Raw genomic sequence first — 43,223 nt, 5'->3', positions numbered from 1 at the left:
TTGGAGCCAGATCGATTCATCATCGATCCGATCCATCAAATGCCGGGACTAAACATTTAGGCTCATGAACAAGTTCGACCTTATCCTTCAGTCGGGCATATTCTGCGTCGACGTCGTCCACCATGAACTCGATGATCGCGGTTCGATTGGCGCCAGCCTCGGCACTGCCCTCTTTGAACAGCGGCACGGTTTCCACGCTGCCGATGGCGAGCGCCGCAGAAGGGGTGATGATCTCCGCGAAAACCGGCGCCAACCACTCGGCCGATTGTCCGGTGACCATTTCGTAGAAGCCGACCACAGCCTTGATATCACCGGCAATCAGCCGGGTTGAGGCAAATTTCATGACTTTTCCTTTCGAGAAGGCCGCGGACCTGCGCGCGGCATTGCTGCTTGTCGCACAGGCCTGTTGCCAGCATCATGGCAACAGGAGTCAACAGCAATGCGCAAAGCCGACCGTCTGTTTCAGATCATTCAGATCCTGCGCCGTACGACCCGGCCGGTGACTGCCGCGGCAATGGCCGAGGAGATCGAAGTGTCCAGGCGCTCGGTGTACCGCGATATCACCGACCTGATCGGCCAAGGCGTCCCCATCGTCGGAGAGGCGGGCTTCGGTTATTTGCTCGACCCTGCCTATGACATGCCGCCTTTGATGCTGACGCCCGACGAGATCGAGGCGATCGTGCTTGGCGCACAATGGGTCGCCGCACGCGGCGATAAGGTGTTATCCGCAGCGGCGCAGGACGTAATGAGCAAGATCGCTGCTGTTATCCCCGAACGGCTGCGGCCATACATCGTCGAGCCAAGCGTTGGAGTAAAGCCTGGCAGGGTCCCTCCGGCAGACATGGTCGATACGAACGAACTGCGCCGTGCGATCCGTGAAGATCGGAAGCTTCGCCTGCGCTACCGATCCGATACCGGGGAGGAGACTGAGCGGGTCGTGTGGCCGATCATACTCGGTTACGGAGACGCAACGCGCTTGATTGTTGCCTGGTGCGAGTTGAGGCACGATTTCCGTCACTTCCGAACCGACCGCATGATCAAGATAGAGGTGCTGCAGGCGAGCAACGGCCTAAGGAAGGGCGACCTGCGTCGCCGCTGGGAGCGATGGCGCGAGGAGCATCGCTCTCGGTCCGACCGCTGATCATCGGGAGTCGCCGAGCAGCGGATGGCAGGATCGGACTTGGAAGGGATGACGGCCGACGAGGCTGTCGATGCGCGCCGACCGCGCAATCTTGCTGAAAGCCCCATGTCTGGCTATATTACTGGAAATAAGCTGGAGGCTATCATGGGAAGTTCACAGAAGCGCGCGATCCAAAACTATCGATCCCGCCTTGGCGAGCGTGGTTTGGCGCGCTTCGAAGTGCTCGGCCGGGATGCCGATCGCGACCTTATCCGATCGCTCGCCCGACGCCTGTCGGAGGACACGCCTGAGGCTTCGGAGCTTCGCGCGGCTGTCAGCAAGTCGATCGCCGGCGAACCGCCGAAGCCTGGCGGAATTCTCGCTGCATTGCGTCGTTCACCGCTGGTCGACGCGGAACTCGATCTTTCCCGACCCCGTGAAGAGGGGCGCAAAGTCGACCTGTGACGCGCTTTCTTCTGGATACCAACATCCTCAGCAATATTGTCAAACCGCAGCCATCGGAATCGCTCCTGGCATGGATGTCGACACAACGCGACGAAGACTTGTTCATCGCCTCGCTGACCGTCGCCGAGATCCGCCGAGGCATTTTGGAGAAGCCAGGCGGCAAGAAACGCGACGCTCTCGATAAGTGGTTTTCGGGGCGCGAAGGGCCGCAGGCGCTGTTTGCAGGCCGCATCCTGCCGTTCGACGACAAAGCGGGCCTGATCTGGGCGCGACTGATGGCGGAGGGGAAAGCGGCAGGAAAACCACGTCGCGGGCTCGACATGATTATCGCCGCTGTTGCCCATGCCAACGAGTGCGTGGTGGTAACGGATAATGAAAAGGATTTTGCCGGACTCCGGATCATCAATCCGATCTGTAGAACGACAGATTGATGCATAACTCCTCAAATGGGAATCGATTTGAGGAGTTATGCGGCAATTCCAAGTGTCACAGCGTCCCTTGCGCGTCTTTCAAACGCACGGTGCTGTGGCGCTGACAGCTATGCTCATTCCCACTCGATCGTACCAGGCGGCTTCGACGTCACATCATAAACCACGCGGTTGATGCCGCGCACCTCGTTGATGATGCGCGTTGCGGCGCGGCCGAGGAATTCCATGTCGTAATGATAGAAATCCGCCGTCATGCCGTCGACCGAGGTGACGGCGCGCAGCGCGCAGACGAATTCGTAGGTGCGTCCGTCGCCCATGACGCCGACGGTCTGGACGGGCAGCAGCACGGCGAAGGCCTGCCAGATGGCGTCGTAGAGGCCGGCCTTGCGGATTTCGTCGAGATAGATCGCGTCGGCTTCACGCAGGATCTCCAGCTTTTCGCGGCTGATGCCGCCGGGGCAGCGGATCGCAAGGCCCGGGCCCGGGAAGGGATGGCGGCCGATGAAGCTGTCGGGCAGGCCGAGTTCGCGGCCGAGCGCGCGCACCTCGTCCTTGAAGAGTTCGCGCAGCGGCTCGACGAGCTGCATCTTCATGCGCTCCGGCAGGCCGCCGACATTGTGGTGCGATTTGATCGTCACCGACGGACCGCCGGTGAAGGAAACGCTCTCGATCACATCGGGATAGAGCGTGCCCTGGCCGAGGAAATCGGCGCCGCCGAGCTTCTTGGCCTCTTCCTCGAAGGTTTCGATGAACAGCCGACCGATGATCTTGCGCTTGGTCTCCGGGTCGGAAACGCCTTCGAGCTCGCCGATGAAACGGTCGGAGGCGTCGACATGCAGCAGATGCAGATTGTAGTGCTCGCGGAACATGGCGACGACGTTGGCCGCCTCATCCTTGCGCATCAGCCCGTGGTCGACGAGGATGCAGGTCAGCTGATCGCCGACCGCCTCGTGGATCAGAAGCGCGGCAACGGAGCTGTCGACGCCGCCTGAAAGCGCACAGATGACGCGCTTGTCGCCCACCTGCTTGCGGATCTCGTCGACCGCCTTCTGGCGGTAGGCCGACATCGACCAGTCGCCTTTGATGCCGGCAATGTTGTGAATGAAGTTGCCGATCAGCTTGGCGCCGTCGGGCGTGTGCACGACCTCGGGATGGAATTGCACGCCGTAATATTTGCGCTTCTCGTCGGCGATGAAGGCGTAGGGCGCGTTGGAGGAGGTGGCGACCACCTCGAAACCGTCAGGCAGCGCCGTGACACGGTCGCCATGGCTCATCCAGACCTGATGGCGCGAACCGGAGGACCAGAGGCCCTCGAACAGCTGGCAGTCTTTGTCGACATCCAGGAAGGCGCGGCCGAACTCGCGGTGATGGCCGCTCTCGACCTTGCCGCCGAGCTGCATGCACATCGTCTGCTGGCCATAGCAGATGCCGAACACCGGCAGGCCGCTGTCGAAGATGATCTGCGGCGCTCGCGGCGACCCTTCATCCACCGTCGAAGCGGGGCTGCCGGACAGGATCACGGCTTTCGGCTGGAGGCGCTTGAAGCCCTCTTCGGCCGATTGGAAGGGAACGATCTCGCAATAGACGCCGGCCTCGCGCACGCGTCGTGCGATGAGCTGGGTCACCTGGCTGCCGAAATCGACGATGAGAACGGAGTCGGGATGTGCTGTCTGGGTCATGGCGAGGCTTTAATGAAAAGCGCTTCGCCTTGCAATCCGGGAAATCGGCGGCATCGGGTTTTTATTGTTCCGATTGTCCCCTCGCGCGCCGGGAAAGGCGCGCGGCCTTTAGGGCCTAGAACCAGAAAACCCCGTCCTCCAGCGCCGTGAACAGGCTGTCGACGCCGTAGGAGAGCTTGCGGTCGACGATGTGCAGATATTCGGTCCAGCCGGAGATGTGCTGCAGCTCGACTGCGCCGTCGGAAATACCGCGAAGACCGATCAATGGCAGTTTATAACCCTGGCAGGCGCGCAGCACCGCATAGGTCTCCATATCGACCATGTCGGCGTCGATGGCGCTGTAGGCAGCACCTGAAATGACATTGCCGCCGGTGGAAAGGCTTGCTTCGGCAATGCCGGGAATGCGCAGCGGCAGTTCAAGTGTTGCCGGCAGGTCGAGAAACGGTGTCCGGCCTTTTTCGAAGCCGAGCGGCGAAGCGTCCATGTCGCGGTAGGAAACCGAGGTTACCTGATAGATTTCGGTTTGCTCTAGTTTGGCGGAGCCGGCCGAGCCGAGGGAAACGACGAGATCCGGCAGGTCGTCGGCTGCATCCAGTCGCGACAGTGTCTTGGTCAGCGCCACCGCCGCTTCGACCGGGCCGACGCCGGTCATCAAAGGTTCGATGCGCGACCGCAAGAAGGGGCCGTATTCGGCCTCCGCCGCCATGACGAACAGCATGGATTTTCCCGCGACCGATTTCAGCTCGAACTTCATCCCGTAATTCCTTCTCTACCGCGGATCACCATCATCGTTCCGGTCATGGAGGCGATGAGTTTCGCCGGCCCGTCGCTGATCGCGTAGCCGCGCCCGTCGGCAACGATGATGGTGGAGCCGGGTTTGGTGATTTCCCCGCGAAACAGGAAACGATCGCCACGCCCCGGCGACATGAGATTGACCTTGAACTCGATCGTCAGGATCGAGGCTTCCGGGTCGATGACGCTGTAGGCGGCAAAGCCGCAGGCCGAATCGAGCGCTGCGGAAATGATGCCCGCATGCAGGATGCCGTGCTGCTGTGTCAGTTTGACGTCGAAGGGAAGCTCGATCTCGACGACGCCGTGCTCGACGCGCGTCAGCTCCGCGCCGATCGTTTCCATCGCCGCCTGGCGCGCAAAATTGCGGCGGATTCGCGCGCGGAAATCGCCCCTGTCAGTCTCGCTCATGTCTGCCCCTCTTGCAGCCGGGAAAGTGGCATGGCGGGCCGGATTCGACAAGCTGCACATTGCTGAAATCGGTCTCGGTGCCGATGGAAAGCTGCAGCCGTGTCGCCGGGGCAACCTTTCGCCTTTTCGTCGTCATGCCAGCCGGTGATAAGCCGGTGATGTAGGCCGGTGCGAAGACGATTGCAGCTTCGCGCCCAGCGCGTATTCTCCGCGTCCTGTCTCGAAGGAATGGAGCGCCGGCGCATGACGACGATATCGCAATCGGTCCGGAATTTCGAGACCTGGCTGGCCGGCGAACTCGGGGCCGATCTCGTCGCGGACGATCTCCGCGAGAAGCACGAGAAGATGCGAAGCGGCGGCTTCGTCTTCCTGCGCGCCACCTATTGGCGCTGGTGCGAGATCATCCTCGATATCTGCCCGGAACTTGGCCGCGCGCCGGAGGTGCTGGCGATCGGCGATACGCATCTGGAGAATTTCGGCACCTGGCGCGATGCCGAAGGCCGGCTCGTCTGGGGCGTCAATGATTTCGACGACGCGGCGATGATGCCCTATGCGCTGGATCTCGTCCGTCTTGCGGCAAGCGCCGTGCTGGCCCGTGGCGACGACGGTCCCTCGGTGCGGATGATAAGCGAGACGATCCTCAGCGGCTATCTCAGGGGCCTTGAAAATCCGCTGCCCGTCATTCTCGAGCGCGATCACAAATGGCTGCGCAAGGCGCTGATGCTGCCGAATTCCGAGCGCCGGGAATTTTGGGAGAAATACGAAATGCTGCCTCTTGGCAAGGAGTCGCCGCCAGCAGCCTATGTAACGGCGCTCGCGGCTGCACTGCCGCCCGGCTCGGGACCTTTCGTGGCGAAGCCGCGCAGCGGCGGCACCGGCAGCCTCGGCCGGCCGCGTTTCGTCGCCTATGCGGAATGGCAGGGCGGGCCGGTGCTGCGGGAGGCCAAGGCGCTGCTGCCGTCCGCCTGGTCGCTTCGCCACAAACCACAGGACGTGGCGATCCGGGCGGCAGTAATCGCCAATGGACGGGCGCGGTGCGTCGATCCGCATTATCAGGTTTCCGGTCGCATCCTCGTTCGCCGGCTCTCGCCGAACAGCTGTAAGATCGAAATCGACCGGCACCCCGAAATCCTGCTTTCGCCGACGATGCTTGAGCTGATGGGTTTTGAGATCGCCAATTGCCATTCCAACGATGCGGCGGCGGTCGCCGTGATCCTCCGCGATATCAAGGCACGGGGAAACGAATGGCTGCATGAGGCGGCAAGAGCCGCGGCCTCAAGCGTCAGTGCCGAGCAGAAAGCCTATTCTCACGCCGACTAGATCCGCACGATATGCTGATCCCAGGCGACGTCACTGCGGGTCGACAGGAAATCGCCGTCATAGGTGGAGACGGCAAAGCCGCTTTTTGCCGGCGCGATGCCGGCCGCGTCCGGAACGCTGGTCTCGGCCAGCACCTTGCCCGTCCTTGCATCGATGGTCACGGAGGTGCCGCCCTTCGGCGAGGTAATGCCGACGATGCCCTCGCTGCGATTGACGGCAATCGCTCCGACGTAATTGGCAAGCCTGCGCGTCGTCTCCTCCGGCAGGTCGATGAAGGAAAGATCTTCGCCCTTGGCGAAATGGCCGACGAGCGGCGGCAGGTCCTTGCGGTGGCCTTCGTACTGGCAGGCAAACCAGATGCGGCCCTTGTCGTCGAGATCGACGTGGCGGGTGGAAAGCTCCGCCCATTGCGCCGGCAGCACATGTTTTTCGATGAGCGCCCCGGTCGCCGCGTCGACCAGCACCAGTGACGGCTGCATCTCCCCGAGATTGAGCTTGGTGCGGCCGAAATCCGGATGCGTCTCGATGCCGCCATTGGCGACGATCAGAAGGCGTCCGTCGTCGGAAACCGTCATGTCGTGCGGGCCGATGCCGTAGGTCTCGAATTCGCCGATGCGGGTGAAGCGGTTGCTGGCGTCGTAGATGCCGATCATGCCGCGATTGCCGTCGAAGTCGTTCTCGCTGGCATAGAGAAAACGACCGTCGGGAGAAAAAGCGCCGTGACCGTAGAAATGCCGGTCTTCCCTGGCGCTGATGACGATCGGCTCGCTTTTGTGCCAGGGGTCGAAAGTCATCGCATAAGTGCCGGGCCGGCGGGCGAAGGCGACGGTCCTGCCGGTGGCGGCGCTGAAGGCCATGCCGTGGGCGCGGGCGGGAAGCTTGACCTGATCGATGATCTCGCCGCGCTCGGTCACGGTGGCGACGGCAAAGGAGCCGTCGGCCGCCCGAATGCCCGAGGCATAGACTGCGTCCGCCCGCTCCAAAGCCATCAGCGACTTCGGCGCCAAACTCGCGAGGAAACCCAGTCCGGCCGCCCTGACGAAATCGCGTCGGTCGATCGCAGCGCTCCGCATCATCGTTTCAGTCCCCGTCAGAAAAGGAAAAGCCGGCCGAAAGGCCGACAGCCGCGCCATACTCATCGCTGATCCGGGTAATCAGATCACGGCTTTCGGCCAAAAGCGTGTCGAGCTTGGCCTTTTCCGCATCGCTGACGGCGGCGTCAATATCGGGATTGATTTTCGGCACGCTGTCGAGCAGCGATTTGAAATCCTCGTCGATCGAAGCGGCGACCGCCTGTTTGTCCGCTGGCAGAAGCTCGGCCATGCCGGCCTTCTGCCAGAGCGTGCGCAGCCCCTCCAGGTTGGCGGCCATCGATTTCCAGGTATTCTTCGAGCGCCAGTAGATCGCCATGCGCGGGCGCGGCGGCGTGTCCTTGCCCTTGTAGAATTGTTCGAGCCGCTGGTCGCGGACATTCTCCGCGCCGTGGACGAGAATGCCGAGCAGCGCGGTCACAGCCTCCTTATTGTCCATGAAATCGTCGCTCTGCGGGCCGGGATGTTTCCAGCTCGCCTGCACGCCGTCGGGTTTTTCCCAGGCGGCGACGACTTCGCCGGCCTCACGCTGGATATTGCCGGCGACCGCGGCGCCGTAGAGGCAGCGGAAGCCGCCCTTCTGCTTGATCAGATCGTCCGCGCCATTGCCGTAAAGCACGTATTCCAGCGCCGTCAGGCCCTGCAGCGCCACGCTCTTGCCGGCGATCGCATCGACCGTCGCATCCTTCGGGTCGGCCTTGGCGATCAGCGCCTGCACCTGCTTCAGGCCGAGGCCCTTGCGGTCCGGGTAGAACAGGATGTGCTCGAAGAGATTGTCCTGGATGACAGGCCCGGTCTGGACGATTTCGATGATCGACCAGTAGCGGATCGTATCGTCGAAGGCCGATTTCGCCTTGTCGAGCGTCTGCTGCGTGCCGCCGTCGCAAAGATCCTTCATCGCCGTCGTCAGCCGGGCGGCCGATTGCTGCATATTGCGGTAGCCCGGGCGGATCACCTCGTCGACGGCGCGCTGCATGACGGCGGGAACGGCATCCTCGTTCAGCCCTGCCGGAGGAGCGGCGGTCTGGGCGGCCGCCGATGTGGCGAGGCCGATCAGAGTGAGGCAGAGCAGGGGGTGCCAAAGGCGCATCAAAGTGACTCCAGGAATGTAATCAGGGCCTCCCTGTCGTCTTTCGACAGGGAGGAGAAAGCGTTGCGGGCCTTGTCAGCTTCGCCGCCGTGCCAAAGGATCGCCTCGGTGAGATTCCGCGCACGGCCGTCATGCAGGAAAAAGCTGTGTCCGCTGACAGTCCGGGTCAGTCCTATACCCCATAGCGGTGGCGTGCGCCATTCACGTCCGCTTGCAAGGCCGACCTGTTGCCCGTCGGCAAGCCCGTCGCCCATATCGTGCAGAAGAAAGTCGGAATAGGGCCAGATCAGCTGGAAGGACTGCGCCTTATCGGGTGAATCCCGGCGGGTGACGAATTTCGGCACATGGCAGGAAATGCAGCCGCTTTCATAGAAGATCCGCTTGCCCTTCAGCGTCTCGGGAAAGCTCGCCTTGCGGCGCGAGGGAACGGCAAGGTTTTCGGAATAGAAGGTCACGAGGTCGAGAATGGGACCCGGCGCTTCTTCTTCGCCCAGCCGCTTTTGCACGCCGGTCGGCATATCGAGGCATTTTTTTTCCGCCTGGGTGCAATCGCCATGCGCGTCCGGATGGTCGGGTGTCGAGATGCCGATATCATTGGCGAAGGCATCGGCATTCTGATCGCGCACTGTGGCGTTCTGCGCCTTCCAGCCGAAGCGGCCGAGCGCGATCTCGCCGCTGCGGTGGTCGCGGACGATCGCCGCCTTGCCGGAAATGCCGTCGCCATCGACATCCTCAGGGTCGGCATGGCCAAGGATATCGGCCTCGGGGATCGCCTCGATCAGCCCGAGGCCGATCATGGCAGGGGCGACACGCGCCGAGATCGTCGTCGCGGCATCGAGCGGTCCGTAGGCAAGGTTCGTGGCCGCATAATGCGGCCGGCGCAGCGACACGGTCTCGCCGTCGCCGAGTGTCACCGTCTCCTCATCGTAGCGGATCGCCATCCGGCCCTCGGCGGCAAGGCCGGGAACGGCAAGATCCTGCAGCTGATGGCCATAGACCGGATCGGGGAAATTGAGGACATCTGCGCTTGCAATCGCCTTTTCTTCCTCCGCCGTCCCGGCTGCACGGGAAAGCCGCAGGAACATCGAGACGGCGCTTGGGCCTCCCTCCGGCGGTTTGCCGCGGCCGTCATTGACGTGACAGCTCATGCAGGAGCGGGCGTTGAAGAGCGGGCCCAGGCCATCGGAGGCCTGCGTCGAAGACGGCGAGGAAACCCAGAGCTTGCGGAAAAGCGCGTTGCCGAGCTTGAAATTCTGCTCTTCCTCGAAGGGGATATTGGCCGAAATATGCGAGAAACTGTCTTCGGTAACCGGATCGATCGAGGTCGTCGCACCCGCCTGCATCGCTTCGTATTGCTCGGCCTTGGAAAAATCCCTGGTCGGCCGGGTGACGTCGGCGACACGTGTCAGATCGGCGTCGGAGAGGTCGGTGCGTGTCGTCGGCAGATCGAAACCGGCGGCGATCGTTGCGGAAAAGCCGGCAAGCGTGGCGCAGAGCGCTGCGCGGGCGATCAATCGGCGGGCCGGGGCATGCGACATTTCAGGGTTCGGGCCGCTCCGTCATCGAAGCGGCCCGCCTTTTTGCTTATTTGAAGACGGCGTTAGGATTATCCAAGCTGTCGGAACCTTCAAGCTGAACCGTGCCGAGATCGAGTGCGGCAATAACGCGCTGTACCGATTTCGTCTGGTCGATCAGCCCGTCGATGGCGGCCTGGACGACGGCATTGCCTTCCTTGTTGCCCTCGCCGATCATCTGGTCGTACTTCTCGACCGTCTCGCCGCGCTTGGCCATGGCGTTCATCGCGTCGAGCGTCTTGTTGAGCTTGCCTTCCATCTCGGCATCGAGCGCCTTGTCCTTGGCGGCCACCAGATCGTGCAGCGACGGACCACTCAGCTTGGTGCCGTCGACGCGGGTATAGTTGCCGGTATAGGCGGCGGCGATGCCGATCGCGTCGTTCAGATGCGAGTTGTAGGTGTTGTCGGAGAAGCAATCATGCTCTTCCTCAGGATCGTGTAGCAGCAGGCCGAGCTTCATGCGCTCGCCGGCAAGCTCGCCATAAGAGAGCGAACCCATGCCCGTCAGGATGGCGACGAGGCCGGCCTTCGGGTCGGCTTCGACATTCTTCGTCGCCGCACCGTCCGGCTTCCAGTTGTCGGTCATTTCCTGCAGGTCGGAAACCAGCAGCGTCGAGGCGGACTTCAGATATTCGGCGCGGCGGTCGCAATTGCCGTGCGTGCAGTTCTTGAGGTCGTAATCGGTTGCCGGGCGGTCGCCGGCGCCGGGTCCCGTGCCGTTCAGATCCTGGCCCCAGAGGAGGAATTCGATGGCGTGGTAGCCGGTCGCGACATTGGCTTCGATGCCGCCGGCCTCGGCAAGTGTGCCGGAGAGGAATTCCGGCGTCAGCTTGGAGGCGTCGACATCCTTGCCGTCGATCTTGATCGTCTTGTTGGCGATGACATTGGCGACATACAGCGAATTTTCGTCGCTCTCGGTGCCGTAGGAGGGATCGACATAGTCGATCAGGCCTTCATCGAGCGGCCATGCATTGACCTTGCCTTCCCAGTCGTCGACGATCGGATTGCCGAAGCGATAGACTTCCGTCTGCTGGTAGGGAACGCGCGCCTTGATCCAGGCGTCCCGGGCGGCCTTCAGCGTCGCGTCATCAGGCGCCTTCAGGAAGGCGTCGATGGCGGCGTCGAGGGCCTTCGCCGTTGTCAGCGAGTCTTCGTATTTCGCATGCGCCACCTCGGCATAATGTTTCACCACGGCAGCCGCATCGGTTTCGGCATGCGCGGGAAGGGCGAGCAGGGCGGCGGGGGCAATCGCCAGCACGGCTGCGCGGAATTTATTGAGCTTCATGATCCTCTCCTGTGACGGATCTTCCGTCTAAATCGGGCTCCGTCTCTTCGCGCAAAAGCAAACTGGTGTCAAACACTCTAGTTTGGAATGATTTTAAGATGAGCGCTTGCTGCAAGATCGACTCTTTCGCAGCACCTTTGTCCGAAAAACCGGCGGTATTCGCGGCTCTCGTTCACATCGAAGTGCGTCTGGCGCCCTCAGCCCTTGAGCTGCATGCGGCAGAAGAAGAAGCCGTCCGTGTCGGTGGAAGCAGGGGTCAGCGTTACCGTCAGCCCGTCGGAAGAGTGCGGGCGCGGGGCGTCTTTGCCGAACAGGCCATCCCAGGCGGGCAGGGCGCTGACGATCTGGAAATCAGGATTGTCGGCCGTGAAACGGCGCACCTGTTCCTCGTTCTCCTGGGGCAGCACCGAGCAGGTGACATAGATCAGCTCGCCGCCCGGTTTGACGAAGCCGCCTGCCTGCGCCAGCGCGTCCTGCTGCTGGGCGGTGCGCTCGTCGAGGTTCTTCGCCGTCAGCCGCCATTTCGTGTCGGGACGGCGGCGCCATGTGCCGGTGCCGGTGCAGGGCGCGTCGACCAGCACCTTGTCGCAGCGCCCGGCAAGGCCGGAAAGGCCCCTGGGGTCGTCATGCACCTGGACATTGCGGGTGCCCGCCCGCTTCAGCCGCTCGATGATCGGCGCCAGCCGTTTGCGGTCGGCGTCATAGGCGTGAACCTGTCCCTTGTTCTGCATGGCGGCCGCCATGGCGAGCGTCTTGCCGCCGCCGCCGGCGCAATAGTCGAGAACCTGGTCGCCCTCCTTGGCGAGCACCAGGTCGGCGACGATCTGCGATCCCTCGTCCTGAACTTCGAACCAGCCTTTCTGGAACGAAAGCTCGGCCGTCACGTTGGGTAGGCGCGAGGCGCCTTCGCCGGCGGCAATGCGGATACCGTAGCGGGCGATCTTCGCCGCCTGCGCGCCGGCTCTTTCGAGCGCCTTGACGGCCTTGTCGCGGGAGGACTTCAAAATGTTGGCGCGCAGATCAAGCGTCGGTCGCGCCGCGAGCGCCTGTGCCTCGGCAAGCCAGCCGGCGCCGAAGGCCTGTTCGAGGGAGGGTTGGACCCATTCAGGAATATCGCCGCGGATATGCGGCGGCGCGTCGTCGAGACGGCGGTTTGCAAAGGCGGCCGCGGCATCGGCGCTCAGCGGCGCCGGCGCGAATTTGTCGTCCGCCAGTTCGGCGGCAAGACTGTCGGGTGTGAAACCCCATTGGCGGAACATGACGGCGTGGGCAATGGCTGCGGCACTGTCATCGTCCATCAGCCAGGCATGGGAAAGCCGCATGCGCAGGGCGTCATAGACGATGTTGCCGATCGCGGCACGATCGCCGGAACCGGCGAAGCGGTGCGCAAGGCCCCAGTCCTTCAGCGCGTCGGCGACAGGCCGCTTGCGGGTATCGATGTCCGCGAGCACAGAAATCGCCCCTTCGAGGCGGCCGCCCAGACGCATTCACAAGTCTCCTGTTGCCATGCCTGCGAAGGATCCCGTCCGCCGCGACAGTCGCGGGATGGATTGTTCGCAAGTCTCAACCGCGTGGTAACCGCGATTGACGGCAAGAGCAAGCGCCGCTGACGGCGCAGCCAGTTGCTAAGCCTCAGCTGACCACCTCGGCTGCCAGCTTTTAGCTGATCACCTCGGTTGTCAGCTTTAGCTGATCACCTGGTAGCAGACCTTCGCCGTGCCGGAGCTCACCATGCCGATGTTCTGCGCCGCTGCGCGCGACAGGTCGATCACCCGGCCGCGGATGAACGGACCGCGATCGTTGATGCGAACGACGACGGTGCGGCCGTTGTTGCGGTTGGTGACCTTAACCTTGGTGCCGAAGGCAAGCGAACGATGCGCGGCAGTCAAGATGGCAGGGTTCATACGTTCCCCGGAAGCAGTTTTGGAGCGAAGTGCGTACCATGAAGCACCGCCGCATCCATTTCCAGCAAAACTCTCCGCCGGAAGCAAGGAAGAGCAGGCTGCAATAGTTACGGCAGCGATAATAGAACGACGTATTTTCTTCAAAACAGAGTATCCCTCAACTATTGAACTCAACGCCTCTGCAGGCGGCGGGGCTTAAATCTGTTAAAAAGTGGCGAAAAAGTGCCGCACCAGTTCACGGAATATTACAATCTGTAACATTCGTGAGGCCATTGATAAAATATGAGAATTTGCCGCGTGCGGCAAAATGTGGAAAAAAACGCAATGAAATCAGCTAAAATTCAAATGATTTTTCCGAAGAAGTTTTAAACTTCCCAGCCTTCACAAAAATCACGAAATATTTTTTCGAGCTTTGCCATATTCGCTGCCACATTTGCGCAAATTCAAAGGCCGTTAACCATGATATGCGGCGAGAATTGTTCTGCCAAATGCAGAAAGTAGGAATTTCCTACTCATTTCGGGTGATCACCCGGCCGCCTCAAGCGGGCCTGGTCTAACCGCGCCAGCGTCCATCCTGCCACAATTGCGCAAGTGACATCGGGTAGTCGGGGAAGGAGAATTCGAAGCCGGAGGCCTTGAGTTTCGCATTCGAAACCCGCTTGTTCTCGCCGTAGAAGGAGCGCGCCATCGGCGTCAGCTCGGCGGTTTCGAAGGCCTGCTCCGGCGGCGGTTCGACGCCCATCAACCGCGCTGCCTCGACGATCACGTCCTGCGGCGGGCCGGGCCGGTCGTCGGTGATATTATAGATGCCGCCGAGGCGATGGTCCGACAGGAAACGGGTCGCCGCACCGATATCCTCGACGCGGATGCGGTTGAACACCTGGTCCTTCTTGATCAGCCGCCGCGCCGTGCCCTTGTCCAAATTGCAGAAGGCATTGCGTCCCGGCCCGTAAATGCCGGAAAGTCGAAGCACCGCCGCCGGCACGCCGCATCTCTCGCCCAGTGCCAGCCAGCCCTCTTCCGCCTCGAGCCGCTCCTTCGAGCGCCCGGAGACGGGCACACACGGCGTTTCCTCGTTGATCCACGCGCCCTTGTGGTCGCCGTAGACGCCGACGGTCGAGAGATAACCGATCCATTCGAGGCCGGACGGTAGGTTTGCGCCGTCTTCGCCGAGCAGCCGCAGCAGCGGGTCGGCCTTTCCAGGTGCGATCGACTGCACGAGATGGGTGACATCGGCCAGAGCCCGGCGCAACCCGTCGTCCATGGTCTCCCCGTCGAAAAGGAAGGCTTCGACGCCGTTCTGCAGGAGCGCCGCCATCTTGTCGGCCGAGCGCGTGGTGCCGGAAATGCGCACGCCGTCGCCGGCGAAGGCCCTGGCGATCGCCGTGCCGGAATAACCGCAGCCAAAAATCATCACATGCATCAGCCCACTCCCGCCAGCCGCCATTCATTCAGCACGTCGTCGTCAGTCTCATCGGCTCGTTGTGTCGCAAGGCCTGAAAATGCGCCAGGCTCCATCAGCCGTGACAGCGCCCACACTGCCATTCCCCGCACCACCGGCGAGGCATCGCCGGCGAGCAGCTGACATTGGGCGATAAGAGCCTTCTCGCCGGAATTGCCGGCGGCGATCAGCACATTGCGGATAAAGCGATCGCGACCGATTCGTTTCACCGGCGAGCCGCTGAAGAAGGCGCGGAAGGCGGCATCGTCAAGCGTCAGCAGAAAGGCAATCGACGGCTCCTGCAGATCATCCCGCGCCTTCAGCTTCATCTCGGAGGCCGCACTTGCGAACTTGTTCCACGGGCAGGCGGCGAGACAATCGTCGCAGCCATAGATGCGATTGCCGATCAGCGGCCTGAGATCGGCGTCGATCGGCCCCTTGTGCTCGATGGTGAGATAGGAGATGCAGCGCCGCGCATCGATCTGGTAAGGCGCGGGAAAGGCGGCCGTCGGGCAGGCGTCGAGGCAGGCGCGGCAGGAGCCGCAATGATCGGCCTCTTCGGCGTCGACGGCGAGATCGGCGGTGGTGAACATGCTGCCGAGAAACAGCCAGGAGCCGTGCGTGCGGCTGACGAGGTTGGTGTGCTTGCCCTGCCAGCCGAGGCCGGCCGCCGCCGCCAGCGGCTTTTCCATGACAGGCGCGGTATCGACGAAGACTTTGACGTCGGCGCCGGCCCGCGCCGCAAAACGCGTGGCGATCTCTTTCAGCCGGCCCTTGATGATGTCGTGATAATCGCGGTTGCGGGCATAGACTGAGATCGCCGCCTTCTCAGGCTTGGCGAGAACGCCGCGCGGATCTTCCTCCGGGGCGTAGTTGAGGCCGAAGACGACGACGGACCGCACCTCGCTCCAGAGCGTGCGCGGATCGCCGCGCCGCTCGCGCGTCTCCGCCATCCACTCCATCGTCCCATGCCGCCCGGCATCGATGAACTGGCCGAGGCGCTCTTTGGCTTGCGGAATCGCGTCGGGCCGTGTGATGCGGCAGAGATCGAAGCCCTTGGCGGCAGATTCCGCCCGCACGAACATGGTCAAATTGTCGCGGCGGCGGCGCTCTTTGTCATCTCTATCGGCTTCGGGCATGAAAAGCCCTCGTCAGAAATCCAGATCGGCATAATGCGATACCGGCGTGAGGCCGCGCACCCGCTCGGTCAGCATCGGCCGGAAGGAGGGGCGCGATTTCAGCCGCTGGTACCAGTCCTTGACAACGGGCGCGTCCGCCCAGTCGATTTCGCCGAGATAATCGAGGATCGAGATCGAGGCCGCGGCGGCAAGGTCGGCATAGCTCATCCGCTCGCCCGCCAGCCATTGGCGCGAGCCGGCGAGCCAGGTGAGATAGCGCATATGCTGGCGGATATTCGCGCGGGCCGTGCGCAAAATCTTCGAATCCGGGGCTCCGCCGCCCTGATCGGCGGTCATCTGCAACTTGTAGACACGCTCGCGAGCGAGCGGCTTGGTCACGTCGTTTTCCATCTTCTGCATGAACCACTCGCTCAGCCGGCGGATTTCCGCCCGCTGGAAAGGGTCCTCGGCGAGCAGCCGCCGGTCGCGCTTCAGCACGCCGTGCGTCTCATCCAGATATTCGGATATGACGGTGGCGCCACAGAGTGCGCGCATGCTGTCGTCGACATAAACAGGCAGCGTGCCGGCCGGGTTGAGCGCCAGGAAGTCCCGGCGCTTCTCCCATGTCTGCTCCTCGATCAGATCCGCCTGATAGCCGTATTCGGCCAGAATCAGCCGGACGAAGCGAGATGCGGATGACATGGGATGATGATAAAGCGTGGGCATCGATACTCGAGCTTCGTGATTGCTGTTACACGACTGTCTGGCAGCTCAGTTATAGCGCCCTAGTCATGACTCATTGGTTGAAGCTATAGGAGCTTGGCCCCGCCAATACAAGCGAATCGCATTTTACGCCATCTGACAATGGCGAGATACGGTCTAGCGAACGAATGGAAGCGGCGGCCTGATCGACCCAAGCGGTCAGGCCCGACCGACCTTTAAACGGAGACAATGTATGGATTATATCAATGCTGCGCTTCTCGGTATCATCGAGGGGATTACCGAGTTTCTGCCGATCTCAAGCACCGGCCATCTGATCATTGCGGAGCAATGGCTCGGCCACCGGTCGGACATGTTCAACATCGTCATCCAGGCCGGCGCCATCCTCGCCGTCACCATCATCTACTGGCGCCGCCTGCTGGATCTGGTGCTTGGCTGGCGGGAGCCTGAGAATCGCGATTATGCCGCCAAGCTGATCGTCGCCTTTCTCATCACCGCAATCCTCGGGCTTGTCGTCAAGAAACTCGGCTTCGAGCTGCCGGAGACGGCCACACCGATCGCCTGGGCGCTGATCATCGGCGGTTTCTGGATGATCTTTGCCGAATGGGCCGCGGCGCGCAAAGCTCCCCATAAGGAGATCACCTGGCTCGTCGCCATCCTGGTCGGTATCGCCCAGATCGTTGCTGGCGTCTTCCCGGGAACGTCGCGCTCCGGCGCTACGATCTTCGTTGCCATGCTGGCCGGCACCGGCAACCGCGCCGCAGCGACCGAATTCGCCTTTCTGGTCGGCATCCCCACAATGTATGCCGCCAGCGGCTATGAATTGCTGAAGACCTTCAAGGACGGCGGCGCGGCTAACGAAGACTGGACAGCGCTCGGCATCGCCTTCGTTGTCTCCACCATCGTCGCGTTCATCGCCGTCAAATGGCTGCTGGCCTATATCAGAAGCAACCGGTTCACGCTGTTTGCCGTCTACCGCATCATTCTCGGCGTCCTGCTGCTCGGCATGGCCGCAACCGGTCTGATCGCCTAAGACATTCCCAACGCCTTGCATTCGCGCGGCTCCCAGGCGCGAATGCAAGGTGCCGCGTCGAGCTTGCGAGCAGGCACGCGATTGCCAGCCAAGGGCGCCTTATTTCCAGATAGCAATATAAAGAGATAGGTGCCTGCTGCTGTTTTGAAGCGGGCAAGACCGGGCGTTCACTTTGGAGCGTCCTGCTTCAGGCGCTCCGACTGCTACGTGTCTTTATGAAAGATGCCGGCGGAAGGCCGGCCTTTCGTCAATGGCTAATCGAAGCCGTCGAGCAAGGATCGACGCCGTAGGCCGGCGAACAGCCACCCTTCACTGCTGCGACCGAGCCGGACGCAACGAAGGAGCCTGCAAGGATAACCAGCGCCGCACACGCAAACAGGAGCGCGATTGACTTGCCCATCGAGAAATGCCTTTCACAGTGATTGCCGCACGCGATCCCAAGCGTTGAGTCCGTTGGAAGACGCGCGGGCTTGGTAGTCAGTGGAATGGCAAATAGCAATAAACGTTCCTGCTAAATTTGGCGTTAATTCCACAAAATTTCCGATGCGTCTTTTATGCAACGGCACTTGGTATGACTGGCACAACAACATTTCAAACTTGCGCCGGCTTTGCTTGAGCCGACAAAAGAAAACGCCGTCCGCGGCATGCGCGAACGGCGTCGTTCCGACGGTTCAAAAATTGGTCAGGCGGCCTTGCCGGTGCCGGTATACTGGCCGTGCGGACGATAATGCACAAGATAGGAGCCGAGCACCGATGCGGCCATGGTCGGCGCAATGCCGAGGCCCTGCAACGTACGACCTTCCGACTCGGCCGCAGCGGAAACGATGTTGTCGTGCTTCAGCATGCGCACCTGATCCGGCGTGATCGGCGGCGTTATGAAGGGGATCAGCGAGGCGATGCTGCCGATCATCGACGCAATACCGAAGGGCAGGGAGACCAGCGGGTTCTTGCGGCACGTCACCTTCAGCATCATCTCGAGACATTCGCGGAAGCTCAGCACCTCGGGTCCGCCAAGCTCATAGATCTTGCCGCCGGCGACCTTGCCGTCGACGGCGCGGGCGACGGCCTCGGCGACATCCTCGACATAGACGGGCTGGAATTTCGTCTTGCCACCGCCGACCAGCGGCAGGACCGGCGACATGCGGGCCATGTCGGCAAACTTGTTGAAGAAGCTGTCCTCCGGGCCGAAGACGATCGACGGGCGGAAGATCACCGCATCGGGCTTGACGGAGAGGATGGCGGTTTCGGCGCGGCCCTTGGTGCGGCCATAGCCGGACTCGGAATGGGCATTGGCGCCGATCGCCGAAATATGGGCGAGCGTGGCGCCGGCGCCGCGGGCCGCTTCAGCGACCGCACGCGCGCCGAATTCCTGCACGGCGTCGAAGGTGTTGCGGCCGGTCTCATGCAGAATGCCGACGCAGTTGACGACATGATCAGCACCATCGACGGCGCGGTCGATCGAGCTGCGATAGCGCAGATTCGCCTGCACGAAGGAGATCTGGCCGACATTGCCGAGCGGCTGCAGGAAGCCGGCAAGATCGGGACGGCGCACGGCGACCCGAATATTGTAACCGCGCTTGGCGAGCGCCCGGACCACGTGCCTGCCCACAAAGCCGGACCCTCCGAATACGGTGACGAGCGGCGGCAGGTTGGCAAGGGTCATGGCAGGCTCCTCGAAAGGCTTGGCGGGATGCTGTATCGGCTCCGTCTTAGCCCAATCCCGGCGCGACGGAAAGGCCCATCGCACTGTCGGTTTTTGCAGATGCGAAGTTGCGTCAGAAACGGCGCACGGCGTTCTAGACGCCCTCGACGACGACCATTTCCGCGTCCGCCACTTCCTGGCGGATTTTCGCGGCGATCTGGTATTCCGGTGAATTATAGCAGTCGACCGCATGCTGCATCGAGGGGAATTCGATCACGACGTTGCGAGCGCGCGGCCTTCCCTCGAGTTCGGTGAAGGCGCCGCCGCGCGCTAGGAAATTCGCGCCGTATTTTTCGAAAGCCGGCTTGGCCGCCGCCACGTAATCCTTGTAGCGCTCGGCATCGCGAACGTCGACGCGGGCGATCCAATATCCCTTGGCCATGATCTTCTCCCTTTCGCGTTGGTGTCTGTCAGCGGTTTGCCGGCCAGCGCGCAGCAACCATTTCGTTGAGCACGGCGCGGGCGGCATGCCGGGGATCGGGTGCCTTGACGATCGGCCGGGCAACGACGAGATGCGTCGCCCCCGCCTTCAGCGCGTCGAACGGCGTCATCACCCGCTTCTGGTCGCCATGGTCGCTGCCCGTCGGGCGAATGCCGGGGGTGACGATCGCCATGTCGGGGCCGACGATCTCGCGCACCTCGGCCGCCTCAGCCGCCGAGCAGACGATGCCGCCCATGCCGGCCGCGCGCGCCTGTCCGGCGCGGCGCAGCACCAGGCTGTGCGGATCCTGGCTGTAGCCGGCGTCGGCAAGGTCTTCGGCATCCATCGAGGTCAGCACGGTGACGCCGAGCAGGCAGAGGCCGGAGCCGGTAGCCGCCTCGACCGCCGCCTTCATCGCTTTGGGATAGGCATGCAGCGTCAGCATCGACATGCCCATCTTGGCGATGTTCTCGACGCCGGAGGCAACGGTGTTGTCGATGTCGAGCAGCTTCATGTCGAGAAAGACCTTCTTGCCGCTTGCGGCAAGGTCGCGGGCAAATTCAAGGCCGCCGGCAAAGACCAGCTGATAGCCGATCTTATAGAAGAGAATGTCGTCGCCGAGCGTGGAGACCAGTTTTTCCGCCTCGCCGATCGTTGGAACATCCAGGCCGACGATAAGCCGCTCGCGTGCGTCCATTTCAAGTCACCCCCGCCAGTCTTCGATGGGTGTCCAGTCGCATGTCAGGGCCAGATCCGCAAGGCCGAAAGCATAGAGATTGCCGCCGCCGCCCGGTTGGTCGCGGTCGCGGCCGATCGGCCTGCCGGCCAGATGGCATTTGAGCAGCGTGCCGACGCCGCCATGACCGACGAAGGCGATCGGCGCTGTCGCATCATGGGCGGCAAGAACGGTCTTCACCGCCGTAACGATGCGGGCCTGCGCATCGACGGCGCGCTCCCAGCCTTTGAAGCTTTCCTCAGGATGGGCGAAGAACCAGTCGGCCGCCTCTTCGAATTGCGGCGGCGGCAGGAAGCCGGTGGCCGAGCGGTCGTTCTCGTGCATGGCGTGAACGACCTCGATCGTCACGCCGGAGGCTGCCGCCAGAATTTCGGCCGTCTCGATCGCCTTCGTCTCGTCGCTGGAGACGATGCGCCGCAGCTTGCCGGCCCAGTCGCTCTCCGCCGCCCTGCGTGCTCGCGCCGCACCGAGATCGGAAAGCCCCCATTTCGGCACCGGCACCTCGGCGTCGATCCTGACTTGCGGATGGGTGATGTAGAGCCCGAACATCAGCCGCGCCGGTACATCCAGAGCTGTGCCGGCGGAATGTTGCGCATGACGAAGTCGAAATGCTGAATATGGTAGCGGTCGGGATTGGCGGCGATCGGCGAGATCGCGCCATAGGAGATCTGCACCACCGGCCGGCCGGGGGGCAGGCGGTCGAGCAGGCTTTCGAGCAGCGCAACGCGCATCGCCATCGGAAAGTTCAGGAGCGGTATGCAGGAGATGACGCAATCGAACGTCCGGTCGCCGAATGCACCCAGCGTGGCCTGGAGATCGAAGGCGTCGCCGTTGATGAAGTGCACACCGGGATAGGCGCGCTGCAGATGCTGGTGGAAATCCGTCGAATATTCGATCGCCACCAGATTGTCCGGCTTCACGCCGCGGCCGAGGATGGCTTTGGTGATGGCGCCAGTGCCCGGGCCAAGTTCGAGCACCGGCAGCCCGGAATGCATGTCGATGACGCTTGCCATGCGCTTGGCGGTAATCGAGGAGGTCGGCACGATCGAACCGACCGTCTTCGGCCCCTGCATCATGCCCCGGAAGAAACGGATTTCCTCATCGAATCTCTTGCCGAAGTGTTCCTTGACCTTGACCCTTAAGCGCATTCTCCACCCATCCGCATGTTGATCGACTGTCTTAATATGCCGCTTGTCGCTGTCGGGACAAGGATTTTCGCAACAAGGACATCGGCATCAACAACTCATGCGGCTTTCGGCGCCGATCGCGGCACGAGACCGGCAAGCCTTTCGCTGAGATGCCCGGCGTCGACAGGCGCGCGCAGCTTCTTGTCGGTATTGTCGAAATAGAGATAGACGTCGCGGCCCTTGTTGGACGCTGCGAGCGGCGCCAGCACCCGCGTCGCATTTTTCGGTTCACCGCCGGTTGCCCAGGCGCGGACGCGTTCGGCCCATAGGTCGAGTGCCTCGTCCTCATAGCCGCTGACATAGAGTTGTTCGGAACCATGCAGGCGGCAATAAACGAAATCGGCGGTGATATCCATCAGCAATGGCCATTCCACCGTGTCGGCGCAGACGAGGGCGACATTATGTCGCCGGAGCATTTCGATGAAGGCGGGAGAGCGGAAGCTGTCGTGGCGGATTTCGAGCCCGTGGCGGAGCGGCTGATCGCCATCGCTTCGAAGCCAGGCGCGGCCTTTGACGTGCCCGTCATGCCGCTTGGCGAGTGCTTCAGCCGCATCGCGGTCCTGCGGCAGCAGCGCCAGAAAATTTTCGAAAAGATCGGGATCGAAGGCCATGTTCGGCGGGAATTGCCAGAGGATCGGCCCAAGCTTGGGGCCAAGCCGCAGCAGGCCGGAGGCGAGAAAATTGGCGAGTGCCGTCTCGATCTCGCGCAGCCGCAGCATATGGGTGATGAAGCGCGGCCCCTTGACCGCGAAGACGAAATTCTCGGGTGTTTCGTCGCGCCAGCGGCCGAAGCTGTCCGAACGCTGCAGGCTGTAGAAGGTGCCGTTGATCTCGATCGACGGGAAGCGCCGGGCGGCATAGGAAAGTTCCTGCTTCTGCGGCAGGCCTTCCGGATAGAATTGGCCGCGCCAGGGCGCATAAGTCCAGCCGGATACGCCGATGCGCACCGTTCCCGCCTTTTTCGTCATCGGATCCTCCGTTTTCACAGGAGGAGCAATCCTCCGCCGTCACAGGAGGAAAAACGGAGCCCGCCGGCCTTCGTTCCCGTCAGACGCGCATCGGCATCAGCACGTAGAGCGCATCGTCGCCGGCGGTGTCGCGGATCAGCGTCGGCGAGCCGGCATCGGCCAGCAGGAAGATCGCTTCCTCGCCGGAAAGCTGCGCGGTGATGTCGAGCAGGTATTTGGCATTGAAGCCGATTTCCATCGCATCCGTGTCGTAGCCGACGGCCACTTCTTCGGTTGCGCTGCCGGAATCCGGATTGTTGACCGTCAGCATCAGCTGCCCTTCGGACAGCGCCAACTTCACGGCGCGGCCGCGCTCGGAGGAAATGGTGGAGACGCGATCGACGGCTTGGGCGAAGGTCGTGCAGTCGACACGCATTTCCTTGTCGTTGCCTGTGGGGATGACGCGCTGGTAATCCGGGAAGGTGCCGTCGATCAGCTTCGAGGTCATGACGATCGAGCCGATGGTCAGGCGGATCTTGGCATCGGAGACCTCGACGGTCACCGTCACCTCCGGATTGTCGACCAGCTTCTGCAACTCGCCGACCGTCTTGCGCGGAATGATGATGCCCGGCATGCCTTCAGAGCCGGAGGGCGCATCGACATCGGCGCGCGCCAGCCGGTGGCCGTCGGTGGCGACGGCCCTCAGCTTCAGGTCGCCCTTGCTCTCGATCGTGTGGAAGAAGATGCCGTTGAGATAATAGCGCGTCTCCTCGGTCGAGATCGCGAACTGCGTGCGGTCGATCAACATCTTCAGATCGGTCGCCTTCAGCTTGAAGGAATGCGTGAAGGTGCCGGCGGTCAGATCGGGAAAGTCGGATTCCGGCAGGCACTGCAGCGAGAATTTCGAGCGGCCGGACTGCACCGTCATCGAGCCGCCGTCGGCGCTGGTGGCGAGCAACACTTCCGAGCCGTCGGGAAGCTTGCGCACGATATCGTAGAGAAGGTGGGCCGGAACGGTGGTGGCGCCGGCCTGCTCGACGCTTGCCGGCGTCGCCTCGGTGATTTCGAGGTCGAGGTCGGTCGCCTTCATGTCGAGGTTCTGGCCGTCGGCCTTGAGCAATACGTTGGACAGGATCGGGATCGTGTTGCGACGTTCGACCACGCGGTGCACGTGGTTCAGCGATTTCAACAGGTTTGACCGCTCAATAGTAATACGCATGGAATGCTACCGCTTTCGACCGTGACTGTCCGGGCGCATCGAGCACCCGAAGAATGCTTTCCCGGCCTGAGACCGGAGGAGTGGACGGGCAAAATGGCAGACTTCAGCATCGGATTGCAAGAGGCATGGAGGGCCAAGCGCCTGCATTTGCGGTTTTCCCGGGCAATTCTCACAGAAATCCGAACCCTTGCCGAAGCCGTGCCGCTCGCCCATAAAGGCGCGATGACGGCGGGACGAAAGCAAATGGCATGAATGAGGAAACGACAGAGCAGGCCGCCACCCGGCGAAGCTTCCGCCTGCACAATATGGCGGTGCCGGCGCGGCCGCTGGAGCCGGCGCTTTATCTGGTCGCCACCCCGATCGGCAATCTCGGCGATATCACCCTGCGCGCGCTGGAAACGCTGGCCGGCGCCGATGTGCTCGCCTGCGAGGATACGCGCGTCACCCGCGTGCTGCTCGACCGTTACGGCATCCAGAACCGGCCCTTCGCCTATCACGAATACAATGCCGACGAGGCCGGCCCGCGGCTCCTCCAGGCGCTGGAGGCCGGCCGCTCGGTGGCGCTCGTGTCGGATGCCGGCACGCCACTGGTCTCCGATCCGGGCTATCGGCTGGCGCAGCAGGCGATTGCGGCAGGTTACCGCGTCATCCCCATTCCCGGCGCCTCGGCGCCGCTCGCAGCCCTTGTCGGCTCCGGCCTGCCGAACGATGCCTTTCTGTTTGCCGGTTTCCTGCCGGTCAAGGACAAGGCCCGCCGCGACCGTCTCGGCGAACTCGTCGCGGCTCCCGCGACACTGATCTTCTTTGAATCGCCGCATCGCATCGGCGCCACGCTTCTTGCTGCCGCCGACGTGCTGGGAAGTGCGCGGCCCGCCTCCGTCTGCCGCGAACTGACCAAGACCTATGAGGAGTTCCGCCGCGGCACGCTTGGCGAGCTTGCCGCACACTACCAGCAGGTGGAAAACGTCAAGGGCGAGATCGTCCTCGTCGTCGGCCCGCCGGAGCCGGTGGAAACGCCGGAGGCCGATGTCGAAGCTGTGCTGGCCGATCTCGCAAAAACCATGCCGACGGCCAAGGCCGCGACCGAGGCCGCCCGTCTCACCGGCCTGCCGCGCAAGGTGCTCTACCAGCGCCTGCTGGAACTGAAGGGCGCCGATGGGCGATAGGGATCTCACCGCCCTGAAAAGGAAAGCGCAGCGCCGGGGCCTGATGTCGGAATATGTCGCCGCCGTCTTTCTGATGCTGAAGGGTTACCGCATCCTGGCACTACGCCACCGCACCCGCCTCGGCGAGATCGATATTGTTGCCCGCAAGGGCGATCTCGCCGTCTTCGTCGAGGTCAAGGCCCGCCATGGCGAGGCGGCGGCCGTCGACGCCGTCTCCGCCGCCGCCCAGAAGCGCATACGGGCGGCAAGCGATCTCTGGCTCGCCCGCCAGGCGGATCAGGCCCGTCTTTCCCAGCGTTATGATATCGTCGCGGTCATGCCGGGCCGGCTGCCGCGGCACTTTCCCGACGCCTTCTGACCTCCTGCGACCATCGGCTTTCCCGATCGTTAAAATTTTAGCGCCGGCGTGAACCAGGTTCTTACGACTGTCTGTTACCCAAATCTCGGTTGGGATAAAGATTTGGGGGTTGGTTCATGGCCTGGAAGCTGATGCTTGCAAGTGCGGTCGCCATGGCCGCGCGCTCGGTGCCTTATGCCGTGGCGAAGCCGGCCGGCAAATCCTTTGTCGCGCATGCGAGCGATCTCCTGCCGCTGAAATCGACGCCGATCAATCCGGACTGGATCGTCAGCGGCAATCCGCAGGCCCGCACCGCCGAACATTCGCGCGGTCATGACGAGGCCTCGCTGACGGCGATCTGGGATTGCACATCAGGCGAATTCCGCTGGTATTTCGGCTGGGACGAGACCGTGATGATCCTCGAAGGCGAGGTCCATATCACCGCCGAGGACGGCACCGAACGCACGCTCTGCGCCGGCGATGTTGCTTTTTTCGCCGGCGGCACCTGGGCGAGCTGGCGGGTAGACAATTATGTCCGCAAGGTCGCCTTCCTGCGCAAGCCTTTCCCCAAGCCGCTAGCGATCGCCTATCGCCTCCGCAATATGCTGCGCAATGGCGGCAACCAGGGCATCGCCGCCTGAGAATTTCCGGCCGTTAGCGCTAATCCGGCTGCGGCGGGGCGGTCGTTTCCCCCTCTAAAACCTCGCAGGCAAACAGGATCGGATTGTCGAGCTCAGGCGCGGTCTGCTTGTTCAACAGAACGGCGACCGCGGCGGCGGCGACGTCCTGGATCGGCTGCTTCACCGTTGTCAGGCGCGGCGTCGTCATGCTGGCGAGCGGGATGCCGTCGAAGCCGACGATGGAAAGGGCTGCAGGAACCGGAATTCCGAGATCATGCGCCGCCCGCATGCAGCCGATCGCCTGCTGGTCCGAACTGGCAAAGATCGCCGTCGGCCGCTCGTTGCGGGCGCGGGCCAGAAGATAGTTTCCCGCCGAGCGGCCGCTCTCATAATCGAAGGCCGCCTCGGCAATCAGCGGCGGTCCCGCCATTTTCGCGCTGCCGTCCGCCTGTTCCCCCGCCTGCTCGATTGCGTCGAGATAACCCCTGAGGCGGTCGTTCGCGGGGACGGAATGTCCGGGCCCTGAGATGAAGCCGATGCGGCGATGGCCGAGCTTCAGAAGGTGCTCGACGCCGAGGCGAACGCCCGCGCGGTGATCGGCGGCAATGCCGGAATATCCGGGCATAAGCCGGTCGACGACGACGATCGGCAAGCCTTTCGGCAGTTTGATCGTATGGAAGTCATTGCTGGGAACGAGAATGATGCCGTCGACCTTCCGGCTCGTCAGCTGCTTGATCCGATCGGCTTCCTTGGCGGCATGATCAAGCGAGGTCATGACGATGATATTATAGCCGTGATTGGCCGCCGCCTGTTCCGCCGATTGCACGAGTTCGGAGAAGAACGGATTGGTCAGATCCGGGATGACGATGCCGATCAGGCGGCTGACCTTGCTGCGCATGCTTCTTGCCGACGGGTCGGGAAGGTAACCCAGGTCCCTGATGATCCCTTCGACGCGCGCCCGCACCTCCTTGGTCACGGAGGGATGATCGTTCAAAACCCTAGAAACGGTGCCGGTGGAAACACCCGCAAGCTTGGCAACATCCCTGATCCCGACCTTTGACATGACTGAAATAGATGCCCTTCATTCTTCGTCTGAGCAACGCGCCCGAAGGCGCCTGATCCAGGCTTCCAGCTAATGGTCTTCAGGTCTCTAGTCAAAGGCCGTCTCTCTCGGTCGGCCGAATATGACAGCAGAGCCTGCCGAGAACCATGGAAACGGTTCATCAGGAATATGTCAATACGCGCTTGATACGGCGCCTGAGTCCTCTGGCTGGCGCGCTTTCGACCGCTTGACAATTCTCAACGGCGTGTTACCCATTTGTCGTTGGAAACGGTTCATTGCCGCGGGGCAACTCAGATGGAGCTGAGCAGAGGGCCGTTCAGGAGGAAAAATGTCCAATTTTAAGCGCGAATCCGTCTTGATCAATGCACCGCGCCGTGCGGCCTTGAAGGTCGGCCTTGCCGGCACCTTGCTGCTGGCGCTGTCCTGCAGCGTGTCGCCGGCCTTTGCGGCCGAGAAGCCGAAGGTCGGCCTGATCATGAAATCCTTGTCGAATGAGTTCTTCAAGCAGATGAAGGCCGGCGCCGACAAATATGCGGCCGAGAACAAGGACAAGTTCGATTTCAAAGCCGTCGGCATGAAGGACGAGCGTGACTTCGCCTCGCAGGTCGACGCGGTCGAGAACTTCGTCACCCAGAAATACGATATCATCGTCGTCGCACCCGCCGATTCAAAGGCGATGGCAACGCCGCTGGCAAAGGCGGTCAAGGCAGGCGTCAAGGTCATCAACATCGACGTGCCGCTCGATGCCGATGCCAAGAAGAAGGCCGGTATCGACCTGGCTTTCTTCGGGCCTGACAACAAGGAAGGCGCAAAGCTTGCGGGCGATGCGCTGGCCAAGGATCTCGGACCCGGCGCCAAGGTGGTCATCCTCGAAGGCAACCCCGAGGCCGACAACGCCAAGGAACGCAAGGAAGGCTTCGTGGACTCGGTCAAATCGGGCAAGCTCGAGCTTCTCGACAGCAAGACTGCCCATTGGGAGACCGAGGAAGCCAACACCGTCATGACCAATTTCCTGACGAAGTATAAGGATATTCAAGGCGTGATGGCCGCCAACGACTCCATGGCCCTCGGCGTCGTCAAGGCTCTCGATGCGGCCGGCCAGGCCGGCAAGATCAAGGTTGTCGGCTTCGACAACATCCCGCCCGTTCAGCCGCTGATCAAGGATGGCAAGATGCTCGCCACCGTCGAGCAGTATGGCGCGCAGATGGCGGTCATGGGCATCGACTATGGCATGCGCGAACTTGCCGGCGAAAAATTCACCGGCTGGGTCAAGACCGACGTCAAGCTCGTCACCTCTGCCGATCTGAAATAATCGGGATTTCCGACGACAGGACAAAGAGGCGCCGGCTTGCTGCCGGCGCCAACGACTACCAACCGATCGACGCGTTGATTGCTCCGGAGGAGGCTTGTTTCGAGCCTCTCCGGTGCGCCTTCCGTGGAGGATCGCCTAATTGTGCATGAGGTCGACGTGTCAGACGCAGCAGATGACGACATCCTGAGGCTGGAAGGAATCGGCAAGCGCTTCCCGGGCGTCGTGGCGCTCAAGGACGTCTCGATGCGGATCGGCCGCGGCAAGGGGCATGTTCTCCTTGGCGAAAACGGCGCCGGAAAGTCGACGCTGATCAACCTGCTCGGCGGCGTCTTCAGGCCGGATGACGGTCACATCCTGTTCGACGGCAAGCCCTATCACCCGGCCTCGCCGCTGGAGGCGTTCAGGGCCGGCATCCGCGTCATTCACCAGGAACTGCATCCGCTATCCAACCTGACGGTGGCGGAAAATCTGCTGTTTGAGCATCTGCCGCGCCGATACGGCCTGGTAAACTACAAGGCGATGAACGCCAGGGCGGCCGAACTCCTCGAAGAGGTCGGCCTCGATGTCGCCCCGACGACGCTGGCAAGCAGCCTCAGCGTTGCGCAACTGCAGCTGGTCGAGATCGCCAAGGCGCTGTGTTACGAAAGCAAACTTCTCGTTCTCGATGAACCGACCGCGACCCTGACCTCCAAGGAGGTCGATCGCCTGTTCGAAATTCTGAAGCGGCTGAAGGGCCGCGGCGTCACCACGCTCTATATCTCGCACCGGCTGGAGGAAATCTTCGAAGTCGGCGACGATGTGACGGTGCTGCGCGACGGCCAGCATGTGATCACCCGGCCGCTGGCCGGGCTTGCTATTCCTGATATCGTCGAACTGATGGTCGGGCGCAAGCTTGCCGATCACGGCATCTTCAAAGGCGACAGCACGGTATCCGGCGAAGCGCTCGGTGTCTCCGGCCTGAGGGTGACGCGCAACAGCCCGGAACTGTCTTTTTCCGTGGCCAAGGGCGAAATCGTCGGCATTGCCGGCCTTGTCGGCAGCGGCCGTACCGAGGCGGTGCGCGCCCTCTTCGGCGCCGACCTGAAGGCCTCAGGCGCAATCCGCCTGAACGGCGAGCCGGTCGAGATCAATTCGCCGAAGGATGCGGTTGCGGCCGGGCTGTGCCTGGCGACCGAAGACCGCAAGATGCAAGGCCTGATGCTCGACATGAGCTGCGCCCAAAACGCCACCATCACCGATCTCGCCAGGATCTCCCGCAACGGCCTGATCAACCGGAGAGCGGAGGACGGTCATTCGCAACGCCTGGTGCGCGAGCTGCGGATCAAGACCCCCTCCATCCACCAGGCGGTCAGGACCTTTTCCGGCGGCAATCAGCAGAAGGTGGTCATTGCCAAATGGCTGTTCCGCGGCCCCAAGGTGCTGATCTTCGATGAGCCGACCCGCGGCATCGATGTCGGCGCCAAGGCCGAGATCTATGAACTCTTATGGAAATTTGCCGCCGAGGGAAAAGGCGTGCTGGTGGTATCTTCGGATCTGCCGGAGCTGATGGGCATTTGCCATCGCATCATCGTTTTCTCCGACGGCAAGATATCCGGCGAAATCGCTCGGGAACAATTTGACGAGAGCAGGATCCTGTCGCTCGCTTACAAGGAGTACAGCCGTGTCCGCCAGCATTGAAAAACAGACCGAGGCAAAAGAGGCGCGCTTCTGGGACAAGCTGATCCGGATCTCGATGAAGGAGGCGGGCGTCGCCATTGCCCTCATCCTGATCCTGGCGTTTTTCTCGGCAACCGCGCCCTATTTCGCCACGCCGGAGAATTTCCTGAAGATCTTCGTGCAGATCGCCATCAACACCGTGCTTGCCGCGGGCATGACCTTCGTCATCCTGGTCGGCGGCATCGATCTCTCGGTGGGATCGCTGCTTGCCCTTTGCACGGTGATCGGCGCAACGATCATGATCAATCCGATGTTTTCGCCCTGGCAGGCGATTGTTCTCGCCTGTCTTGCCTCGATGGGCACCGGCGCTCTCCTTGGCGCCGTCAACGGCTGGATCTGCGAGAAGTGGAAGCTTCCTTCCTTCATCGTCACGCTCGGCATGCTGAACGTCGCCAGCGGCCTGGCCCGCGTGGTCAGCGACAATTCGACGATCACCGGCCTGCCGCAGCCCTTCGTCGATTTCGGCAACCTGATCTTCTGGGGCATACTCCCGTCGATCTTTCTGATTGCGGTCGCCGTCGTCCTCATCGGCTGGTTCGTGCTGCGCTACACCGTCTTCGGCCGCTTCGTCTTCGCCATCGGCACCAATGAAGAAGCCGTTCGGCTGTCCGGGCACCAGCCGAAACGATACAAGATCGCCGTCTTCACCATCTCAGGGCTGACGGCCGGCATCGCCGCCATGGTCTATCTGCTCCGCCTCAATGTCGGCAGCCCGGTTGCCGGCATCGGCTACGAGCTGAACGCCATCGCCGCGGTCATCATCGGCGGCACCAGCCTGTCGGGCGGCAAGGGTTCGATCATCGGCACGCTGGTCGGCGCCTGCATTCTGCAGGTCCTGTCGACCGGATTGCAGCTCTTGGGCGCCGACGACAACATCAAGCCGATCGTCATCGGCGCCGTCATCGTCCTTGCCGTCATTCTCGACAGCTATCGCGGCCGGCTGATGCGGATCCTCGAGACACGGTGATCGCGAGCGCCGGAAGCCCTTGATCGGCATTGCGTTTGATGCCGGGCCGACCTACATCTGTCCGGCATTCAGCGAGGGACGGAAATGGCCAAGATCACCAATGTAGCGGTCCAGATGGATCATGTCGCCGGCATCAATATTGCGGGCGACTCCACCTTCGCCATGAGCCTGGAAGCGCAAGTGCGCGGCTACCGGCTGTTCCATTGCACGCCCGAGCGCCTGAGCTTCCGCGACGGCAAGCTCTATGCCAGCGTCGAGCCGATGCTGCTGAAGGACGTCAAGGGCGATCACTTCGAGCTCGGCGCGCCCGAGCGCGTCGATCTCTCCACCATGGATGTGGTGCTGCTGCGCCAGGACCCGCCCTTCGACATGGCCTATATCACCTCGACGCATCTGCTCGAGCGCATCCATCCGAAGACGCTCGTCGTCAACGATCCGGCCTGGGTGCGCAATTCGCCGGAAAAAATCTTCGTCACCGAATTCGCCGACCTGATGCCGAAGACACTGATCACCAAGGATGCCGCCGAGATCCGCCGCTTCCGCGACGAGATGGGCGACATCATCCTGAAGCCGCTCTACGGCAATGGCGGCGCCGGCGTCTTCCATTCGACCCGCGACGACCGCAACCTCTCCTCGCTGCTCGAAATGTTCGGCCAGCTTTTCCGCGAGCCCTTCATCGCCCAGCAATATCTGCCCGATGTGCGCAAGGGCGACAAGCGCATCATCCTGGTCGACGGCGAATTTGCCGGCGCCATCAACCGCGTGCCCGCCGAGCACGACAGCCGCTCCAACATGCATGTCGGCGGCCGCGCCGAGGCGACCGAGCTGACCTCGCGTGAACAGGAGATCTGCGACCGCATCGGCCCAGCGCTGAGAGAACGCGGCTTCCTGCTCGTCGGCATCGATGTGATCGGCGATTACATGACCGAGATCAACGTCACCTCTCCGACAGGCATCCGGGAGGTCAAGAAGTTCGGCGGCGCCGATATCGCAAGCCTGCTCTGGGATGCGATCGAGCGCAAGCGCGGCTGATCCGAAAGTTCCGCGACCCACGGCCCTGCTGTGATCGGCTACAACCCCGGTCACAGGAGATGCCTGAATATGTTCCTTGATTGTTCTTGTTTTATTCTTGCTTCCATGCCAGATTGCAACCGCTGGCCCTGACGGGTTGCAGGCGGTATAAGAGTTGGCGGGCAAGGGGTGGGCATATGGTCGCGCGTGTCAGTACGGTGGCATTTCAGGGCATCGAAGGTGTGCCGGTCGAGGTCCAGATCATGGTCGCGCCCGGCAAGATCGGCATGCAGATCGTCGGCCTGCCCGACAAGGCGGTGGCCGAAAGCCGCGAGCGCGTGCAGGCCGCCCTTCACGCCTCCGGCCTGTCGCTGCCGGGCAAGCGGGTGACCGTCAATCTGGCGCCTGCCGATCTGCCGAAAGAGGGCTCGCATTTCGATCTGCCGATCGCGCTTGCCCTGATGGCCGCCCTCGGCGCCATTCCCGCCGATGCGCTGTCGGATTATGTCGTCGTCGGCGAACTCAACCTCGATGGCACCATCGCCGCCATATCGGGGGCGCTGCCGGCCGCGATCGGCGCCAATGCGCTCGGCAAGGGACTGATCTGCCCGGCCGAAAGCGGTGCCGAGGCCGCCTGGGCCGGTGCTGAGGTCAATATTCTCGCCCCGCGCAGCCTGATCGCCCTTGCCAATCATTTCCGCGGCACGCAGGTGCTCACCCGGCCTGAGGCATCGATCCGCGCCAATGCCGCCAACCTGCCGGATCTCGCCGAGATCAAGGGCCAGGAAAGCGCCAAGCGGGCGCTCGAGGTCGCGGCCGCCGGCGGCCATAATCTGCTGATGGTCGGGCCTCCGGGCTCCGGCAAGTCGATGCTGGCGGCACGGCTGCCGTCGATCCTGCCGCCGCTCTCGGCCGCCGAGCTGCTTGAAGTGTCGATGGTCCATTCGATCGCCGGCCAGCTCTCCGGCGGCAAGCTGTCCGACCGCCGGCCTTTTCGTACGCCGCACCATTCCGCCACCATGGCGGCCCTCGTCGGCGGCGGCATCCGCGCCCGTCCCGGCGAAGCCTCGCTTGCCCATCACGGCGTGCTCTTCCTCGACGAATTTCCCGAATTCACCCCGCAGGCGCTGGATGCGCTGCGCCAGCCGCTCGAAGGCGGCGAATGTGTCATCGCCCGCGCCAACCACCGCGTCTCCTATCCGGCGAAATTCCAGCTGATTGCGGCAATGAACCCTTGCCGCTGCGGCATGGCCGGCGAGCCCGGCCATACCTGCGCCCGCGGCCTGCGCTGCATGAGCGATTACCAGGCCCGCATCTCCGGCCCGCTGATGGACCGCATCGATATCCGCATCGACGTGCCGGCCGTCTCCGCCGCCGATCTGATCCGGCCGATGGCGGCCGAGGCCAGTGCCGATGCCGCCCGCCGCGTCGCCCGCGCCCGCGAAATCCAGCAGCAGCGTTTCGAGGCAGCCGGCGCCAAGGGCATCGGCACCAATGCCCGCTGCTCCACCGCGATGATCGAAAAACTCGCCGAACCCGATGCAAGTGGCCTGCAGCTCTTGCGCGACGCCGCCGAAAAAATGAAATTCTCCGCCCGCGGCTACCACCGCGTCCTCAAGGTCGCCCGCACCCTCGCCGATCTCGACGGCAAACCGACCGTAGGGCGCTTGCATCTTGCCGAGGCGATTTCCTACCGCATCGCTGGCGAAAGGCTGACGGCTGCGGTGTAAGGAGAGGGGCGATCGTCTCTCGACGAGGCGATGGCCGAAATCCGCGAGCGCGTGCAGGCCGCCTTCACGCCTCCGGCTTGGAGCTACCGGGCAAGCGGGTGACCGTCAATCTGGCGCCAGCCGATCTGCCGAAAGAGGGCTCGCATTTCGATCTCCCCATCGCGCTTGCGTTGATGGCCGCCCTCGGCGCCATCCCCGCCGATGCGCTGTCTGATTTTGTCGTCGTCGGCGAGCTCAATCTCGACGGCACGATCGCGGCCATTTCAGGCGCGCTGCCGGCCGCGATCGGCGCCAATGCGCTCGGCAAGGGGCTGATCTGCCCGGCCGAAAGTGGCGCCGAAGCCGCCTGGGCCGGCGCCGACGTCGATATTCTCGCACCCCGCAGCCTGATTGCCCTCGCCAATCATTTCCGCGGCACGCAGGTCCTGTCCAGGCCGGAAGCGTCGATCCGCGCCAATGCTGCCAACCTGCCGGATCTGGCCGAAATCAAGGGTCAGGAAAGCGCTAAGCGCGCGCTCGAAGTGGCCGCCGCCGGCGGCCATAATCTCTTGACGTTGTGCTACATTAATTGAAGTCACTCTCGCGTTTCCAGCTCTGAGGTCGCTATCCCGTGAAAAAGACCAAGAACGCTCCCCAAGTGTTTGTCGATGCCAACATTATCATTAGGGCGGGCAAGCCGCCGGGAGGAGCTGAATGGGAGCGCGTAGGTGACCTGGTGAACGCCGGGATGATAACTGTTCTCACGACCGACCTTACAGTTACCGAAGTGGCTAAGAAGCACGCCGACAACGACTATCAGGTGATCAAGGAGATCGCACGTCCCCATTTTCGCAAGCTGATCGACGAAACTGTCGGTGTGAAAATTGACGAGATTAATAAGACCGAACTCTGGGACATTCTAATAAGCAAATACCTGGCAGCAGTGGCAGCGATGTTTGGTAACCTCGACGCAACCCATCTTGCCATCGATGACGTCAAGCCTTCAGCAGTTTTCAACACCTACGCGGCGGGGACAGGTCTGTTCACCGGTGAGAGTAAGAAGGACCAATTTCCTGACGCTTTCATTTTCGAATGTCTCAAGCAGGCGGCATCGAAACACAATCAGGTTATTATTGTCTCGGACGACGGCGATTTCGAAAAAGCTGCCGAAGGGGAGCAATACATCCAAATCATCAAATCGTTGCCCGAGCTGTTCAAAGCGCTCGGCTACGAAATGGAAGCGCCGCAAGTTGCTCAATTCCTCGAGGATAAGTCTGATGATCTCGTAACTCTCGTTGGCGAGGAAATAAAAGCTTGGGGGTTAGTGGGAGATGTCGAGGACTCGGAGATTTTCGACGTACAGGTCTTAGGTCTCGAAATTGGCAAAATAACTTCCTTCCGATCTGTTGAGGAAGGTGATGACATCTTGGTGGTCGGAACCGTCCGGGTCTCCGCCAATGTTGAATACAGCCACCCCGACTGGGACACAGCTTCTTATGACTCCGAAGACAAAGTCCTCATTCCATGGCGGGAGGTAGAAGGTGAGACGGAAATCGAATTCGACTTCGAGATTTCGATTGCCATTTCTGTCGACGATAACGGTGCACCTGAAAAGATCGAAACGATCAGCCCACGGAATGCCGATTTCCAGTATGTTAAGCTACATCCGTACGAAACGTACAAGTAAATCTGAGTTGCCGCGCTTTGCGGCTTACAGCCATCGGAAAGTTGAATTGGATTCAAAGAGCACGCCTGGGTTAGAAAATAGGTTGAGTTACGAATAACGATCTGCAATGTAGAATCATGAAAAACGAATTCTCCTGGTATTTATCCTCTAATGCCGCTGCTGCGCAAAAGTTGTGGAAAGACGGTATTTTGACTGTCGATGCGAATGTGCTTCTCGATCTATACCGCTATCATTCCGCGACATGCGAGAGCATTCTAGTCGCATTAGAATCGTTTGCTGGTCGCATTTGGATTCCGCGTCAAGCGGCGATCGAGTTTTTCAGGAACCGCAAGAAAGTCATTGCCTCTTCAGAGCAGACGTTCCGAGAGGCCACTTCGGCCATCGATGACCTTGACAAATCGGTGACTGGTGGAGTGGGCAAACTGAGGGGCTTTAGGTTAGTGCCTCGTCCTGCTCTGGATGCCCTCAGTACCGCAATTACTTCAGCTATAAATGAAGCGCGCGCTGACATGGAGGAGGCCGCCCAAAAGCATCCCAACTACCTTGAAGAAGACCCAGTCCTCGAACGTATATTAAGGTTGTTCGATGGCCGTGTCGGCCCAGCCATGTCGCCAGAGAGATATGCTGAGCTATGCAAGGAAGGGAAGCGGCGCTTCGAGGCGAAAATTCCTCCCGGTTATGAGGACGGTCAGAAGGACGAGGACAAGAAGTATGGCGATTTTCTCCTTTGGTCGCAGCTTATGGAATTCGCAAAGGAAGCTGGGTCACCAATCGTACATGTGACGTCGGAACGGAAGGAGGATTGGTGGGAACGGGAATACGGCAAGACATTGGGACCACGCCAAGAGCTTGTCGAAGAGTTTTTCGTAACGAGCGGACAGCAGATATACCTCTACCAGACAGAACACTTTTTGAGGATCGCCGCCGAGCAAGCGGGGCGGTCGGTTAACGAGGAAGCGGTCGAGGAGATAAGGGAGTTGGACGCCCGAAGGGCGCGAAAGCGTACCATATATGCTCCAGCGGTCGAAGTCGAACAGTCTCCGATACACGCCGACCAACGCGAGAATTACGGCTTTCTTGAAATTCAGCTACTGCGTGAGGTGAACGCGATGACTGGTAGTGGACGTTTCGATCCACAGCTCGGTACGGTTCCAGCTGTAAGTGCGCGCGTGCTTTCAGCGCCAGACAACTGCCCACCTCTTGTAATTCATGCAGGGACTGGCACAACGTTTGACTTCAACGTTCATCTGCGATCCAGTACAAATGGAACGCCCCTCCCCGTCGGTCTATATATTATTGATTACTCGGCAGAATGCGACAGCGCGGGTACATCGGGCCTGTCTATCGGGGAGCTGGAAGCTGGAGACCGAACGCATTAACATGTGCTGTATTAACTGATGTTTTGATCGCCCTCTGATGCCTATTTCTGCTACGCACCCAACTCTTCTTTGGAACGAGACACACAACCATGGAAGTGAGATCAAGACACGCCTCAAGGACGCAAAGCGCTTTACTTGCATGGTGGCATTCGCGAAGGAGAGCGGCTTCTCCCGTTTTGCTGCCGACTTGCGGAGCCGTATCGACAAGGGAATGAGCGCTGTCTTCGTGATTGGCATCGACTTCTACCAAAGCGAGCCGACGGTTATAGAGAAGCTTCTGAAACTGAAGAACCACGGTAATGTTAAGGTTTATATCGGCAATCTGGAAAGAAAATCTACCTTCCATCCAAAGCTCTACCTTTTTGAGGGTTCCGGCGGAGCTAATGCGATAGTGGGTTCCGCGAACATGACCAGTGGAGGACTCGCCACTAACCATGAACTCTCAGTTGCTTTCGATAGCGGCGCAAAAGAGTTGGGCAGACAGATCGAAGGCTGGATAAATGTACTTTTAGACGATTGCGAAATTGTCGAGGCGACGGACGAAATTGTCGCGGAATACGCGCGACGCCATGCCATCTATTCCCGACAAATGGCGATGGCGCGTCGGCGGGCAGAACGCGCCGCCGTAAGCCCCAGCGGTGGATTAGAAACGCTTTCCAAAATACTTGCAGAAATGAAGGCGGATGCCTCCGATGAGGGTTTCGCAAGCGCAGTGCACCGCAGAGCGACTAATCGCAGTGAGGGCCTAAAAATACTCAAGGGCCTCGCTTCAGAACGACGAATGACGTCCCAGAAATTTCTCGATCAGTACGAGCGACTCATCTCGACTATGCATTCCGGTGGTCTTCAAAGAGGTAAGACCATCGTGGCCCTCTCGCGCGAGGGGTTTAGAGAAGGAGTTCGATCTCTATTCAAACTCAAAGACAGTAACTCCGCGGTCCTATTCGACCACCTGATAACCAGTTTTGAGGCTGTCGATCGCGCCGGCACGAATGTCATTACGGAGATATTGCACCTGCTTGACGACAAACGATACGCTGTCATGAACCGAAACTCTGTTTCGGGCATGGGGCTGGCCGGAATAAGTACTTTTCCCGAACTGCCAACAAAGCGAAACACTAATGGCGAGGCTTATGCCCTATTCTGCGCCGAAGCTGCCAAAGTCCGTAGGGACTTGGGGCTAAGCAGCTTTGCAGAACTTGATGCCGTTTTCAACTATGCCTACTGGCGTGACCTGGGATAATGACGGCGTCAGGTATCAGTACGTGACGATGTGCACCTTGGCATTGCGTGCCGAGCGAACCGCGATGTCCGCCAGGATGTCATAAGCTGCAAATGTTGTGATACATTAATTTAGTCTGCATCCAGCTACCTTTCATCCCATTTGCCGTCATGGAAGACATGATCACCTAAAAAGTGGCATAATCACCAGAAGCCCAGAAGCGCATGGCGGTCTCCAAGATCGAGAGCGATGAGGAAGGTCTCTTCTGATTGACGATAATGATCGTGAGAATGTACTCCGCAGAGTATTGCAGCATTATGGAGCAAGTGCGGCAACTGCTCCATAATGCCGCAAAATCGACTACGACGACGTGACACAGGTCATCACGTATTACCCGAAACTCGAGGGTACGGAGCGAGAGAAGAAGCGAGAAATTCAGCTTCTCGATTATATGCACCGCCTCCTCGCGCTTTTCCGGGAAGTGCACCGTCTCCACCACCTCGTAAAATGTTCCAATTCCGCGCTCCTAATCGAACCAGGTGCGAGCTGGTAAAGCGCCCGTAAACAGTCCGCTTTTGGGAGCATTAGAGCTTCCGGGCAGCAGCCGGTCCGAGAATTAGTTTCCGCGGCAGAGCACACATCTCCTATAGGCTGCTCAGCACTCTGAGGCTTAACTCTTGCCGGCGACTGTATAGTTTCGACACCGCACAAAATTCTTGCCAATGAGTACGAGCAGTTGAATAAATTTTCTATTTATGACAATATTCTAAATTGTAAAAACGACATGAATGTCTCTAAAAGGGTGCGCCATGACCGAGGACAAATCAGCAAACGATAGCTCGACCAATGAAAAAGCGGTTGATAGCAACAAACCCAATATTCCGAGCATTAGTTCCTATGGAAAGAAGAACAAATCTTTAGATTACGACAAGGTTTCGACTGTTCTTCCGGAGGAATTTGCACTTTTGCTTTCGAATTTCAGGGCTGATAGGTTTACGAAATCAGACGTTTTCGATCTCAAAAAAATCGAATTGATGCTTGATCTGCGGCCGGGTATTCTAAATAATGAGGAATTTTACCTAGAGCTGCACGACTGTGGAAACTGCGGAAAACGGTTAGAGTTTTCTGATTTTGTTTATACAGCAATGAAATACGGAAATCATTCTCGATCATTTATCGTTCATACATTACTTGGAAACAAATTGATTAGAAATGAGCATAGAACAATATCTTGTACTAACTGCAATACTGTATCTGACAAGCCGCTTAATTATATGACTAATGGTTATGGATGTTGTAACTTGGGAAATATTTGAGCTGGCGAATGCCAATATACCATTTTCTCATAAAATAATGGTTCTTGCGCGGGCTCGAAGTGACCGGATCGTGCTCGTTAAGCGATGTGAGGACGAAGACGATGACATATGCACACAGGTGAAGACAGCTTCCAGCGAGGAAACGCTTGCCGCTCGAAAGGAGCTTCACCCGACCCGTTCACCACTGTTTCCTCGATGCGTGCTTTCATGGGGAACGTACGCACTGCGGAGATGGCGGAAGCCTTCTTCGCCAGGGTGGTCATAATTGTCTGATGGTCGGCCCGCCCGGCTCCGGCAAGTCGATGCTGGCGTCGCGGCTGCCGTCGATCCTGCCGCCGCTTTCGGCCGCCGAACTTGACCTGCCACGGAACTTTTCATCCGACTGCGATTGGAGACTCTGTGGCTTTGGATGCAGGTAACGGCGTAAAACGAAGGGGCGCCGAAAGCGCCCCGATGCTCTGCAGAAAAATAACCGGAAAGCCACCCGCCAAAGCCAATCTCAGCTCCCCAGCCCCTCAAACAATGCCGTCGAGAGATAACGCTCGGCGAAGGACGGAATGATCACGACGATATTCTTCCCCGCATTCTCCGGTCTGCTGCCGACCTTGATGGCGGCGGCCAGTGCCGCGCCCGAGGAGATGCCGACCGGCACGCCTTCGAGCCTTGCGATGAGGCGCGCCTGTTCGAAGGCCTCGTCATTGGTGACGGTCACCACTTCGTCGTAGATGCCGGTATCGAGGATTTTGGGGGCGAAGCCGGCGCCGATGCCCTGGATTTTGTGCGGGCCGGGATTGCCGCCGGAGAGGATCGGTGAATCGGCGGGCTCGACGGCGATGATCTGGATTTCGGGTTTGTGGCTCTTCAGCACCTGGCCGACGCCGGTGATCGTGCCGCCGGTGCCGATGCCGGAGACGAGGATGTCGACGGTGCCGTCGGTGTCGTTCCAGATTTCCTCGGCCGTCGTCTTACGGTGGATTTCCGGATTGGCCGGGTTTTCGAACTGCTGCGGAATGATGGCGTCTGGCAGCGATGCCGCCAGCTCCTCGGCCTTGGCGATGGCGCCCTTCATGCCCTTCGGTCCCTCGGTCAGCACCAGCTCGGCGCCGAGCAGCGCCAGCATCTTGCGGCGCTCGACCGACATGGTTTCCGGCATGGTGAGGATCAGCCGGTAACCCTTGGCGGCGGCGGCAAAGGCGAGCGCGATGCCGGTGTTGCCGGAGGTCGGCTCGATCAGCACCGTCTTGCCCGGGGTGATCTTGCCCTGCGCTTCCAGGCTTTCGATCATCGCTACGCCGATGCGGTCCTTGACCGAGGCGATCGGGTTGAAGAATTCGAGCTTGCCGATCAGGTTCGCCACCACGCCCTTTTCCCGCGCCAGCTTGTCGAAGCGCACGAGCGGCGTGTTGCCGATGGTCTCGGTGATCGAGGAATAGATGCGGCCGCGGCCGGGCTTGTGCGACATGAGTGCCTCCCTTTGAAATTCTGCTTCTGAAATCGAGGAGGAGAATAGGGTCAAAGGCCTGAAGAGGCTAGACCGCGTTCATGCCGGGAGAGCGGGGCGCGGAGAAAAAAAGCTTTGAAAACCGTTTCTTGCCGGATGTTTATTTCAGGCCGCCCGCGTGGCGATGAAGGCCGCCGTGCCGGCCAGGATGCCGGCCGCCACCCTATTCAGCGCCTGCAGGGCGCGCGGCTTTTTCAGCATCGTCCGGGCCCGCGAGGCCAGCAGCATATAGGGCACCAGCACGACGATCAGCACCACGAAGGTCACCGCAAGCAGCATCGCGTAGTCGCGCAAGCTGATATGACCGATATCGATCAGCGTCGGTGCCAGCGCGACATAAAACAGCATCGTCTTCGGATTGCCGAGCGTCACCAGCAGGCCGGAGAGGAAGGACAGGCCGATATTGCTGGATTTCTTCGCCGCGATATCCTGCGGCAGCAGCCCCGCCGTCCAGAGTTTCCAGGCGATATAGCCGAGATAGAGGGCGCCGGCGATCTTGATGGCGATGAACACCTCGGTGAAGGTCTGCGCCACGAAGGCCAGGCCGAGGATGACGGCGGTGAGATAGGTCATGTCGCCGAGCACCAGGCCGAGGCCCATGAAAAAGGTCTCACGGAAATTCGAGCCGAGCGCGCGGGCGACGATCGCGGTAATCCCCGGCCCGGGGATGGCGGCGGCGATGAACAGCGCTCCGGCATAGGCGATCAGGGCGGTAAGGCTCATCTTTGATATCCATGAGATTGGGTGGCCTCTCTATAGGCGTGTGTTGCGGCCTCATCAATGCTTTGGCGCTGATCGGTGTATCACCATCAGGAATAGGTCTGCGGCACCATGATCCACTTGGAAAGCGATCCGGCCTTGCTAGTTCTCTCTCTGCACGCGCGCCATCCGCACCCTTTGCGCCTCTCGAAAAGGCGCGCGGCGCTCTCGAGATTTCCTCACCAAGGAGAGAATTGATGTCCCCGACCTCAGCCGAAACCCGCAGGCTCCAGCCGCTCAAGACGCCGTCCACCCTGCCGACCAACGCCGTCACCGATATTTCGGCGGCGCTGACCGCGTTGCTTGCCGATGTCTTCGCGCTTTATGTGAAAACCAAGAACTTCCACTGGCACATGTCCGGCCCGCATTTTCGCGACTACCACCTGCTGCTCGACGAACAGGCAGAGCAGATCTTCGCCATGACCGACGACATCGCCGAGCGCGCCCGCAAGATCGGCGGCGTGACGCTGCGCTCCGTCGGCCAGATCGCCCGCCAGCAGCGCATTGCCGACAATGACGCCGATTTCGTCACGGCCGAGGACATGCTGTCGGAGCTGCGCGAGAACAATGGCCAGCTGGTTTCGCTGCTGCGCGAGGTGCACGATCTCTGCGACAAGCACAATGATGTCGCCACCGCCAGCCTGATCGAGAACTGGATCGACGAGTCCGAGCGCCGCACCTGGTTCCTGTTCGAGACGACGCGCCCCCAGAGGTGACACGGAGATAAGGTCGGCAAACCGGCGTGCCCCCGGCACGTCGGCTTCAGCTCTGGAGCGCCCGCGGCCGCAGCCATCTCGGGCTCCAGCCGAGGTTCATGCCGGCGGCGGCAATGAGGATGATTGCGGCGCCCGCGATCTGCAGCGGCTGCAGCGCGTGGCCGAAAGCCAGCCGGTCGACGAGGATCGCCGCGATCGGATAGAGGAAGGACAGCGCGCCGGTCAGATGCGTCGGCAGCCTCTGGATGGCGCCGTAGAGCAGCACATACATCAGCCCGGTATGGACGACGCCGACGGTAACAAGGATCGCCCATGTCCCGAGATCCACGGGCGGATGCGAAAAATCGGTCATCGGCGCCAGCATCAGCATGCCGGTCGCGACCTGGATCAGCGCGATCAGATGCGGCGGCGTGCCTTTCAGCCATTTCGCGGCAAGCGCTGCCAGCGCATAGAAAAAGGCCGCGCCCAGCGCCATCAGGATGCCGAGGCCGTAGCCCTCTGATGTATCGCCGCTCCCGCCCGGTTTCGCCTGGACGATCGCCATCATGCCGGCAAAGGCGAGCACCAGCCAGAACAGCTTGGTCGCGGTGATCTTCTCGCCGAGAAACAGCGCGCCGAGCACCAGCAGCATGAAGGGCTGGGTGTTGTAGACGGTCGTGGCGATCGAGATCGTCGCATGCGAGTAGGAGGCAAACAGCAGCAGCCAGTTCAACACGATGGCGATGCCGCCGAAGACGGCGATGCCGAAGGTGCGCAGCGTCAGGATGCCGGGCCGCAGCAGCCCGAGGGCGCCGCAGATGACGAGCAGGGTCAGCGCGCCGAACAGGCAGCGCCAGAAAACCACGCCGCTGACCGGCTGGCCCGACATGACGACGAACCAGCCGATCGTCCCCGAGATCAGCATCGCTGCCGTCATCTCCGCCGTGCCTCTTTTGATGTCGCCGCTCATGATCGCCTCCGTTTTCGATGGCGTCATAATATTGCGGCTGTGACCGATTTTATATAAGAATAGGAAGGAAGATTATCAAATTTGCCTAATCATGTGAGGAATGACGGACGCCA

General features: G+C 61.1%; 43 protein-coding genes and 3 pseudogenes (1 of these 46 cut by a window edge). 22 read left to right on the top strand and 24 right to left on the bottom strand.

Annotation, left to right across the window (positions count from 1 at the left end):
• Nucleotides 1-49 precede the first annotated feature (49 nt).
• Nucleotides 50-343: pseudogene (locus AF337_RS01735) on the bottom strand (VOC family protein); the annotation flags it as partial.
• 96 nt (nt 344-439) lie between these two features.
• On the opposite strand from AF337_RS01735, the gene AF337_RS01730 reads away from it, so the two are divergent.
• The 3 genes from AF337_RS01730 (at nt 440) to AF337_RS01720 (ending at nt 2,016) form a co-directional block, all read left to right on the top strand.
• Nucleotides 440-1,141 carry a helix-turn-helix transcriptional regulator gene (locus AF337_RS01730; RefSeq protein ID WP_049730782.1) on the top strand — a complete coding sequence of 234 codons (702 nt, stop codon included), beginning with the start codon at nt 440-442 and terminating at the stop codon, nt 1,139-1,141.
• Nucleotides 1,142-1,285: 144 nt separating this feature from the next.
• Nucleotides 1,286-1,585: a hypothetical protein gene (locus AF337_RS01725; RefSeq protein ID WP_049730797.1), complete on the top strand. Its 300-nt coding sequence runs from the start codon at nt 1,286-1,288 to the stop codon at nt 1,583-1,585.
• Nucleotides 1,582-2,016: a type II toxin-antitoxin system VapC family toxin gene (locus AF337_RS01720; RefSeq protein WP_049730781.1), complete on the top strand. Its 435-nt coding sequence runs from the start codon at nt 1,582-1,584 to the stop codon at nt 2,014-2,016. The genes AF337_RS01725 and AF337_RS01720 overlap by 4 nt, the downstream gene beginning before the upstream one ends.
• Nucleotides 2,017-2,129: 113 nt before the next feature.
• Here the strand turns inward: AF337_RS01720 and guaA are convergent, their stop codons facing one another.
• The 3 genes from guaA to AF337_RS01705 form a co-directional block, all read right to left on the bottom strand.
• A complete protein-coding gene (gene guaA / locus AF337_RS01715; protein WP_038686329.1) occupies nt 2,130-3,692 on the bottom strand; it encodes a glutamine-hydrolyzing GMP synthase in 1,563 nt (520 codons plus the stop codon).
• A 115-nt stretch (nt 3,693-3,807) separates the two neighbouring features.
• Nucleotides 3,808-4,446, bottom strand: a complete 639-nt coding sequence (locus AF337_RS01710; RefSeq protein WP_049730780.1) for a 5'-methylthioadenosine/S-adenosylhomocysteine nucleosidase — start codon at nt 4,444-4,446, stop codon at nt 3,808-3,810.
• Nucleotides 4,443-4,892, bottom strand: a complete 450-nt coding sequence (locus AF337_RS01705) for a PaaI family thioesterase (RefSeq protein ID WP_003544704.1) — start codon at nt 4,890-4,892, stop codon at nt 4,443-4,445. Before AF337_RS01705 ends, AF337_RS01710 begins: the two co-directional genes overlap by 4 nt.
• 243 nt (nt 4,893-5,135) lie before the next feature.
• On the opposite strand from AF337_RS01705, the gene AF337_RS01700 reads away from it, so the two are divergent.
• Complete coding sequence (locus AF337_RS01700; RefSeq protein ID WP_049730796.1) at nt 5,136-6,212, top strand: DUF2252 family protein; 1,077 nt, start codon at nt 5,136-5,138, stop codon at nt 6,210-6,212.
• Here AF337_RS01700 and AF337_RS01695 read toward each other — a convergent pair.
• The 9 genes from AF337_RS01695 to AF337_RS01655 all read right to left on the bottom strand — a co-directional run bounded on the left by AF337_RS01695 (nt 6,209) and on the right by AF337_RS01655 (nt 16,441).
• Nucleotides 6,209-7,288, bottom strand: coding sequence for a DUF1513 domain-containing protein (locus AF337_RS01695; RefSeq protein ID WP_049730795.1), 1,080 nt, complete (start codon nt 7,286-7,288; stop codon nt 6,209-6,211). The genes AF337_RS01700 and AF337_RS01695 overlap by 4 nt on opposite strands.
• 4 nt (nt 7,289-7,292) lie before the next feature.
• Nucleotides 7,293-8,393, bottom strand: coding sequence for an imelysin family protein (locus AF337_RS01690; RefSeq protein WP_049730779.1), 1,101 nt, complete (start codon nt 8,391-8,393; stop codon nt 7,293-7,295).
• Nucleotides 8,393-9,931: a di-heme oxidoreductase family protein gene (locus tag AF337_RS01685; RefSeq protein WP_049730778.1), complete on the bottom strand. Its 1,539-nt coding sequence runs from the start codon at nt 9,929-9,931 to the stop codon at nt 8,393-8,395. The genes AF337_RS01690 and AF337_RS01685 overlap by 1 nt, the downstream gene beginning before the upstream one ends.
• 46 nt (nt 9,932-9,977) lie before the next feature.
• On the bottom strand, nt 9,978-11,252 hold the full coding sequence (locus AF337_RS01680; RefSeq protein ID WP_049730777.1) for an imelysin family protein: 1,275 nt from the start codon (nt 11,250-11,252) through the stop codon (nt 9,978-9,980).
• 197 nt (nt 11,253-11,449) lie between these two features.
• Nucleotides 11,450-12,739, bottom strand: a complete 1,290-nt coding sequence (locus AF337_RS01675; RefSeq protein ID WP_049730776.1) for an RsmB/NOP family class I SAM-dependent RNA methyltransferase — start codon at nt 12,737-12,739, stop codon at nt 11,450-11,452.
• Nucleotides 12,740-12,937: 198 nt separating this feature from the next.
• A complete protein-coding gene (locus AF337_RS01670; RefSeq protein WP_049730775.1) occupies nt 12,938-13,300 on the bottom strand; it encodes a septal ring lytic transglycosylase RlpA family protein in 363 nt (120 codons plus the stop codon).
• A gap of 409 nt (nt 13,301-13,709) precedes the next feature.
• Nucleotides 13,710-14,579 (bottom strand): SDR family oxidoreductase, encoded by an 870-nt coding sequence (locus AF337_RS01665; protein ID WP_049730774.1) that lies wholly within the window; start codon nt 14,577-14,579, stop codon nt 13,710-13,712.
• The gene (gene queG / locus AF337_RS01660) at nt 14,579-15,736 is read right to left on the bottom strand and encodes a tRNA epoxyqueuosine(34) reductase QueG (RefSeq protein ID WP_049730773.1); all 1,158 of its coding nucleotides are present in this window, start codon (nt 15,734-15,736) and stop codon (nt 14,579-14,581) included. The genes AF337_RS01665 and queG overlap by 1 nt, the downstream gene beginning before the upstream one ends.
• 12 nt (nt 15,737-15,748) lie before the next feature.
• A complete protein-coding gene (locus AF337_RS01655; protein ID WP_049730772.1) occupies nt 15,749-16,441 on the bottom strand; it encodes a glutathione S-transferase family protein in 693 nt (230 codons plus the stop codon).
• Nucleotides 16,442-16,670: 229 nt separating this feature from the next.
• Here AF337_RS01655 and AF337_RS01650 point away from each other — a divergent pair, with 229 nt between their 5' ends.
• Nucleotides 16,671-17,468, top strand: a complete 798-nt coding sequence (locus tag AF337_RS01650; protein ID WP_049730771.1) for an undecaprenyl-diphosphate phosphatase — start codon at nt 16,671-16,673, stop codon at nt 17,466-17,468.
• Nucleotides 17,469-18,150: 682 nt separating this feature from the next.
• On the opposite strand, the gene AF337_RS01645 is transcribed toward AF337_RS01650, so the two are convergent.
• The 7 genes from AF337_RS01645 to dnaN all read right to left on the bottom strand — a co-directional run bounded on the left by AF337_RS01645 (nt 18,151) and on the right by dnaN (nt 23,680).
• Nucleotides 18,151-19,131, bottom strand: a complete 981-nt coding sequence (locus AF337_RS01645; protein ID WP_049730770.1) for a complex I NDUFA9 subunit family protein — start codon at nt 19,129-19,131, stop codon at nt 18,151-18,153.
• Between the two features lie 133 nt (nt 19,132-19,264).
• A complete protein-coding gene (locus tag AF337_RS01640) occupies nt 19,265-19,552 on the bottom strand; it encodes a DUF1330 domain-containing protein (RefSeq protein WP_012559686.1) in 288 nt (95 codons plus the stop codon).
• A 28-nt stretch (nt 19,553-19,580) separates the two neighbouring features.
• Entirely contained in the window at nt 19,581-20,288 is a 708-nt protein-coding gene (pyrF, locus tag AF337_RS01635) for an orotidine-5'-phosphate decarboxylase (RefSeq protein ID WP_049730769.1), read from the bottom strand.
• Nucleotides 20,289-20,294: 6 nt separating this feature from the next.
• Nucleotides 20,295-20,876, bottom strand: coding sequence for a histidine phosphatase family protein (locus AF337_RS01630; RefSeq protein ID WP_049730768.1), 582 nt, complete (start codon nt 20,874-20,876; stop codon nt 20,295-20,297).
• Nucleotides 20,876-21,475: a phospholipid N-methyltransferase PmtA gene (gene pmtA, locus AF337_RS01625; protein ID WP_049730767.1), complete on the bottom strand. Its 600-nt coding sequence runs from the start codon at nt 21,473-21,475 to the stop codon at nt 20,876-20,878. The genes AF337_RS01630 and pmtA overlap by 1 nt, the downstream gene beginning before the upstream one ends.
• A 95-nt stretch (nt 21,476-21,570) precedes the next feature.
• Nucleotides 21,571-22,482, bottom strand: coding sequence for a DUF72 domain-containing protein (locus AF337_RS01620; RefSeq protein ID WP_049730766.1), 912 nt, complete (start codon nt 22,480-22,482; stop codon nt 21,571-21,573).
• A 79-nt stretch (nt 22,483-22,561) separates the two neighbouring features.
• Complete coding sequence (gene dnaN / locus AF337_RS01615) at nt 22,562-23,680, bottom strand: DNA polymerase III subunit beta (protein WP_049730765.1); 1,119 nt, start codon at nt 23,678-23,680, stop codon at nt 22,562-22,564.
• 93 nt (nt 23,681-23,773) lie between these two features.
• On the opposite strand from dnaN, the gene AF337_RS43515 reads away from it, so the two are divergent.
• The 4 genes from AF337_RS43515 to AF337_RS01600 all read left to right on the top strand — a co-directional run bounded on the left by AF337_RS43515 (nt 23,774) and on the right by AF337_RS01600 (nt 25,824).
• Nucleotides 23,774-23,932 carry a hypothetical protein gene (locus AF337_RS43515; protein ID WP_167347720.1) on the top strand — a complete coding sequence of 53 codons (159 nt, stop codon included), beginning with the start codon at nt 23,774-23,776 and terminating at the stop codon, nt 23,930-23,932.
• Nucleotides 23,929-24,846 carry a 16S rRNA (cytidine(1402)-2'-O)-methyltransferase gene (gene rsmI, locus AF337_RS01610; protein ID WP_049730764.1) on the top strand — a complete coding sequence of 306 codons (918 nt, stop codon included), beginning with the start codon at nt 23,929-23,931 and terminating at the stop codon, nt 24,844-24,846. Before AF337_RS43515 ends, rsmI begins: the two co-directional genes overlap by 4 nt.
• Nucleotides 24,836-25,204, top strand: coding sequence for a YraN family protein (locus tag AF337_RS01605; protein WP_049730763.1), 369 nt, complete (start codon nt 24,836-24,838; stop codon nt 25,202-25,204). Before rsmI ends, AF337_RS01605 begins: the two co-directional genes overlap by 11 nt.
• A gap of 116 nt (nt 25,205-25,320) precedes the next feature.
• The gene (locus tag AF337_RS01600; RefSeq protein ID WP_049730762.1) at nt 25,321-25,824 is read left to right on the top strand and encodes a cupin domain-containing protein; all 504 of its coding nucleotides are present in this window, start codon (nt 25,321-25,323) and stop codon (nt 25,822-25,824) included.
• A 19-nt stretch (nt 25,825-25,843) separates the two neighbouring features.
• Here the strand turns inward: AF337_RS01600 and AF337_RS01595 are convergent, their stop codons facing one another.
• On the bottom strand, nt 25,844-26,866 hold the full coding sequence (locus tag AF337_RS01595; RefSeq protein WP_049730761.1) for a LacI family DNA-binding transcriptional regulator: 1,023 nt from the start codon (nt 26,864-26,866) through the stop codon (nt 25,844-25,846).
• A 328-nt stretch (nt 26,867-27,194) separates the two neighbouring features.
• Here AF337_RS01595 and AF337_RS01590 point away from each other — a divergent pair, with 328 nt between their 5' ends.
• From AF337_RS01590 to AF337_RS46425, 11 genes and pseudogenes are all read left to right on the top strand, one after another.
• Nucleotides 27,195-28,178, top strand: coding sequence for a sugar ABC transporter substrate-binding protein (locus AF337_RS01590; protein WP_049730760.1), 984 nt, complete (start codon nt 27,195-27,197; stop codon nt 28,176-28,178).
• 156 nt (nt 28,179-28,334) lie between these two features.
• Entirely contained in the window at nt 28,335-29,855 is a 1,521-nt protein-coding gene (locus AF337_RS01585) for a sugar ABC transporter ATP-binding protein (protein ID WP_049730794.1), read from the top strand.
• Complete coding sequence (locus AF337_RS01580; RefSeq protein WP_049730759.1) at nt 29,839-30,861, top strand: ABC transporter permease; 1,023 nt, start codon at nt 29,839-29,841, stop codon at nt 30,859-30,861. The genes AF337_RS01585 and AF337_RS01580 overlap by 17 nt, the downstream gene beginning before the upstream one ends.
• Nucleotides 30,862-30,945: 84 nt before the next feature.
• Nucleotides 30,946-31,893, top strand: coding sequence for a glutathione synthase (gshB, locus tag AF337_RS01575; RefSeq protein ID WP_049730758.1), 948 nt, complete (start codon nt 30,946-30,948; stop codon nt 31,891-31,893).
• A 176-nt stretch (nt 31,894-32,069) separates the two neighbouring features.
• Nucleotides 32,070-33,602: a YifB family Mg chelatase-like AAA ATPase gene (locus AF337_RS01570; RefSeq protein WP_049730757.1), complete on the top strand. Its 1,533-nt coding sequence runs from the start codon at nt 32,070-32,072 to the stop codon at nt 33,600-33,602.
• A 21-nt stretch (nt 33,603-33,623) separates the two neighbouring features.
• Nucleotides 33,624-34,153, top strand: a pseudogene (locus AF337_RS01565) (magnesium chelatase domain-containing protein); the annotation flags it as partial.
• Nucleotides 34,154-34,212: 59 nt separating this feature from the next.
• Entirely contained in the window at nt 34,213-35,268 is a 1,056-nt protein-coding gene (locus tag AF337_RS01560; protein ID WP_049730755.1) for a PIN domain-containing protein, read from the top strand.
• A gap of 116 nt (nt 35,269-35,384) precedes the next feature.
• Entirely contained in the window at nt 35,385-36,647 is a 1,263-nt protein-coding gene (locus AF337_RS01555; RefSeq protein ID WP_049730754.1) for a PIN-like domain-containing protein, read from the top strand.
• 37 nt (nt 36,648-36,684) lie between these two features.
• Nucleotides 36,685-37,890 carry a phospholipase D family protein gene (locus tag AF337_RS01550; RefSeq protein WP_063844300.1) on the top strand — a complete coding sequence of 402 codons (1,206 nt, stop codon included), beginning with the start codon at nt 36,685-36,687 and terminating at the stop codon, nt 37,888-37,890.
• Between the two features lie 788 nt (nt 37,891-38,678).
• Complete coding sequence (locus AF337_RS41595) at nt 38,679-39,185, top strand: hypothetical protein (RefSeq protein ID WP_152970857.1); 507 nt, start codon at nt 38,679-38,681, stop codon at nt 39,183-39,185.
• A gap of 254 nt (nt 39,186-39,439) precedes the next feature.
• Nucleotides 39,440-39,541 (top strand): annotated as a pseudogene (locus AF337_RS46425) (ATP-binding protein); the annotation flags it as partial.
• Between the two features lie 143 nt (nt 39,542-39,684).
• Here the strand turns inward: AF337_RS46425 and cysK are convergent.
• Both cysK and AF337_RS01530 read right to left on the bottom strand, forming a co-directional pair.
• Nucleotides 39,685-40,647, bottom strand: a complete 963-nt coding sequence (gene cysK / locus AF337_RS01535; RefSeq protein ID WP_049730750.1) for a cysteine synthase A — start codon at nt 40,645-40,647, stop codon at nt 39,685-39,687.
• 144 nt (nt 40,648-40,791) lie between these two features.
• Nucleotides 40,792-41,409 (bottom strand): LysE family translocator, encoded by a 618-nt coding sequence (locus tag AF337_RS01530; RefSeq protein ID WP_049730749.1) that lies wholly within the window; start codon nt 41,407-41,409, stop codon nt 40,792-40,794.
• 233 nt (nt 41,410-41,642) lie between these two features.
• Between AF337_RS01530 and AF337_RS01525 the strand changes: the two genes are divergently transcribed.
• Nucleotides 41,643-42,161 (top strand): Dps family protein, encoded by a 519-nt coding sequence (locus AF337_RS01525; protein WP_049730748.1) that lies wholly within the window; start codon nt 41,643-41,645, stop codon nt 42,159-42,161.
• A 46-nt stretch (nt 42,162-42,207) separates the two neighbouring features.
• On the opposite strand, the gene AF337_RS01520 is transcribed toward AF337_RS01525, so the two are convergent.
• Nucleotides 42,208-43,110, bottom strand: a complete 903-nt coding sequence (locus AF337_RS01520) for a DMT family transporter (protein ID WP_049730747.1) — start codon at nt 43,108-43,110, stop codon at nt 42,208-42,210.
• A gap of 112 nt (nt 43,111-43,222) precedes the next feature.
• On the opposite strand from AF337_RS01520, the gene AF337_RS01515 reads away from it, so the two are divergent.
• A protein-coding gene (locus AF337_RS01515) for an Lrp/AsnC family transcriptional regulator (RefSeq protein ID WP_049730793.1) crosses the window boundary here: on the top strand, nt 43,223 shows a 1-nt sliver of it. 464 nt of this gene lie beyond the right edge of the window; only 1 of the gene's 465 nt is visible here; the start codon is cut by the window's right edge — 1 of its three bases falls inside, at nt 43,223; its stop codon lies off the right edge, out of view.

The organism is Rhizobium ecuadorense (assembly GCF_001187535.1).
GTDB lineage: Bacteria > Pseudomonadota > Alphaproteobacteria > Rhizobiales > Rhizobiaceae > Rhizobium > Rhizobium ecuadorense.
Note: the sequence above shows the minus strand (reverse complement) of the source record. Positions and strands in the feature narration are given on the sequence as shown.

Bases quoted from the DNA above. Each gene is read 5' to 3' on its own strand.
- AF337_RS01730 (WP_049730782.1), top strand. From the start codon at position 440: ATGCGCAAAGCCGACCGTCTGTTTCAGATCATTCAGATCCTGCGCCGT.
- AF337_RS01725 (WP_049730797.1), top strand. From the start codon at position 1,286: ATGGGAAGTTCACAGAAGCGCGCGATCCAAAACTATCGATCCCGCCTT.
- guaA (WP_038686329.1), bottom strand. From the start codon at position 3,692: ATGACCCAGACAGCACATCCCGACTCCGTTCTCATCGTCGATTTCGGC.
- AF337_RS01710 (WP_049730780.1), bottom strand. From the start codon at position 4,446: ATGAAGTTCGAGCTGAAATCGGTCGCGGGAAAATCCATGCTGTTCGTC.
- AF337_RS01705 (WP_003544704.1), bottom strand. From the start codon at position 4,892: ATGAGCGAGACTGACAGGGGCGATTTCCGCGCGCGAATCCGCCGCAAT.
- AF337_RS01700 (WP_049730796.1), top strand. From the start codon at position 5,136: ATGACGACGATATCGCAATCGGTCCGGAATTTCGAGACCTGGCTGGCC.
- AF337_RS01695 (WP_049730795.1), bottom strand. From the start codon at position 7,288: ATGATGCGGAGCGCTGCGATCGACCGACGCGATTTCGTCAGGGCGGCC.
- AF337_RS01690 (WP_049730779.1), bottom strand. From the start codon at position 8,393: ATGCGCCTTTGGCACCCCCTGCTCTGCCTCACTCTGATCGGCCTCGCC.
- AF337_RS01685 (WP_049730778.1), bottom strand. From the start codon at position 9,931: ATGTCGCATGCCCCGGCCCGCCGATTGATCGCCCGCGCAGCGCTCTGC.
- AF337_RS01680 (WP_049730777.1), bottom strand. From the start codon at position 11,252: ATGAAGCTCAATAAATTCCGCGCAGCCGTGCTGGCGATTGCCCCCGCC.
- AF337_RS01675 (WP_049730776.1), bottom strand. From the start codon at position 12,739: ATGCGTCTGGGCGGCCGCCTCGAAGGGGCGATTTCTGTGCTCGCGGAC.
- AF337_RS01665 (WP_049730774.1), bottom strand. From the start codon at position 14,579: ATGCATGTGATGATTTTTGGCTGCGGTTATTCCGGCACGGCGATCGCC.
- queG (WP_049730773.1), bottom strand. From the start codon at position 15,736: ATGCCCGAAGCCGATAGAGATGACAAAGAGCGCCGCCGCCGCGACAAT.
- AF337_RS01655 (WP_049730772.1), bottom strand. From the start codon at position 16,441: ATGCCCACGCTTTATCATCATCCCATGTCATCCGCATCTCGCTTCGTC.
- AF337_RS01650 (WP_049730771.1), top strand. From the start codon at position 16,671: ATGGATTATATCAATGCTGCGCTTCTCGGTATCATCGAGGGGATTACC.
- AF337_RS01645 (WP_049730770.1), bottom strand. From the start codon at position 19,131: ATGACCCTTGCCAACCTGCCGCCGCTCGTCACCGTATTCGGAGGGTCC.
- AF337_RS01640 (WP_012559686.1), bottom strand. From the start codon at position 19,552: ATGGCCAAGGGATATTGGATCGCCCGCGTCGACGTTCGCGATGCCGAG.
- pyrF (WP_049730769.1), bottom strand. From the start codon at position 20,288: ATGGACGCACGCGAGCGGCTTATCGTCGGCCTGGATGTTCCAACGATC.
- AF337_RS01630 (WP_049730768.1), bottom strand. From the start codon at position 20,876: ATGTTCGGGCTCTACATCACCCATCCGCAAGTCAGGATCGACGCCGAG.
- pmtA (WP_049730767.1), bottom strand. From the start codon at position 21,475: ATGCGCTTAAGGGTCAAGGTCAAGGAACACTTCGGCAAGAGATTCGAT.
- AF337_RS01620 (WP_049730766.1), bottom strand. From the start codon at position 22,482: ATGACGAAAAAGGCGGGAACGGTGCGCATCGGCGTATCCGGCTGGACT.
- dnaN (WP_049730765.1), bottom strand. From the start codon at position 23,680: ATGCGTATTACTATTGAGCGGTCAAACCTGTTGAAATCGCTGAACCAC.
- AF337_RS43515 (WP_167347720.1), top strand. From the start codon at position 23,774: ATGGCAGACTTCAGCATCGGATTGCAAGAGGCATGGAGGGCCAAGCGC.
- rsmI (WP_049730764.1), top strand. From the start codon at position 23,929: ATGAATGAGGAAACGACAGAGCAGGCCGCCACCCGGCGAAGCTTCCGC.
- AF337_RS01605 (WP_049730763.1), top strand. From the start codon at position 24,836: ATGGGCGATAGGGATCTCACCGCCCTGAAAAGGAAAGCGCAGCGCCGG.
- AF337_RS01600 (WP_049730762.1), top strand. From the start codon at position 25,321: ATGGCCTGGAAGCTGATGCTTGCAAGTGCGGTCGCCATGGCCGCGCGC.
- AF337_RS01595 (WP_049730761.1), bottom strand. From the start codon at position 26,866: ATGTCAAAGGTCGGGATCAGGGATGTTGCCAAGCTTGCGGGTGTTTCC.
- AF337_RS01590 (WP_049730760.1), top strand. From the start codon at position 27,195: ATGTCCAATTTTAAGCGCGAATCCGTCTTGATCAATGCACCGCGCCGT.
- gshB (WP_049730758.1), top strand. From the start codon at position 30,946: ATGGCCAAGATCACCAATGTAGCGGTCCAGATGGATCATGTCGCCGGC.
- AF337_RS01570 (WP_049730757.1), top strand. From the start codon at position 32,070: ATGGTCGCGCGTGTCAGTACGGTGGCATTTCAGGGCATCGAAGGTGTG.
- AF337_RS01555 (WP_049730754.1), top strand. From the start codon at position 35,385: ATGAAAAACGAATTCTCCTGGTATTTATCCTCTAATGCCGCTGCTGCG.
- AF337_RS01550 (WP_063844300.1), top strand. From the start codon at position 36,685: ATGCCTATTTCTGCTACGCACCCAACTCTTCTTTGGAACGAGACACAC.
- AF337_RS41595 (WP_152970857.1), top strand. From the start codon at position 38,679: ATGACCGAGGACAAATCAGCAAACGATAGCTCGACCAATGAAAAAGCG.
- cysK (WP_049730750.1), bottom strand. From the start codon at position 40,647: ATGTCGCACAAGCCCGGCCGCGGCCGCATCTATTCCTCGATCACCGAG.
- AF337_RS01530 (WP_049730749.1), bottom strand. From the start codon at position 41,409: ATGAGCCTTACCGCCCTGATCGCCTATGCCGGAGCGCTGTTCATCGCC.
- AF337_RS01525 (WP_049730748.1), top strand. From the start codon at position 41,643: ATGTCCCCGACCTCAGCCGAAACCCGCAGGCTCCAGCCGCTCAAGACG.
- AF337_RS01520 (WP_049730747.1), bottom strand. From the start codon at position 43,110: ATGAGCGGCGACATCAAAAGAGGCACGGCGGAGATGACGGCAGCGATG.